Annotated in this window: 49 protein-coding genes (2 of these 49 running past the window's edge); 27 read left to right on the top strand and 22 right to left on the bottom strand. The window is 60.4% G+C overall.

Features of this window, described 5'->3' with window-relative positions:
- The 12 genes from AC1DMA_RS10325 to AC1DMA_RS10270 form a co-directional block, all read left to right on the top strand.
- Positions 1 to 595: the 3' portion of a glycosyltransferase family 2 protein gene (locus tag AC1DMA_RS10325; protein ID WP_478124967.1), read on the top strand. It extends 350 nt beyond the left edge of the window; 595 of the gene's 945 nt are visible here — the last part of the coding sequence; its start codon lies beyond the left edge, outside the window; its stop codon occupies positions 593 to 595.
- A gap of 63 nt (positions 596 to 658) precedes the next feature.
- Complete coding sequence (locus AC1DMA_RS10320) at positions 659 to 1,297, top strand: methyltransferase (protein WP_478144118.1); 639 nt, start codon at positions 659 to 661, stop codon at positions 1,295 to 1,297.
- Positions 1,294 to 1,959, top strand: coding sequence for an acetyltransferase (locus tag AC1DMA_RS10315; RefSeq protein WP_478124965.1), 666 nt, complete (start codon positions 1,294 to 1,296; stop codon positions 1,957 to 1,959). The genes AC1DMA_RS10320 and AC1DMA_RS10315 overlap by 4 nt, the downstream gene beginning before the upstream one ends.
- A gap of 86 nt (positions 1,960 to 2,045) precedes the next feature.
- Entirely contained in the window at positions 2,046 to 2,879 is an 834-nt protein-coding gene (locus tag AC1DMA_RS10310) for a hypothetical protein (protein ID WP_478144117.1), read from the top strand.
- Positions 2,872 to 3,303, top strand: coding sequence for a GtrA family protein (locus AC1DMA_RS10305; RefSeq protein ID WP_478144116.1), 432 nt, complete (start codon positions 2,872 to 2,874; stop codon positions 3,301 to 3,303). Before AC1DMA_RS10310 ends, AC1DMA_RS10305 begins: the two co-directional genes overlap by 8 nt.
- Complete coding sequence (locus AC1DMA_RS10300; protein ID WP_478144115.1) at positions 3,300 to 4,184, top strand: class I SAM-dependent methyltransferase; 885 nt, start codon at positions 3,300 to 3,302, stop codon at positions 4,182 to 4,184. Before AC1DMA_RS10305 ends, AC1DMA_RS10300 begins: the two co-directional genes overlap by 4 nt.
- Positions 4,174 to 5,322, top strand: a complete 1,149-nt coding sequence (rffA, locus tag AC1DMA_RS10295) for a dTDP-4-amino-4,6-dideoxygalactose transaminase (RefSeq protein WP_478144114.1) — start codon at positions 4,174 to 4,176, stop codon at positions 5,320 to 5,322. The genes AC1DMA_RS10300 and rffA overlap by 11 nt, the downstream gene beginning before the upstream one ends.
- Before the next feature lie 198 nt (positions 5,323 to 5,520).
- Positions 5,521 to 6,573 carry a polysaccharide biosynthesis protein gene (locus AC1DMA_RS10290; protein ID WP_478144113.1) on the top strand — a complete coding sequence of 351 codons (1,053 nt, stop codon included), beginning with the start codon at positions 5,521 to 5,523 and terminating at the stop codon, positions 6,571 to 6,573.
- Positions 6,574 to 6,577: 4 nt separating this feature from the next.
- The gene (wbjC, locus tag AC1DMA_RS10285) at positions 6,578 to 7,705 is read left to right on the top strand and encodes a UDP-2-acetamido-2,6-beta-L-arabino-hexul-4-ose reductase (protein ID WP_478144112.1); all 1,128 of its coding nucleotides are present in this window, start codon (positions 6,578 to 6,580) and stop codon (positions 7,703 to 7,705) included.
- Between the two features lie 4 nt (positions 7,706 to 7,709).
- The gene (gene wecB / locus AC1DMA_RS10280) at positions 7,710 to 8,846 is read left to right on the top strand and encodes a non-hydrolyzing UDP-N-acetylglucosamine 2-epimerase (protein WP_478144111.1); all 1,137 of its coding nucleotides are present in this window, start codon (positions 7,710 to 7,712) and stop codon (positions 8,844 to 8,846) included.
- 172 nt (positions 8,847 to 9,018) lie between these two features.
- A complete protein-coding gene (locus AC1DMA_RS10275; protein ID WP_478144110.1) occupies positions 9,019 to 12,723 on the top strand; it encodes a tetratricopeptide repeat protein in 3,705 nt (1,234 codons plus the stop codon).
- Positions 12,724 to 12,746: 23 nt separating this feature from the next.
- Positions 12,747 to 14,387: a hypothetical protein gene (locus AC1DMA_RS10270; protein ID WP_478144109.1), complete on the top strand. Its 1,641-nt coding sequence runs from the start codon at positions 12,747 to 12,749 to the stop codon at positions 14,385 to 14,387.
- A 28-nt stretch (positions 14,388 to 14,415) separates the two neighbouring features.
- Here the strand turns inward: AC1DMA_RS10270 and AC1DMA_RS10265 are convergent, their stop codons facing one another.
- The 12 genes from AC1DMA_RS10265 to gmd form a co-directional block, all read right to left on the bottom strand.
- A complete protein-coding gene (locus tag AC1DMA_RS10265; protein ID WP_478144108.1) occupies positions 14,416 to 16,236 on the bottom strand; it encodes a hypothetical protein in 1,821 nt (606 codons plus the stop codon).
- A gap of 385 nt (positions 16,237 to 16,621) precedes the next feature.
- Complete coding sequence (locus tag AC1DMA_RS10260; protein WP_478144107.1) at positions 16,622 to 16,993, bottom strand: GtrA family protein; 372 nt, start codon at positions 16,991 to 16,993, stop codon at positions 16,622 to 16,624.
- Positions 16,994 to 17,001: 8 nt separating this feature from the next.
- Positions 17,002 to 17,949, bottom strand: a complete 948-nt coding sequence (locus tag AC1DMA_RS10255; protein ID WP_478144106.1) for a WxcM-like domain-containing protein — start codon at positions 17,947 to 17,949, stop codon at positions 17,002 to 17,004.
- A 4-nt stretch (positions 17,950 to 17,953) separates the two neighbouring features.
- Positions 17,954 to 18,889, bottom strand: a complete 936-nt coding sequence (locus tag AC1DMA_RS10250) for a glycosyltransferase family 2 protein (RefSeq protein WP_478144105.1) — start codon at positions 18,887 to 18,889, stop codon at positions 17,954 to 17,956.
- A gap of 10 nt (positions 18,890 to 18,899) precedes the next feature.
- Positions 18,900 to 19,991, bottom strand: a complete 1,092-nt coding sequence (locus AC1DMA_RS10245) for a DegT/DnrJ/EryC1/StrS family aminotransferase (protein WP_478124951.1) — start codon at positions 19,989 to 19,991, stop codon at positions 18,900 to 18,902.
- The gene (locus AC1DMA_RS10240; RefSeq protein WP_478144104.1) at positions 19,988 to 21,355 is read right to left on the bottom strand and encodes a glycosyltransferase; all 1,368 of its coding nucleotides are present in this window, start codon (positions 21,353 to 21,355) and stop codon (positions 19,988 to 19,990) included. The genes AC1DMA_RS10245 and AC1DMA_RS10240 overlap by 4 nt, the downstream gene beginning before the upstream one ends.
- Positions 21,352 to 22,389 carry a glycosyltransferase family 4 protein gene (locus AC1DMA_RS10235; RefSeq protein WP_478144103.1) on the bottom strand — a complete coding sequence of 346 codons (1,038 nt, stop codon included), beginning with the start codon at positions 22,387 to 22,389 and terminating at the stop codon, positions 21,352 to 21,354. Before AC1DMA_RS10235 ends, AC1DMA_RS10240 begins: the two co-directional genes overlap by 4 nt.
- Positions 22,386 to 23,420 (bottom strand): glycosyltransferase family 4 protein, encoded by a 1,035-nt coding sequence (locus tag AC1DMA_RS10230; RefSeq protein WP_478144102.1) that lies wholly within the window; start codon positions 23,418 to 23,420, stop codon positions 22,386 to 22,388. Before AC1DMA_RS10230 ends, AC1DMA_RS10235 begins: the two co-directional genes overlap by 4 nt.
- A complete protein-coding gene (locus tag AC1DMA_RS10225; protein ID WP_478144101.1) occupies positions 23,417 to 24,520 on the bottom strand; it encodes a DegT/DnrJ/EryC1/StrS family aminotransferase in 1,104 nt (367 codons plus the stop codon). Before AC1DMA_RS10225 ends, AC1DMA_RS10230 begins: the two co-directional genes overlap by 4 nt.
- Positions 24,517 to 25,158, bottom strand: coding sequence for an acetyltransferase (locus tag AC1DMA_RS10220; protein WP_478144100.1), 642 nt, complete (start codon positions 25,156 to 25,158; stop codon positions 24,517 to 24,519). The genes AC1DMA_RS10225 and AC1DMA_RS10220 overlap by 4 nt, the downstream gene beginning before the upstream one ends.
- A complete protein-coding gene (locus tag AC1DMA_RS10215; protein WP_478144099.1) occupies positions 25,155 to 26,195 on the bottom strand; it encodes an FkbM family methyltransferase in 1,041 nt (346 codons plus the stop codon). Before AC1DMA_RS10215 ends, AC1DMA_RS10220 begins: the two co-directional genes overlap by 4 nt.
- A 420-nt stretch (positions 26,196 to 26,615) precedes the next feature.
- Complete coding sequence (gmd, locus tag AC1DMA_RS10210; protein WP_478124944.1) at positions 26,616 to 27,653, bottom strand: GDP-mannose 4,6-dehydratase; 1,038 nt, start codon at positions 27,651 to 27,653, stop codon at positions 26,616 to 26,618.
- A 230-nt stretch (positions 27,654 to 27,883) separates the two neighbouring features.
- On the opposite strand from gmd, the gene AC1DMA_RS10205 reads away from it, so the two are divergent.
- The 5 genes from AC1DMA_RS10205 (at position 27,884) to AC1DMA_RS10185 (ending at position 37,677) form a co-directional block, all read left to right on the top strand.
- A complete protein-coding gene (locus AC1DMA_RS10205) occupies positions 27,884 to 30,928 on the top strand; it encodes an FkbM family methyltransferase (RefSeq protein ID WP_478144098.1) in 3,045 nt (1,014 codons plus the stop codon).
- Positions 30,929 to 31,020: 92 nt separating this feature from the next.
- Positions 31,021 to 33,387 (top strand): glycosyltransferase, encoded by a 2,367-nt coding sequence (locus AC1DMA_RS10200; protein WP_478144097.1) that lies wholly within the window; start codon positions 31,021 to 31,023, stop codon positions 33,385 to 33,387.
- Between the two features lie 359 nt (positions 33,388 to 33,746).
- A complete protein-coding gene (locus AC1DMA_RS10195; protein ID WP_478144096.1) occupies positions 33,747 to 34,532 on the top strand; it encodes a glycosyltransferase in 786 nt (261 codons plus the stop codon).
- A gap of 45 nt (positions 34,533 to 34,577) precedes the next feature.
- On the top strand, positions 34,578 to 35,534 hold the full coding sequence (locus tag AC1DMA_RS10190) for a GDP-L-fucose synthase family protein (RefSeq protein WP_478144095.1): 957 nt from the start codon (positions 34,578 to 34,580) through the stop codon (positions 35,532 to 35,534).
- Complete coding sequence (locus tag AC1DMA_RS10185; protein WP_478144094.1) at positions 35,527 to 37,677, top strand: glycosyltransferase; 2,151 nt, start codon at positions 35,527 to 35,529, stop codon at positions 37,675 to 37,677. The genes AC1DMA_RS10190 and AC1DMA_RS10185 overlap by 8 nt, the downstream gene beginning before the upstream one ends.
- A gap of 10 nt (positions 37,678 to 37,687) precedes the next feature.
- Here the strand turns inward: AC1DMA_RS10185 and AC1DMA_RS10180 are convergent, their stop codons facing one another.
- From AC1DMA_RS10180 to AC1DMA_RS10170, 3 genes are read right to left on the bottom strand one after another with little or no spacing between them, the layout of a single operon-like run.
- Positions 37,688 to 38,395 (bottom strand): ABC transporter ATP-binding protein, encoded by a 708-nt coding sequence (locus AC1DMA_RS10180; RefSeq protein ID WP_478124938.1) that lies wholly within the window; start codon positions 38,393 to 38,395, stop codon positions 37,688 to 37,690.
- Between the two features lie 10 nt (positions 38,396 to 38,405).
- Positions 38,406 to 39,188 carry an ABC transporter permease gene (locus AC1DMA_RS10175; protein WP_478124937.1) on the bottom strand — a complete coding sequence of 261 codons (783 nt, stop codon included), beginning with the start codon at positions 39,186 to 39,188 and terminating at the stop codon, positions 38,406 to 38,408.
- 17 nt (positions 39,189 to 39,205) lie between these two features.
- A complete protein-coding gene (locus tag AC1DMA_RS10170) occupies positions 39,206 to 40,624 on the bottom strand; it encodes a mannose-1-phosphate guanylyltransferase/mannose-6-phosphate isomerase (protein WP_478124936.1) in 1,419 nt (472 codons plus the stop codon).
- Here AC1DMA_RS10170 and AC1DMA_RS10165 point away from each other — a divergent pair.
- From AC1DMA_RS10165 to AC1DMA_RS10155, 3 genes are read left to right on the top strand one after another with little or no spacing between them, the layout of a single operon-like run.
- Positions 40,539 to 42,719, top strand: a complete 2,181-nt coding sequence (locus AC1DMA_RS10165) for a glycosyltransferase family 2 protein (RefSeq protein WP_478144298.1) — start codon at positions 40,539 to 40,541, stop codon at positions 42,717 to 42,719. The two genes, AC1DMA_RS10170 and AC1DMA_RS10165, sit on opposite strands and share 86 nt — an antisense overlap.
- Positions 42,716 to 43,708, top strand: coding sequence for a glycosyltransferase family 2 protein (locus AC1DMA_RS10160; RefSeq protein ID WP_478144093.1), 993 nt, complete (start codon positions 42,716 to 42,718; stop codon positions 43,706 to 43,708). The genes AC1DMA_RS10165 and AC1DMA_RS10160 overlap by 4 nt, the downstream gene beginning before the upstream one ends.
- A 19-nt stretch (positions 43,709 to 43,727) precedes the next feature.
- The gene (locus AC1DMA_RS10155; RefSeq protein ID WP_478144092.1) at positions 43,728 to 44,780 is read left to right on the top strand and encodes a glycosyltransferase family 2 protein; all 1,053 of its coding nucleotides are present in this window, start codon (positions 43,728 to 43,730) and stop codon (positions 44,778 to 44,780) included.
- On the opposite strand, the gene AC1DMA_RS10150 is transcribed toward AC1DMA_RS10155, so the two are convergent.
- Positions 44,762 to 45,532, bottom strand: coding sequence for a glycosyltransferase family 2 protein (locus AC1DMA_RS10150; protein WP_478144091.1), 771 nt, complete (start codon positions 45,530 to 45,532; stop codon positions 44,762 to 44,764). The genes AC1DMA_RS10155 and AC1DMA_RS10150 overlap by 19 nt on opposite strands.
- A 44-nt stretch (positions 45,533 to 45,576) precedes the next feature.
- On the opposite strand from AC1DMA_RS10150, the gene AC1DMA_RS10145 reads away from it, so the two are divergent.
- Positions 45,577 to 46,671 (top strand): MraY family glycosyltransferase, encoded by a 1,095-nt coding sequence (locus AC1DMA_RS10145; RefSeq protein WP_478124932.1) that lies wholly within the window; start codon positions 45,577 to 45,579, stop codon positions 46,669 to 46,671.
- 39 nt (positions 46,672 to 46,710) lie between these two features.
- The gene (argB, locus tag AC1DMA_RS10140) at positions 46,711 to 47,604 is read left to right on the top strand and encodes an acetylglutamate kinase (protein WP_478124931.1); all 894 of its coding nucleotides are present in this window, start codon (positions 46,711 to 46,713) and stop codon (positions 47,602 to 47,604) included.
- A 127-nt stretch (positions 47,605 to 47,731) separates the two neighbouring features.
- Here the strand turns inward: argB and galE are convergent, their stop codons facing one another.
- Positions 47,732 to 48,751, bottom strand: a complete 1,020-nt coding sequence (gene galE, locus AC1DMA_RS10135; protein WP_478124930.1) for a UDP-glucose 4-epimerase GalE — start codon at positions 48,749 to 48,751, stop codon at positions 47,732 to 47,734.
- Between the two features lie 118 nt (positions 48,752 to 48,869).
- Between galE and slmA the strand changes: the two genes are divergently transcribed.
- On the top strand, positions 48,870 to 49,514 hold the full coding sequence (gene slmA, locus AC1DMA_RS10130; protein WP_478124929.1) for a nucleoid occlusion factor SlmA: 645 nt from the start codon (positions 48,870 to 48,872) through the stop codon (positions 49,512 to 49,514).
- Between the two features lie 21 nt (positions 49,515 to 49,535).
- On the opposite strand, the gene AC1DMA_RS10125 is transcribed toward slmA, so the two are convergent.
- On the bottom strand, positions 49,536 to 49,934 hold the full coding sequence (locus AC1DMA_RS10125; protein ID WP_478124928.1) for a YjjA family protein: 399 nt from the start codon (positions 49,932 to 49,934) through the stop codon (positions 49,536 to 49,538).
- A 121-nt stretch (positions 49,935 to 50,055) separates the two neighbouring features.
- Here AC1DMA_RS10125 and AC1DMA_RS10120 point away from each other — a divergent pair, with 121 nt between their 5' ends.
- Positions 50,056 to 51,435, top strand: a complete 1,380-nt coding sequence (locus AC1DMA_RS10120) for a TAXI family TRAP transporter solute-binding subunit (protein ID WP_478124927.1) — start codon at positions 50,056 to 50,058, stop codon at positions 51,433 to 51,435.
- A gap of 84 nt (positions 51,436 to 51,519) precedes the next feature.
- Here the strand turns inward: AC1DMA_RS10120 and AC1DMA_RS10115 are convergent, their stop codons facing one another.
- The 4 genes from AC1DMA_RS10115 to AC1DMA_RS10100 all read right to left on the bottom strand — a co-directional run bounded on the left by AC1DMA_RS10115 (position 51,520) and on the right by AC1DMA_RS10100 (position 55,402).
- On the bottom strand, positions 51,520 to 51,870 hold the full coding sequence (locus AC1DMA_RS10115; protein WP_478124926.1) for an alpha/beta hydrolase: 351 nt from the start codon (positions 51,868 to 51,870) through the stop codon (positions 51,520 to 51,522).
- 218 nt (positions 51,871 to 52,088) lie between these two features.
- Positions 52,089 to 53,147, bottom strand: a complete 1,059-nt coding sequence (locus AC1DMA_RS10110) for a malate/lactate/ureidoglycolate dehydrogenase (RefSeq protein WP_478144090.1) — start codon at positions 53,145 to 53,147, stop codon at positions 52,089 to 52,091.
- Positions 53,148 to 53,158: 11 nt separating this feature from the next.
- Entirely contained in the window at positions 53,159 to 54,685 is a 1,527-nt protein-coding gene (locus AC1DMA_RS10105) for a UxaA family hydrolase (protein ID WP_478144089.1), read from the bottom strand.
- Positions 54,686 to 54,694: 9 nt separating this feature from the next.
- Complete coding sequence (locus AC1DMA_RS10100; protein WP_478144088.1) at positions 54,695 to 55,402, bottom strand: FadR/GntR family transcriptional regulator; 708 nt, start codon at positions 55,400 to 55,402, stop codon at positions 54,695 to 54,697.
- A 172-nt stretch (positions 55,403 to 55,574) separates the two neighbouring features.
- Here AC1DMA_RS10100 and AC1DMA_RS10095 point away from each other — a divergent pair, with 172 nt between their 5' ends.
- The 3 genes in view from AC1DMA_RS10095 to AC1DMA_RS10085 are tightly spaced (at most 26 nt apart) and all read left to right on the top strand, a layout consistent with a single transcriptional unit that may run on beyond the window.
- Positions 55,575 to 56,309 carry an SDR family oxidoreductase gene (locus AC1DMA_RS10095; protein ID WP_478144087.1) on the top strand — a complete coding sequence of 245 codons (735 nt, stop codon included), beginning with the start codon at positions 55,575 to 55,577 and terminating at the stop codon, positions 56,307 to 56,309.
- Positions 56,306 to 57,052, top strand: coding sequence for an SDR family NAD(P)-dependent oxidoreductase (locus AC1DMA_RS10090; protein ID WP_478124921.1), 747 nt, complete (start codon positions 56,306 to 56,308; stop codon positions 57,050 to 57,052). The genes AC1DMA_RS10095 and AC1DMA_RS10090 overlap by 4 nt, the downstream gene beginning before the upstream one ends.
- 26 nt (positions 57,053 to 57,078) lie before the next feature.
- Positions 57,079 to 57,671, top strand: partial view of a fumarylacetoacetate hydrolase family protein gene (locus AC1DMA_RS10085; protein ID WP_478144086.1) — the 5' portion only. 256 nt of this gene lie beyond the right edge of the window; the window shows 593 of its 849 coding nt (coding positions 1-593); its start codon is at positions 57,079 to 57,081; its stop codon lies beyond the right edge, outside the window.

The following is a 57,671-nucleotide window of genomic DNA, read 5'->3' as shown; positions in this document are numbered from 1 at the left end:
GGTCTATGGCGTTCAAGGCAGACGCAGAGGCCAGGCATTCGAGCGCCTGACTGGCAGCATTTTCTACAAGCTATTCCGCATGCTGACCGGGATCGCTCAGCCCAACAACATCGTGACCGCCAGGTTGATGACCCGCCGGTATGTCGACGCGCTGCTGCTGCATGAGGAGCGCGAAATCAACATCGGTGGGCTGTGGGTCGTGACTGGCTTCAAGCAGGTGCAACGGACCGTCAACAAGCACGCAACCAGCCCGACGACCTATTCCCTGTCGCGCAAGATCAGCCACCTCGTCAACGCGGTGACGTCGTTCAGCAGCTTGCCTCTCGTGTTCACCTTCTACGCCGGACTGCTGACCTCCATGTCGGCGATCCTGTACATCCTCTATCTGGTGTCGCGGTATTTTTCGGCGTCGTCCCCGCCTGACGGCTATACGTCGATCGTCGCGTCGATCTGGCTCTTCTCGGGCCTCATCATCTTTTTCATGGGCGTGCAGGGCATCTACATCGCGAAAATCTTCTCTGAAGTCAAGCAGCGGCCATACACCATCGTGCGGCAGGTCTACGGCGGAGACCGGGAGTTGGAGGGAAATCCATGATCGCGAAGTGCTCAAACCAGTCAGGCTATCGCTTCGAAGCAAGTCCGGAAATGGACAGGTGCAATGACTGAAGAAAACACCGCGGGAATTCATGCGGAAATTGCAGCCTACTACTCTGACAAGCTTGCTGCGCATGGACAGAGTCCGCGTGGAGTCGACTGGAACGGAGAGGAAGGGCAGATCCTTCGGTTCAGGCAGTTGTCGAAGATCATCGACCGCCCTGGAGCGATTTCGGTCAATGACCTGGGTTGCGGCTACGGTGCGCTCTACGAGTTTCTAGCTTCGGAGCGGCCGGACATCGCGTACGTCGGCGCGGATATCTCCGAGAGCATGATCGAAGCTGCTCGGGAGCGATTAAAGGGACGGTCTAACGCTCGCTTCATCAAGTCGAGCGTTCCGGATTGCATCAGCGACTATGGCGTCGCCAGCGGCATCTTCAATGTCCGGTTAGGCAGGACGAATGCCGAGTGGCAGGCGTATCTGGAGGCGACGCTGGATCAAATGGATCGGACCAGCCGTCTTGGCTTCGCATTCAATTGCTTGACTTCGTACTCCGACGTCGATCGCATGCGGCCCGATCTCCATTACGCCGATCCTTGCCACCTCTTCGACCTTTGCAAGCGCCGTTATTCGAAGAACGTGGCCTTGAATCACGACTACGGCCTCTACGAATTCACGATTCTGGTCAGGAAGCAGGCATGAGAAAGCGTCTTGTCATCTTTGGCGCTGGCGACATTGCGCAACTCGCGCACTACTATTTCAGCGCGGCGTCGGAGTACGAGGTGGTGGGCTTCACCGTGGATGCGGCTTTCCTTTCAGGATCGAGCTTTTGCGGTTCGCCGGTCGTCGCATTCGAAGATGTCGTCGAGCATTTTCCCCCTGGCGATACCGACATGTTCGTCGCGCTGAGCTACTCCAAATTGAACGCCGTGCGCAAGGAGAAGTACCTGGCTGCCAAGGCGCGAGGCTATCGGCTCGCAACCTTCGTCAGCCCGGCGGCGACTGTGCTGAATGACGGACACATCGGAGAGAACTGCTTCATCTTCGAGGACAACACAATCCAGCCCTTCGTTCGGATCGGCAACAACGTCACCTTGTGGAGCGGCAATCACATTGGCCATCACTCGACAATCAAGGACCACAGCTTTCTTGCGTCTCACGTGGTCGTCTCGGGTGGCGTCGAAATCGGGGAACAGTGTTTTATCGGAGTAAACGCGACGCTCAGGGACCATATCAAGATCGGCGACCGATGTGTGATCGGTGCGGGCGCGTTGTTGCTAGCTGACGCCGAGCCCGAAGGTGTGTACATCGGCGCCGCGACGGAGCGGTCGCGAGTGCCCAGCAGCAGGGTGCGAGGCATATGACGAGGCCGTGGATCAAGCTGGGCCAACTATTCTGTCCGAGCGGTGACCAACGTCATCCCAAGTTGTTGACCCACGCGGCCAACCCCTTGCCAGTCTTGCTCGAAGGTAATGTTTATCGCGTGTTCTACAGCGGCAGAGACGCGCGCAATCGTTCTTCTGTAGGGGCAGTTGATATCGATATCGTGAGGCGCGAAGTTGTGCACGAGCATTACGCGCCGGTTTTCGAACACGGCCCCGAAGGCAGTTTTTATGCGGACGGCGTGAGCATCGGCAACTGTTATGACGCGCCCTCGGGGCGATACATGCTCTTCATGGGCTGGCTGAATCCCGCAGATGCGCATTGGCGCGGTGAAATCGGTCGACTTCGTGTTGACGGCGATCTCGGCCTTTCGTTGGACGGTGGCAGGGCGTTCATGCCGCTGGATGCCCTTGACCCCGTCAGTCTCTCGTATCCCTGGGTGCTGCAGGATGGCTCGCGCGCTGGCTACAGCATGTGGTACGGATCCACACTCACATGGGACGCAGGCAATGGGGAGATGATCCACGTGATCAATCGTGCTTCATCGCAGGATGGCGAACGTTGGGAAAAACTTGGCCCGGCGGTGCCCTACGCCGTTGGCACGGCGCAGGCCTTCTCTCGGCCCACAGTAGTCCGGGACTCCGTGGGCCTTCACATGTGGTTCTCCTACCGCAGCGGTGCGGGTCAGAGCTATCGCATCGGCTACGCCTTCAGCGTCGACGGTAGCGACTGGCAATTCAAACTCGGGGACGCAGGTATCGATGTGTCCGAAGAAGGATGGGACTCCGAAATGATCGAGTACCCATTCGTCTTCGACCATGATAGCGAGAGATACATGCTCTACAACGGAAACGGATACGGCAAGACGGGCTTCGGGCTTGCAGTTCTCGCACATGGTTGAAGAAGTGGCGCCGGCTCGGCGGCGGACCTTGGCAGCTCAGTTGCTGAGCTATGCGTTCGTGGGTGTGCTGAGCAATCTCGCAGGCTACCTGGTCTATTTGCTCATCACCTATCTTGGCGCCGGACCCAAGATCACCATGTCGGCGCTCTACCTTGTTGGTGCGTCGATCGGCTTCTGGGGCAATCGCAGGCTGACCTTTGCACATGACGAGAAGGGCATGGCTGTGGGCGTGCGGTACGTGCTCGCACATTGCGTGGGTTATCTGATCAATTTATGCCTGCTGTATCTGCTTGTGGACAGGTTCGGCTATGCGCATCAGATCGCGCAGGCCTTTGCCATATTTGTCGTCGCGGGGTTTCTTTTCCTGTCGTTCAAGTATTTCGTGTTTCCTGACTCGAACCCGCCGGTGGAGACTGCAAATTGAAGCGCTGTCTGCGCTGCGATGCGGGATATGCCAGTTCACGGGCTGAGTGTCCGGCCTGCGGCCACTGTCCCGTGCAGGTCGATGGCTTCACGTCTTACGCACCCGATAGCGCATGGGCTGGCGGAGGATTCAAGGCCGACTACTACGCCGAACTGGCGCGGCTGGAGGACTCGAATTTTTGGTTTCGTGCCAGGAACGCGCTGATTCTCTGGGCCATACGCAAATACTGCGGAGGTTTCGAGTCGCTCCTCGAAATTGGATGCGGTACAGCATATGTGCTGTCGGGGGTTGCAGGAGCGTATCCCCAAGCTAGTCTTCGCGGAAGCGAGATCTTCGTGGCTGGCTTGGGCTTCGCTGCCAAGCGATTGCCTTCCGCTGACTTCATGCAGATGGACGCGCGCGAGATTCCATTTCGAGACGAGTTCGACGTTGTCGGCGCATTTGACGTGCTGGAGCACATCGAGGAAGACGAACGCGTACTGGAGCAGGCGCACGCTGCCTTGAAGCCCGGCGGCTGCCTTCTTTTGACCGTTCCGCAGCATCCCTGGTTGTGGAGCGAGTCGGACGCGTATGCCTGCCATGTGCGCCGGTACCGCAGCGCGGAGATACATCGCAAGATCAAGGGTGCTGGCCTGGAACTGCTCAGAAGCACGTCTTTCGTGACGGCACTCCTCCCGGCGTTGATAGCTTCGCGACTTGCCAGAAAGCCGGAGGGGCAAGAGTTTGATCCTTTGGCGGAATTCAACATCCCTCCGTGGCTAAACACCACGTTGGAGAAGATGCTCGCATTTGAAAGGGGCATGATCCGCGTCGGGATGAACTTCCCGGTCGGCGGGTCGAGGCTCGTCGTCGCAAGAAAGGGACTCCGTAATGAAAAGTGATCGAATCCCGTTCAATTGGCCCCACATGACGGGCAAAGAGCTCTTCTACATTGCTGAAGCACACTTCAACGGACGCCTGGCGGGCGATGGCCCTTTCACCGCAAGGTGCCATCGCTGGCTCGAAGAGCGAACAGGTAGTCACAAGGCCTTGCTCACGCACTCCTGCACCGCTGCGCTGGAAATGAGCGCTTTGCTGGTGGACATTCAACCGGGGGACGAGATCATCATGCCGTCCTACACGTTTGTCTCGACGGCCAACGCGTTCGTGCTCAGGGGTGGCGTGCCCGTGTTCGTGGACATTCGTCCGGACACGCTGAATCTGGACGAGTTCCTGATCGAGGCAGCAATCACGCCGCGCACGCGAGGTATTGCTGTGGTTCACTATGCAGGTGTCGCCTGCGAAATGGACACCATCATGGCCATTGCCGAACGGCATCAGCTGTTCGTCGTCGAGGACGCAGCGCAGGCCGTCATGTCGACTTACAAGGGTCGAGCCCTTGGCGCAATCGGGCAACTTGGCGCTTACAGTTTTCATGAGACTAAGAACGTGATCTCGGGCGAGGGAGGCGCGTTGCTGATCAACGATCCATCCTTGCGCGCTCGCGCTGAGATCATTCGGGAGAAAGGGACTGATCGCAGTCGCTTCTTCAAAGGCGAAGTCGACAAGTACACGTGGCAGGAAGTCGGATCTTCATTTCTTCCCGGCGAGCTGGTCGCAGCGTTCTTGTGGGCACAGTTCGAGCACGCAGAGCAAATCACGCAAGCACGCTTGGGCTTGTGGAACTGCTATCACGAACTTCTCGAGAAACTGGAATCGGACGGCGCCCTCAGGCGGCCCACGGTTCCTGATAGCTGCCAGCACAACGCGCACATGTATTACGTCGTCCTATCGCCCCGGATCGACCGGCGGCAAGTTCTCGATGTGTTCAGGCGAGCCGATATCTCGCCAGTTTTTCACTACGTTCCGTTGCATTCTTCGCCCGCAGGACGGCGCTATGGCAGAACGCATGGGACGCTCGATGTGACCAATCGTCAATCCGAATGCCTGATCCGTCTGCCGATGTGGGTGGGGCTGACGAGGGAAAAGCAGGTTTGTGTCGTGCAGGCGCTTTCCGAGGCGATCGCGGCCCAATCGTAAAAGCCGTTGCAGAGACTTCGCGAATGGCCCGTCCTTGGCGAGTTCCAGCAGGCCCTTGCGTGCAAGGAGCGACTGCCAGTTGCGCTAAAGTGCGCGCACCGTGCCACATGACTTGCGGCGCGACCTAAAGCATGGATTGAAGGAGTCCCCGCCTTCGAGTCCAGCCTCTGTTCAACATCCCTCAGGGCCCAAATTCAAATGCAAACTCCGTTCAGCAACAAGGTATTACTGATAACGGGCGGGACCGGATCATTTGGAAACGCCGTCATCCAGCGCTTCCTCAAGACGGACATCCGGGAAATCCGGGTATTCAGCCGCGACGAGAAGAAGCAGGACGATATGCGCAAGCGTTACAACAACGCGAAGCTCAAGTTCTACATTGGCGACGTTCGCGATGCACATAGCGTGGGCGGCGCCATGCGCGGCGTCGACTACGTGTTCCATGCCGCGGCCCTGAAGCAGGTGCCGTCCTGCGAATTCCATCCGATGCAGGCCGTTCGTACAAACGTGCTTGGCGCCGAGAACGTCCTTGAGACCGCAGTGGCTGCTGGCGTGAAGCGGGTGGTCTGCCTGAGCACCGACAAGGCGGTCTACCCCATCAATGCCATGGGTATCAGCAAGGCCATGATGGAAAAAGTCATGGTTGCATCGAGCCGCAACCTCGAGGGCACCGGCACCATCATTTGCGGCACGCGCTACGGCAACGTGATGGCCTCGCGAGGTTCGGTCATCCCGCTGTTTGTCCAGCAAGTCAGCGAGGGCAGCCAGATCACGATCACCGATCCGACGATGACCCGATTCATGATGACTCTGGAAGACGCCGTCGACCTGGTCCTCTACGCGTTTGAGCACGGGCAGAACGGCGATATCTTCGTTCAGAAGGCGCCTGCTGCGACCATGGAAGTGCTCAGCCGGGCCATTTTGGATCTGATGGGCAAGAAGGACCATCCCATTGCCATCATCGGGTCCCGGCATGGCGAGAAGCTTTACGAGTCGCTGCTTAGCAAAGAGGAGCGTGCATGCGCCGTGGACTTGGGCGAGTATTTTCGTGTGCCGCCTGATGGACGCGATCTGAACTACGCAAAGTTTGTCGAGGAAGGCGAGAGTCGCATCACGCGCGCTTTGCACGGTGAGGAATACAACTCGCACAACACCACGCGCCTGGACGTCGAGGGAATGAAGAAGCTGCTTCTGAAGCTTGACTTCATGGGAAAGATCGCTCGCGGCGAGCCGGCCGTGCTGGAAGGGTGAGCCGGTGAAGGTCCTCATCACCGGTGCTGGCGGTTTCGTCGGCAAGAATCTTTGCCAGGCGCTTTCCGAGCGCGCGGGAGTCGAGATCGCCGCTTTCGAATCCCGCAACTCCGTGGCGCAGCTACCGGAACTGCTGCGTGGGGTGGACTTTGTGTTTCACCTTGCTGGCGTGAATCGTCCTCAGGATCCGAAAGATTTTGCCGTGGGCAATCTCGAGCTGACCCAATCATTGTGCAATGCACTGGTTGGGGAGATCGAGTCGACAGGAAAGAAGATTCCAGTCGTTCTGACATCTTCGATTCAGGCCGAGCGGGACAATCCGTATGGGCAGAGCAAGCGTGGTGCAGAGGCGGCCGTTTTCGCTGTCGCCAGGAGCCATGGCGTTCCTGCGCATGTCTTCCGCCTGCCCAACGTGTTCGGCAAGTGGTGTCGTCCCAATTACAACTCTGCGGTCGCAACCTTCTGTCACAACATTGCTCGTGGCCTGCCGATCGAAGTCCGTGATCCAGCAGCCGCTCTGACGCTTGTCTACATCGACGATCTGGTGGCGCGTTTTATCGAACTGCTCGACGGCGCCGACGCTGCTTTGGATGTCGATGGCTTTGCGGTCATGACACCGCAATACTCAACCACTGTAGGCGAAGTGGCGGACCTGATCGTGCGCTTCAAGGAAAGTCGAAAGACGCTGCTGACCGAACGTGTGGGGACCGGATTGGTGCGGGCCCTTTATGCCACCTACGTCAGCTATCTTCCGACGGAAGAGTTCAAGTACAGCGTCGCTCGCCATGGAGACGCGCGTGGCGTATTCGTGGAGATGCTCAGGACGCCTGACAGTGGACAGTTCTCCTACTTCACAGCACACCCCGGGGTCACCCGCGGTGGGCACTATCACCACAGCAAGACCGAGAAGTTCCTCGTCATCAAGGGTCATGCCCGGTTCAAGTTTCGCCACATTTTGACTGGCGAAACCTACGAGATGACCACAAACGGCGAGGCGGCCGAGATCGTCGAGACTGCGCCAGGCTGGACGCACGACATCACGAACATTGGCGAGGACGAAATGGTCGTCATGTTATGGGCCAACGAGATATTCGATCGCGCACGGCCAGATACATACGCCTGTCCACTCTGAAAAAATGAAGAAACTGAAAGTCATCTCGGTGGTCGGCACGCGGCCCGAGATCATCCGCCTGTCACGCGTATTTGCCGCACTCGACGAGCACTGCGAGCACGTGCTGGTCCACACGGGGCAGAACTACGATTACGAGTTGAATCAGGTCTTCTTCGATGACCTGAAACTTCGAAAGCCGGACCACTTCCTGAACAGTGCGACGGGCAGTACCGGCGCCGCGCACACGATCGGCAACCTCATCATCGAAGTCGATCGAGTTCTCGCAACGGTTCAGCCCGAGGCCATGCTGGTGCTTGGAGACACCAACAGTTGCCTGGCAGTGATCCCGGCCAAGCGACGCAAGATTCCCATCTTTCATATGGAGGCCGGTAATCGATGCTTCGACCTCAGGGTGCCCGAAGAGATCAATCGCCGAATCGTCGACCACACGGCTGATATCAATCTCACCTACAGCACGATCGCGCGCGACTACCTGCTTCGCGAGGGGTTGCCGCCTGACCAGGTGATCAAGACTGGTAGCCCGATGTATGAGGTCCTGCACCACTACATGCCGGACATCGAGGCGTCTGATGTACTGAAGCGCCTCGACTTGAGCGAAGGCAAGTACTTTGTTGTCAGCGCGCATCGCGAGGAGAACATCGAGTCTGACCAATCCTTCGCAAAGCTTGTCTCTGCCTTGAATGCAATCGCAGAAGACCACGACGAGCCGGTCATCGTCTCCACTCACCCTCGGACGCAGAAACGGATCCAGGCCACCTCGACCCGCTTTCACCCGCAGGTTCGCCTTCTGAAGCCACTTGGCTTCCATGACTATGTAAGGCTGCAGATGTCCGCGCGGGCGGTGCTTTCGGACAGCGGCACTATCAACGAGGAATCCTCGATTCTCAATTTCCCTGCGCTCAACTTGCGAGAGGCGCACGAGCGACCGGAGGGCATGGAAGAAGCTGCAGTCATGATGGTCGGGCTGGACGCTGAGCGCGTCCGCCAAGGGCTGGCTATCTTGAAATCGCAACCGCGCGGCGCCGATCGCGGCTTGCGCCTGGTTGCCGACTACAGCATGCCCAACGTGTCGGACAAGGTGCTTCGGATCATCCACAGCTACGTAGACTACGTGAATCGTGTGGTGTGGAAGAAATATTGAGACTGGCAGGACGAGAAATCGCTTTCGCGGGCGAGTAGTCGCCCGCGTATCGAACTGTTTGACCGCCGTTCGACATTGGTGCTTGTTGCCGTGGGCTAGGTGTCGCGCTGCGGGGTCAGCGCGCGGACGAAAATTCGCATAAAAAATGACTATTACAAGATTGAGGGCGTTGTTGGGCCTCTGGCTCTCACGCTCCAGCGAGCCACAAGAACTTTGGACGCAAGCTGGTCGCGCCGAAGCCAGAGGAAATATGTGGCACGCGAAGGCGATATATCGTCGTCTTGCGAGCGTCGAACTCTTAAGCCCGGAGGCCTATGTCTATGCGGGCCTCTCCGAGCAACGGCTGCGTCGACCGAGCCAAGCGATAGCCAAGATCGAAGCTGGTCTGAAGAAATTTCCGAATCTGCCGCTTCTGCTCGAACACTACGTTGGCATCTGCGCCGAAATCGGGCAAATCGACCACGTCGTTCGGAGGTCCGTAACGAACTCCGATGACAACTTATTGCTTTGGCGGCTAGCGGATGCGCTGTGGCTGCATGAGCGCAGGGAAGAAGCGAACGCCATCTATCGGCAATTGGCTGCGCGCCCAGCAGAGAATCCTCTTGGCGTTCTGCATTCGGGACTCTCTGAACAACGGCTGGGGAACCTCGATCGAGCTGCCGACGTGTTGGAGGCTGGAATCCACGAATTTCCGAATGCTGCAGAGTTGGTCGATCACTTCGCGCTCATTTGCGCACAACTCGGCGAGTTGGCACGCGTCATGCGAGTTGCTGCGCCGAACGCGAAGTCCGAGGCGGAGGCTTTTGAAGCGCTTTTTGAGAGATTTAGGGATCCGCAGATACAGATCTGGCTGATCGGTCTTTGCCTCACCGCAGGTCTCGAACAGCTTGCCGCACAGAAAATCAAGTCGATCGCGGAAAGTTCCACTCACGGCCTGCCGCCGTCTCAGCTGGCCGAACTTCTATTGCTTTCGCCATCGGTCGAACCGGAAAAGCTTTGGGCGCAAGCCGATCTTGCCGAGGCTGCGGGAAATCATTTGCAGGCGACGGCAATCTATCGCCGCCTCGCAACCAGAAAGCTCTCAAGTCCGGAGACGTATCTCTACGCGGGGTTGTCCGAGCAGCGGTTGCAACGGCCAACCGAAGCAATCGCGATCTTCGAAGCTGGTTTGAAGACATTCCCGGACCTGCCGCGTCTGATTGAGCACTACGTGCGCCTCTGTGCTGATCTGCGGCAGATGGATCACGCGATCCAGTGGTTTTCCACGGAGACGGCGAGCCCGGCGTCGGTGTGCGAAACACTCTTTATTCAGTTTCCCGATCCGCATGTCCAACTCCGGCTCATTGAATATTGTTTCGAACACGGATTTATGGAAATTGCTGATGCGAGGCTGGAGTCCGTCCGGGAGCATTGCAGCGACGAGGCATCTGCATGGCAGCTGGCTGATTTGCTTCTGCTCCATCAGCGAAGGGACCAAGCCAAAATCATTTATCGGCGCCTGGCGGCTCGCCTGCCGGAGAGTGCCCAAGGTGCGATGTATTCCGGGCTTGCCGCATACAGGCTTGGGCATCCTGAACAAGCGGCCGATCTGTTGGAGGCGGGACTTCGACAATTTCAAGGATCCGAGCACCTACTCGAGCATTTTGCACGCATCTGTCTTGAGATTCAGGCGGTGAAGCGCATCGGTCATTTCCTGGGACTGGAAGCGCAGAGTGAAGAGAAACTCTGTGAATTACTATTTGAGAGATTCGTCGATTGGTCGGCCCAAATCGGCCTTATCGAATACTGTACAAAGAATGGTCTCGTAGAACTCGCGGAACGAAAGCTTGCGCAGATGGTAGAAACATCGACGGATGCGCCTACGTTCTGGAGCATTGCGGATCTACTCACGAGATTCAGTCGCCGAAACGAGGCCGACGACATCTACAGACGGCTCTCCGTCCGCGACTTAAAGAGCGCCGACGACTACTACTATTCGTCCTTGGCATTCCTGAGGCTCAGCAACTCAGCTGGATGCGCTCACATTCTTGAGCAGGGGCAGCAAAGATATCCGCTCGACAACAATCTGTCGGCCCTATTCAGGCAAATATGCGCAAGCCGTCTGGAGTACGATCGTTACGTAAATTTGAACTCAAGGATCGGAGCTACAACGACGCTGTCGATCGTTGACTTCTATGAGGAGTTCAGCAAACGTGCGCCTTTTGATTTCATCGTCATCTCGGGGGATCTGGAATCACAACTCGGCGCGGGTGTGGTGCACACACTGAAGAAGCATGTCGTTTCGTTCCTTCGAGAGAATCAGCAGCCTACAGACTTGGCTCGAAGCCTCGTGTTCTTGAGCAACTATCTTGACGTGGGCTCGGAATTTTCTGCCGACATGATGCATGCGATTATCGATTCTCAAAGAACTGACGGCGCTGCGTCCAAAGCCAATGAGCGCGCAATAAGAATCTTGCATGACCTCTCCCCCGCAATGGTTCCTCGCTGCCCCGTGGAGCACGGGAGAGCTTCGCGGCAATTCATTGCTGCATGCCAGGCGCTGGCGGAGAGTCCGGTAGAGCTCGACGATCCGATCGTCGACATGACCAATGGCTGGACGCCGTGGCAGTGGATCTTCTGCCGCGCCGAGCCGGAATTTTATGGGCAGGCGATGGCTGCCTTCGAAGCGTTGGCCTTCAAGACTTGGCCGAGACTCAACCATGTTGCGCCCCATGTCGGCCGAAACTTGCTCCCTGCTGCCAAGGGTCAGAGGAAGATCCGCGTCGGATTCAATGTCCACGATTCCATGCCAATGATGTCGGGATTGCTCACACAGTTGAATCCCGATCTATTCGAGACGGTCTATCTGCGTCCCGGCCAGCAGGGCCAGACGCCAGCGGCCAAGAACTGGATCAAGCGCGCAGGAAAGACAGTAGAGTTTTCTGACATCGACACCTACGCGGCCATCAAAACGATTGAAAGTCAGGAACTGGACATCATTGTGGCCGGTCCTTCCATGGGTCCATGTTTCTATCCCATGATGGGAAAGCTTGCGACGCTGCACATGATCTTGCTGGAGCCGAACTGGACAGATGGTCTGACGAATTCCGATTACTACATCTCCTGGGGACGGGCCGAACCTGAAGATCCCGCCGCCTATTACAGGACTGCGGTTTCGTTCTTCGAACATCCCCCTTATTGGATCGAAAAACCGGATGTTGAGAGCAAGGGTGCTATCAGCGCGGAGATGCGCGCGCAGACCAGAAAGAGGCTGCTTAACGCAAGCCCTGAGGCACACATTTACCTATGTGCCAATACGCCCCCCAAAATCCATCCGGAAATGGATGAAATCTTTCGCGACATATTGGAGCGCGATAAGGACGCCATTCTGGTTCTTCTTCGCGGGGAATTTCCTCCCGCCAAAACCCTGAGAAGCCGCCTACGTGAAAGACTCGGCGCGTGCTATGAGAGGGTCGTCTTTTTGTCCACACTGAAGAAGGACGATGCGCATCTGCTGCTGCAATCCGTGGATTGCTGTCTCGATTCCTATCCGCTCTGTGGCATGTCATCCAGTTTTGATGGCGCGATGCTGGGCGTTCCGCTTGTGACCCTTCCTTCGAAAATTCCGTTCGGTCGCTGGACGGCGGCGATCTATGAATACATCGGCGTGTCGGGTCTCACGGCCAGGGACAAGCAGGACTACGTGGACATTGCACTCAGACTGGCGACAGACACGTCCTGGAGAAATGAGAAGGCATCAGAGCTGAGGCAAAAATCATCGGTCTACGTCGAGAGCGAGGCCAGCAGCAAGGAATTCGAGAGGTTTCTCCTGGAGGCCTGGGATAGAAAGGTCCAAGGCCTGGGGACGGCAAACTGGATCGACAACCGGTGGCAGTAGCGAGCCGGGCTTGCAGCACTTGGTTGAACCGCTGGGTGGCCCTTGCCATCCCGGCACTAGCCGTTGTGACTCTCGCCGTTGGGCTGTTGATCCCGATCTACTCTGACGAGGTGGCCATTCAGATGGCGCATGCGCGTTTCTTCATAGAAGGAGGTGCGCTGCTGAATCTGTTACCCCAATGTCGTTCATTGGAGGCAAGCATTCCGGTCTCCTGGTACCCGGGTGCAGTTTTCAACGCCATCCTGTACTCGGGAACCAGCGAGTTGGGGTTGCGGATCAGGGGCATAGCGATATGCGCGGGCTGGTTGTCTCTGCTGTGGGCATGGGCGGGGCTGCATCCGCAGCGCTTGATGCCAAGGCGTCGTTTTCAATCGTTCATCCTCTCGCTCAACATGCTTGGCGTGTTGCCATTCGTGCTCGTCTTGGCGCGCTCAGAGCAATTGTTGGTACTCCCGCTCGTTGCATGTTGCATGCTGGCATTGTTCTGGCAGGTCGAAGCGTCCGACGGTGTCCCGTTGAAGAGCCTGAAGGCGGCGTTGCTCTTCTTGATCACGTCTGTATTCCTGCTGGCGCATCCGAAGGCGTTGTTCTTCGCGCCGGTCATGCTGGCTTCGGCCTGGCTGGTTTTTCGACACGCTGGCAAGGCTTGGATGATCGGGACCATGCTGGTGGTCGGGTTTGCCGTTTTTCAATCGGTCCAGTACGTCCTTTTCACATCAAGCTGCCCCGGCGCGCCGGCGATGGCGAAAGTTCTCGCGCAGCAAACGCTGGACTTTCAGCTACTCGCCAGTGACAAGCCTTTGTTCTTCAAAGCGGCCGCAAGCAATCTGGTGTCGTCGCTCGGCATGATCCTGGATCGCATGCCGGCGACCCTGGCTTACCAGTCGAATTGGCTGCCGTCCGTCCAGGGCGAATGGATGGGGCCATGGCTCGGCGTTTTCGGAAAGTTGCTCAAAGCGAGCCTGTACGTTCTCGCATTGCTCTCATTCGTCGCTGTGATTGTTCGCTTCGCGATGCAGTTGTCACACAGGCGGCTCGACAAGGGAGTTCTGCTCGCTACGGCGCTTCTGGCGGGGCTGGTGTTGCACGGCATCGTCTACAACAGCAACGCCTGGCACTTCTATACGCCGGGGCTCATCGTGCCGCTGTTGGCCGTTCTGCTGATGTTGGTGCTGCACACGCCATTCGAGGTCCCGAATGGGCTGAGACGGGCTTGCGGCGCTGTCGCCTTCTATTGGATGTTGCTTGCAGCCGCCAGCATGGTCCTGTTGCTGTGCATACAAACTCCCGGGTTGCTGCAGATGGCGCGCATTGGAGACTACGTGATCGGTCCCCAGCCGCTGTCGACCCCAGCATTCGTGCGCGAGGAGGAGCGCGCGCGGCTGTCTGCGCTCGCAAAGCGCTGCAATATCAACGATGGCGACGATCGGCTGGTTGTGGACGGTGCCGCTTACTTCCTGTTCCAGCACGGTCGGCAGCCGATGAATGTGTTCTATGTGTCCGACTATGCCTTCGGGATGGACATCGGACAGAAGCTTCCTGAGTTCCTGAAGAAGATCGACAGTGGCGGCGTGCTTTCGCGCTGTGAGTATCTGCCGAAGGTGCTGTCGGACAAGGCGATCAGATCCGAGAAAATGTGCTGCGTTTCCAGATCGGATTTGTGATTTGTTGTTGGTAGTTGCGAGCTGGCCTTTACTTGACGGGATGGATCTCCAGTTCGTCGAGCCTCGCGGAGAGGCCGTAGTAGTTCTTGTCGACGGCCGAAACGAACTCGACGACGTTGGTACCAGGCTTCAATGCCCCTGAAGGAACCTGCGCGGTGAATCTGTACCCCGGCTGCCAGCCGAGGGCCAATTCAACGCCGTTGATTCGAATGCGGAAGCTGTCCTGAATGGCGGGGTTTGCGATCAGGTCAAAGTTTCCGGTTAGCTCGTAGGGCTTGTCGGTGGGCATCAGTTGGAAGAGCAGAGACGCGCGCTCCTGCGATTTCCAGGTTGCAGTGTCATGCTGGAAATAGCCGGGCTTCCAGTCCGCAGGACGCCAGCCATTTCCCTGAATGGGGACTTCCAGACTCCACCATTTTCCAAAATCCCAGCGGTGGCTCGATCGGGCAGCTTCGGATTCAAACAAGCCTAGATTTCTGCTTCCTGGCTTCCGGTTCAGTATGTTCCGGTAACGCCTTGCGGCCGGTGTGTCGGCCGAAGCAAGTTGTTGACGGTAAGCATCGAGGGCCCTGTCGGGTACAACGTTTCCGTCTTGGTCGATCACGAGCTCGACGGCCTGGGACTTGGCCAGCACGACGTCCTTTAGCGGCTCGGCAGACAAACCGGGGACCGGATCGGCCGCCTTGAATCTCCAACTGTCGCTCTCTTCAACGCAGTGTCCCTGTCGCAGCAGATCGTCCGCGCGCGCCAGGTCGCTGCCGGGCATGAGGCAGATGGTGGGCATGCGGACCGGACGGTCGTAGAGATAGGTCAGCGCTGAGTCCAGGTTGTCGCGCAGAAACCAGACATGCGAAAGCTGATTGGAATAGTCGAGGATGACCAACTCCTTGTCGCTTTGAGCGCCAGCATCGAAGTTCTCGACGATGGTGCGAAGGAGCTTCCGCTGTGCCTCGGAGAGCTTCAGGTAGTGATGAAATTGATAGAGTTGGGCCGCCGCCCCTGCCGTCATCAGGAGCAGCACGGCAGCGCAGGCCAATGCCTTGGACCACCTCGCAAGGCTCATGGTGAGGGCGAGAACAACCAACGCGGCGCCGAAGCTTGCAAAGAGATAGGTGCGCTGGGAAATGAGAACGTGCGAGCCCGAAAACAGATACGGCACATAACCTAGGATCAGCAGTAGCAGGCCCGAAATGGCAACACGGGTGCGCATGCTGGCGTTGCGAGGCTTGGCGGTTTCGACCAACTCATGCGGGGCAGTGCCTTCGTTGCGCGGAAACAAAAGGGCCGATACAGAGCAGATCAGGCCGAAAGCCAGCACGTAGAAGAAGCTGTGAAACTCCCCGAGGGCCATGCCCCATGCGTCATACCACCCGCCGGCAAGCGCGCGTACGAAGGCTATCTGGAATAGCTTGGGAAGCGCGTGATAAAGGACACTGAAGGGGGAGTGGCGGTCTGTGATGGACTGCTGATAGGACTCTCCGCCCGACGCCGATGCGTAGGCAACGTACAGCAAATACACGATCCCTGACGCGATCCACGCCAAGGTCGGTGCCGGGTTCTGCCGAATGCTGCGAAGCGTCGCCCCGGCACCGTCGCGGCACCAAAGAACGAAGAGCGGGAGCATGATCATCATCAATGCAACTTCGTACATCATTTGCGCTGCAACCAGGCATGCGCCGCCCGCTGTGATGTTGATCCAGCGCGCCCATCCGGCCTGCTGTTGTTGTGCGCGGACCAGAAGGGCCGCACCCAGCAGAAGGACTGCCAGCGACAGATTGATGTGCTGGCTCCGGAACGAAAGCTGCATTGTGTCGGCCGGATAGAGGAGAAAGAGCAGCCCGAAGATCACACCCCATCGTGGCGAGCGCGTCGCGAGTGCAGCAAGACAGGACGCTGCCGCACCTTTCATGATGAGCGTCGCCATCAGCACCCAATGCCATCCATCGAACGAGTCCCGATGCAGCAGGAAACCGATGGCGTGGGGAAACACCGTGAGCGGTCGAAGCCTGTGTGCCTCCAGCAGCGAGTGTGCTTTGACGAACAGGACTGGTCCTTGCGTGGTGAAGACCCCCAGTACTCCCCATTCCTCGATCAGTCCGTGGAGGCTGAAGCCGAACGGCAGCCAGAGAAGCAGGACTAGCAAGGTAGGCGGCAAGGCGAAGCTGAGCCAGGTTCTTCTCATGGGATCATCAAGCGGAAAGTCATCAAGCGGAAAGTCAAACCTCGGAGCTGTCTCAGTGAAACAGCCAGCGGCTTGCCGCGAAAGTCAGAGGGATGGTGATGGCGATGCTTGCAAGTGGCGCGAACTCGGCGTGCAGATGCAGGAGGTCAACCCACACGTACACGATCCCGGCGCCCGCAAGGTACTGAGCCAGATACACCAGCGGCAGCATGGCGGCCTTCCTCTCGCTGCGCGGTGCGCCGAAGACGAAGAATCGGTTGAGCGCATACGCGAGCGCGATCCCACTGGTGAAGGCGAACGCGTAGCTCAACCAGTACGGCAGCAGCTGCAACAGCGCCAGATACAGCAGGTAGGTTCCGAGGGTGTTCACCCCTCCCGAGACAAGAAACCGGAGGAAGGCGGACGAATTGCGCGCGGCAGCCATCGGCGCGATCAGGGCCGACCGTCCTTGCCCAGCTTGGCACGCAGGAAGTCGGCATGGTTGCGGATGTAGTCCGAGGCATCGTAGTGGTCCGAAGCGAAGACGAGTAGCACGGCGTCGGGCGAATAACGGTACTGGATACCCCAAGTCATGGGCGGCAGATAGATCCCAAGCGAGGGGCTGTCGAGCTTGAATTCTTCACGCTTCACGCCGTCGTCGGCCACCACGCTCACTTGGCCTTTGACAGCGAGCAGGAACTGATGGCACGTGCGGTGCGCATGCTCGCCGCGGGTTTCGACAGTTGGCACGTCGTAGACGAGAAAGTAGCGCAGCGGTTTGAAAGGAATGTCTCTCTCGAATTCGCCGACTGAGAGGCTGCCTCGCATGTCCGGCACGGAGCGCAGCGTGTGCAGCGTGACGCCGGCGACGGAACTCTGGATCACCCCAGGCGCTTTGGCGCCCTTGGACTCCGGCGCAAGCCGCGTGGACGGAGTGGCATCCACGTATCCGGTAATCCGCGCCGGGTTGCCAACCACGATGGCATTGGATGGCACCGAACGCGTAACCACTGCGCCCGCTCCAATCATCGAGTTGCGCCCGATCGTGATTCCCGCAAGGATTGTGGCGTTTGCACCGACCGAAGCGCCTGACTGGACCGTGGTCCGGGCGAAAGCTTCGGGGTACTGCTTGCTCCTTGGGAACAGATCGTTGGTGAAGGTAACGTTAGGGCCGATGAACACATCATCCTCGATCGTCACGCCGTCCCAAACCTGCACACCACACTTGATGGTGACGCGATCGCCGATCACCACGTCGTTCTCGACGAACACATGATCGCAAATGTTGCAGTCGCCACCGATGCGCGCTTTTGGCAGCACGTGTGCAAAGGCCCAGACCCGAGTGCCCGGACCGACGTGGGTGCTTTCGCAAAGTGCTTGGGAATGGGTGAAGTAGTCCATGGCTTCAGGTCGTCTGGTTGAACTGGTGGATACGCATCGTGATCGTGTGCGGTCGACCTTTCGTGTTCTCGTAGATGCGCCATGCGTACGACCCGACGATCCCGAGACCGAAAAGATTCACGGCTCCGAGGAAGACGATCGTGAGGATCGTCATTGCGTAGCCTGGCACCGAGATGAACCCCATGATCTTGCCGATCGTCACCACCAGGCCAAGCAGGCCTGCCAGGGCAGCCGTGATGCCACCGCCGCGCACCAGGAGACGGATAGGGAGGTCCGTAAATGAGAACACGCTGTCCATCAGATAGTTGACCTTCTTGCGCAAGGTCCAAGCCGACTTGCCGTGTTGGCGCGATCTGCGTGAATAGTGGATCAGCTTGCGCCGAAAACCGAGCCAGAAAAGCTGAGCGATCAGCGAACTGTGGCGTTCGTCAAGCCGAAGAAGGTTGTCACGAAACTCCCTGTTGCAAGCGAAGACGTCGACGCCACCGGGCGGGACCTCGGGCACCACATACCTTCGGTAAAACCACCAGAAGATCTCGGCGGGCAGGCGAGTCATGAAAGGATCGTCGCGCCCCTGCCGTGTACCGACGACCACGTCCACGGATTCGGTGCGCAGCGCTTTGTCCATCTCGAGCACAAGCTCTGGCGGTTCTTGGAGGTCCGCTGCCATGACCGCGTATCGGTCGCTTTCAGAGAGTTCCAGACCGGTGCGGATTGCCGAGAAAGAGCCGAAGTTCCGTGACAACAGCGCGAGCTTGGATGCAAACGGCCGCGCCGGAAGCGCGTCGCGCAGCAGTTCGAAACTTCGATCGGGGCTGCCATCGATGACGAACACTGCTTCCATCTCGCCGCCCAGGTCGCGGTGAAGGCCGCTGACCGCATCGAGCAAATCGGAGATCGAAGCTTCATTTCGATAGACGGGAACAACGAGCGTCAACACTGTCGTGACCTCAACGCACAAAGAACGATCGCACCCCGTCGATCACCCGGGAGCTTTCAGCATCGGTGAGGCCAGGGAAGCATGGCAGCGAGACGACCGTTCGACAGGCGTGCACGCTGTGCTCGAGGATCCCTGTCACCTGCGCCTTGGGATAGGCGCTCTGTAGATGGTCAGGAATGGGATAGTGCACGTCGGTGGCAATCCCCTGCGAGCGCATGTGCTCCCGAAATGCCTCGCGGGCTTCCACGCGCACGACGTAGAGGTGGCCCACATAGTCCTCTTGCACTGAAGGAGGCAGCAGGAGCGGTAGTCCATGAAAGGCACTGTTGTACTTCGCAGCGATTTCTCGACGCTGGCGATTGGCCGCGTCGAGATGGGGTAGTTTTGCGCGCAGTACGGCAGCCTGGATTTCGTCGAGGCGACTGTTGCGGCCCAGTGGAGTCGACACGTGGTACTTGTCGGACCAGCCGTATTGGCGCAGCGTGCGCACAGCTTCAGCCACCGCGACTTCGTTGCAGACGACAGCACCGCCATCTCCCAGAGCACCCAGGTTCTTCGTTGGGTAGAAGCTGAAGCAGCCGACGTCGCCGATGCTTCCCGCCCGTCGGCCATGTCGAGTTGCGCCATGTGCCTGTGCGCAATCCTCGATCACCTTGACGCCGGCGCGATGCGCCAAGGTCACGATTTCTTCGATGTCGGCCATCTGTCCGTAGAGGTGAGTCACGATGACTGCCTTGGGCTTGAGCTCGAGCGCAGTTGCGAGGGCGGCTGTTGCCATGTTCAGCGTTGTGGCTTCGACGTCCACGTACAAAGGCTTTGCGCCTATCGCGTGGATTGCGGTGCTTCCATAAAAGCCCGCATTCGCAACGCAGACCACTCGGTCTCCGGCTGAGACGCCGACAGCTCGCAATGCCATCTCGAGCGCATCAGTACCATTCGCAAGCGTGACGCATTCGATTGCGCCGATGTAGCTCGAAAACTCGCTTTCAAACGCCGTAACCTCGCTGCCCAGGACATACCTGTTGCTTCGAAGAACGCGAAAAATGCCGGACTCGAGATTCAGTCCGGCATTTGCGGCTTGGGCGGAAAAGAGTGGAATCATGGAAGCAGGTCTTGTTCTGGGCCCGGAATGGAGAACGGATCCGGCAGCGGCGACGATTCAGGCAGGTCGCCATCGAGCTGGAACAACAGAAGCGGTTCGACGATCGCATCCGCCAAGAGCATTTCAGGAGAGGCGCCCCAATCCCGCATTTGTGTCATCAGTCTATCTGCCATCTGGACGAGAGGCTTTGCGGTGGCGATCGGCCGCGTCAGTTGCACGAGATTCTCAGCGTAGTTCCTGGCGGTAAATGTGGCTGTCGCCCATTGCTGGCCTCGGACGGCCATTGCGCGACGTTTCTCCGGGTTCATACAAAGAAACTCGAGTGCGTCCATGAGCTTTGGCACCTCGCTCTGGTGAGGAATCTTCAGCACGCAATCGTCCGGCAATTCGCTATAGAAACTTGTGTCGGTCACGATCACAGCCTTGCCATAGAGCAATCCTTCTATGGCCGTCGCCGATGCCGCTTCGAAGCTCGGCCACCGAAGGCAGCAGGCAATGTCGGCCTCGTTGATGGCAATTTGCAGCCCGGTACTGTCCGTTTCTCCGGCAACAGTCAATTGCACGCCAAGACTACGCGCGAGGGCAATCAACTTGATGGCGTACGCAGGTTCAATACGGCCGCAAAGTCGGTAATGAATCGCGTGGCGCAAGAGCGCGCTGCTCCCAATGGCTTGTATGACGCTCTCGATTCGCTTGTTCGAATTAGCGTGCCCGACCGTAATGACGTTCACCATGTCTTTGCGCGCGGGACTCGTCGAGCTTGCCTTCACCGCAAATGGTGCGTCATAAGGGAGCGGCACCGCGCGCACGGGGCCCGCGCAGGCACGCGTCACGCGGCGCATTCCCCAATGACTGTGGGATATGACGCCATCCGCCATTGCGCAGACCCACTCGGTCATCGGATAGATGGTGCTCGCATCTTCCATAAACTGATGACCATCGCGCACGTTGAAGAACCGGGTGGCGACCTCCTCGCCATACCATTCCTTGAGGACCCTCAGCGCCTCCTTCGGGCGAGACTGAGCCCAACCCGCGAAAAGATGCGCGACCACGAAGTCATGCAGGCAGACGATTCCAGGCAGGCGGTCCAGCCAATGCATGGCGCCGCAGTGAAGCTCGTAGTTGTTCCCGACTTGGTAGACCAGCAGGTCTGCGTCTTGTGTGACGCGCATGACGGCGGCGGTATCGGTCCAGGAGACCTGCTCGACCGTGCACGAATGGTGCAACTCGTCGGCAGCTACGTTCTGTTCCGTCCTCACGATGACGACTTGCTGCTCAAGTGCCTGCAACGCTCGCACGACGAGTGCCGTAACGCGCCCGATGGCCGAGTGGGTGACGAGGGGGCTGAAGATCGCGAACTTCATGAGAGCAATGCCTCGACAGTTGCCGGCCAGGTGACGTTGTACGAGACCCAACAAGCCTTGGCGGCAGCTCCGAAATCGCGCGTACGCTTTGGATTGGCGAACACCATGCTCAATGCCTCCGCGAGGCTTTTCGCGTCGGGCGATGCAACCCAACCCGTGCGGCCATGTTGCGCCAAGCCGAGTACTCCTCCGCTGTCGGTCGTGCTGATCAAGGCCTTTTCGGCCGTTGCGGCTTCCATGGCGACGTAGCTGAACGATTCCTCGTCGAATGGAAGGGAGGCGACTGCCGCTGCGCCGTTGATGTAGGCAGCGTATTCGGCGCGATCGAGAAAGCGCAGGTCCAGTTGAACCCGGTCCAGTACGCCAAGGCGCTCCGCAGTTTCATGGAGCCGCGCTGCATCTGCAGGCGAGTCGGGCGGTCCAGCGACAACCAGCCGCACGCTTTTCGAGGCTGTTGCCATGGCCTCTATCAGCAGGTGCTGCCGTTTGGCCGCGTTGACCCTCCCACCTGCAAAAACGTAACCCTGTGGCTGCCCGCCGATGAAGATCTCCGGATCGTTGATGGGTGCACGCAGCACGGTCGAAGGGAAGCCGTTGTATTTGGCTAGCCGCTTCTGCGTTACGTCTGAAATCGAGAAAATGCGACGGGCGCCACGGAAACATTCGTCGTCGGCGTTCTTGATCACTCGGCGGATGTCAGCGCCGGCGGGGCCTTCCGGAAGATTTGTCTGTCCTGCGTCAAACAGGTCATAGGCTTGGCGGTACTGATGTACCAGCCACAAGGTCTTGCTCGGGTGGGGAATGAGGTACGCCGGAAACTTGAGAGCGATGACATGGTCGACGTTCTGCAGCATCAGGGATCGAGCCATCAGCATTTGCGAAGGTATACGCGTTGCGGGCTCCCACTGAAACGGAAGCCTGAGGATTTCGGCCTCGTGCCCTGCAATCTCCAGGTTGGTCTTCAGATGAGTAGCCATGGCTTCCGCACCACCAGAGACAAATGGCGCCATGTTGTTGACGACAAGCACTTTCACGCCAACAGCCTTTCCAATACCCGAGACCAACTGATGCCCAACTCGTCGATTCGAGCCTTCGCGTTGGCGCCCATTTGCCGCGCCCCGTTTCTGTCTTCATAGAGGCGGTCCATCGCCGCTGCGAGCGCCCGCGGCTCAGGCTCGCTGACAAGCCCGTTGACTTCGTGGATCACGAACTCCAGCGGCCCGCCTGAATCCGTGCTTGTAAGCGTCGGCTTGCCCGAATGTGCAGCCTCGATGGTGGGATATCCGTAAGAGTCTTCGTCCTCGGGCAGATAGGCCGCCGCCAGACAGTCTGCCAGATAGCCGGCTTTTTCATCTTCGTCGACCCAGCGGTTCTCCACGATCACTCGGTCACTCAGTCCGTGCTCCGCGGCCGATTGGGTCAGCAAGCTCGCGTAAGCGACGCCCGCGCCGAGCCCGCAAAACCGAAGGCGAACTGGTGTACGGCAATACTGAAGGGCTTCGGCCAGCAGATGTTGCCGCTTATGGTCTTCCAGGCGGCAGATGCAGACGATCTCGTCGTTCGATTGGCGATACTGAAATCGATCCGGATGGAGAACTGGGGGAAACAGCGGTTCGCTTTCGATGCCGTTGAAGCGCTTGAGCCGATCGGAAACCACCTGGGAGTTCGAGAACACATGCTTTGCCTCGAGCAATGCTGCCGTGTCGGCGGCTCGCAATGCATCCCGAATGCCTCGATGCTTCACGTCATCCGGAAAATTGCGGTACTCGCTGTCCCAAAGATCGTAGAAGACGCGCAGGTGGTGAATGAACCAAACGATCTTGTGCGGGTGGGAAATCAGGTGGGACTGGGGGCGGAAGCAAATCACACGGTCCGCCGCGCTCAAGTCAATGAACCGAAACGCGGCCATTTGCGTGAAAAGATGCTCCGGGGTGTCCACTTCCGGAAGGTAGATGCGCTCTACTTCGTGTCCTGCTTGACGCAGCATGGTCTCGAGCCACTCAACAATATTGCGATAACCGCCGTTGATGAATGGGACAAAAGATGAGCAGAGCGCAATCTTCATTGATTCAGCGCTTGCGCTAGCGTCGCGGCGATGCGGTCAACGTCCGCTTTCGTCAGGTACTGATGGGTTGGAAGATTCATGCCTCGTTGCGCCCACAGGTCGGCAACCGGGTAGATCGCCTTCTCTTGATAGGGGGGCAGCACATGCATGGGATAGAAAACTGGCCGCGTCTCGATGTCCGCCTGATCCAGGGCAGCCATCACGTTGTTGCGCCGGCTTTCGTCCCCTTCGCGCAGGAAGACGGTGTACATCCAATACACGTGCCTCATCCCTGGGTGCGTCACGGGCAGCACCAGCACGTCCTTGAGGGGGGTCAATGCTTCGTCATACAGCCTGGACAGCACCCTGCGATCTTCCAATGCCTGATCGACCGTCTCCATCTGGGCTAGACCGATCGCCGCCTGGATGTTGGTCATGCGGTAGTTGTAGCCGACGACAGGAAACCAGTAACGTCTGTTCGGGTCGACACCCTGTCCACGATAGAGCCGCAGTCTGGCGGCGAGCTCATCGTCGTTGGTCGTGATCATCCCGCCTTCGCCCGTAGTGATGATCTTGTTGCCGAAGAAGCTGAAGGTCGCGCAATCCGCAAGATTTCCCACGCGCTTGCCGTTGACCTCTGCACCGTGAGCCTCGGCTGCATCCTCGAGCACCCAGAGATCATGCTGGCGCGCGATCGCATTGATGGAATCCATATCAGCCGGATGACCGTAGAGATGAACAGGAATGATGCCGCGCGTGCGCTTGGTGATCTTCTTTTCGACTTCCTTCGGATCGATGTTCATGGTGTCGGCGCACACGTCCACCAGCACTGGCGTCGCCCCGCAGTAGCGCACCGCGTTGGCCGTTGCAATGTACGTCACCGTGGGGATGATCACTTCGTCCCCCGGCTGCAGGTCCAGAGCGACCAGCGCTAGGTGAAGCGCTGTCGTGCCATTGTTGGCGGCAATCGCGTGCTTCGTTCCGCAGAACGTGGCAAAGGCTTGCTCGAAAGCGCCTATGTACTTGCCATTGGACGAAATCCAGTTGGTGTCGAGGCAATCAAGGACGTACTTTCGTTCATTGCCCGCAAGTTTCGGTTCTGCGACGGAGATCCGCTTCATTGTGGCTTTGTCCTTTCATTGATCTTTCTGGCCGGCACCCCGGCGACTCGCGAGCCTGACTCAATGTCAGAAATAATGACGGAACCGGCGCCGGCCACAACGTCCCTGCCAATGCAAACGCTCGGGATCACCCGACTTCCGATTCCTAGAAACGCGCGCGCTCCGACAGTGACATTTCCGGCCAGAGCGCATTGCGGTGCCAGGTGTGCTGCCTCCCCGACAAGGCTGTCGTGGTCGATGGTTGCAGATGTATTGACAATGGCCAGATCTGAAATGCAAGCGTCCGCATTGATGACGGCTCCGGCCATAACGGCGATGCCCTTTCCCATCTGTACTGATGGGGAAATGACTGCTGTCGGGCTGATGGCATTGACCAGTTCGTACCCCATCCCCCGCGCGGAACCCGCAAGACGTTGACGTAGAGTGTTCGAGCCGACCGCAATAAAAGCCAATGAGTATCCCTCGTCGCGAAGGCGCAGCAAGTGGTCATCTCCCTTTAGGACCGGAACGCCGAGACAAAACTCGCCGCTGTCATGCCCTCCAATACAGAAGGCGACCGACATGGATGAAGCCATCAATAGTTCGATGCAGACCTTCGCGTGCCCACCGGCTCCGAGGACAATGACCTCTTGCTTCATGCGCCACCCTTCGCCCTTGTCCAGACGGTCGAGCCGGGACGTGAAAAAAGCAAATTCGTTGAAAAACTGCTTTCGAGCTCCGACAAGGATATTTCGCTGATAGCTCCAGTTTCCGGATCGATGGCGTTGTAGGTCAACCCAAGATCGTGAAACTGGCGCAGCCAGTCGGCCGTCATGTGTTCTGTTCTTCGCAAGTGAGAAATGCCGAATTCAACAATGAGGGCGATTTCGGGATTGCGTGCAATGGCGCTGGCGGCCCCTTCCACAACCTCGAGTTCCGCCCCTTCCACGTCTATCTTGATCAGATCCACCTTGATGTCGTGTCCAACGACATCATCGATTCGCATCAAAGGCACTTCCACCGGCGCCATAGCGGGCAGGCCGGAAGATGGCAAGGGATACAGCGAGTGATGACCACTGGTCGAACCCAGATGCAGCGCTTCGCTGCCGGTTCGATTTGAGACTGCAACCTGATAGGTTTCGACCATCGAAGAAAACCCATTCATCCAAACAGTTTTGCGCAGGAGATCGTGTGTCGCAGGAAAGGGTTCAAACGCAAAAATGCGGCCCTTTTCACCCACCGCCCGTGCGGCTGCAAGGGTGTGCATACCGATATTCGCGCCAGCATCGACGAATACGTCCCCAGGCTTGAGAATGCGATCGATCAAGAGCCGCGTGCCACGCTCGAGTTCGCCTGTTTCCATGAGGAAAGACACAAGAGCGAAATCGGATGCTGGACACAGCACCGACCCTACGGCAGTGCGCAATAGTAGAGCGTCAGGCCCGCAAGGAACGGCAATTCTGCTTGCTGTGGCCTGGACGAGTTGCTCCAGCCGGTCCAACCGGTCTGAGATGGGCGGCGACATCCGCTCTTTTTCGGGATCGGGGCTCGTCTGATGCCGATTCCGCTGCAGTGATTCACGGACCGACTGAATCTCCTGAAGCACGTGCGTGGTGTGAATCGTGAGCATCCGATCCATGGCCGCCGCTTGTGCTTGCTGATGAGATTCCAGGTCCTGCGCGAGCCTCTGGTGCATTTGCTGCGCTTGCGCCTGCAGGGGGCCAAGGAGGTACGCTCGAAACCGGAAGGCGGCAGGCCGTATGAAGGGTCCGACTGCTCTGAAAGAGAGCCGTGCCACGTGGCGCAGCGCTCGCTTCACCCTGGACCGAAGACTCGCTGCAGGTGCCGGCGACGGCGATTGGAATGACAACCGATCTGCCTCCAGACCTGGTGAATCCTGAACCTCGGCTAAACGCAGCCTCGCCTTCGAGGACAGCGCCACGCGGATGTCTACTCCCGTTCTCTCAGTGTTTTCTATAGCGTGCATCGAAGATAGGGCGAGCCAACTGCGGCCCGTGACCGCTCCCCCCTTTTCAAGGCGCCAGGGGCTAGGTTGCTGAAGCAGGTGAGGCGCGCCGATCAGGAGTCAATTCGCCCGCGCCCCCGGATGCAAAGGCTAGAACGAGTGCCCTTCAGCATTGCGACGCAGATCGGCTTCCACCATCATTGAGCAAAGCTGCTCCAGTGTCGTCTTCGGCTCCCATCCCAACTTCTCCTTGGCGCGAGCCGGGTTGCCGATCAGCAGATCCACTTCCGCTGGACGATAAAACTTGGGATTCACCCGGACCAACGTCTTGCCGGATTTCACGTCCACCCCAACTTCGTGCTGTTCCTCGCCTTCGAATCGCAGCTCATAGCCAGCGGCCTTGAACGCCATGTCGACAAACTCACGGACGGTTTCCGTCCGGTTCGTCGCCAGGACAAAGCTGTCAGGCTCCTCGGCCTGGAGCATCAACCACATCCCTTCGACGTATTCCTTGGCGAAGCCCCAGTCACGCTTGGCGCCTAGGTTGCCGAGCTCAAGGACCTCGGCCTTCCCCAGCTTGATCTTTGCCACGCCGTCGGTGATTTTTCTGGTGACGAATTCGCGGCCGCGAAGGGGACTCTCGTGATTGAAAAGGATGCCGCTGCAACCAAAGATGTCGTAGCTCTCCCGATAGTTGATCGTCATCCAGTGCGCGAAGAGTTTGGCTACGCCGTAAGGGCTACGCGGGTAGAAAGGGGTTTCCTCGACCTGGGGGATCGCTTGCACCTTGCCGAACATCTCGGAAGTCGACGCTTGATAGAAGCGGATCTTCGGATTGGTAAGGCGTATGGCTTCAAGGAGATGGAGCGCGCCCATGCCTGTGATTTGTGCCGTGGCATCAGGCTGGTTGAAGCTGACGCCTACAAAACTCTGAGCCGCCAGGTTGTAGACCTCGTCGGGTGCCGCTGTCTTCATCAGCGTCAAAGAACTGCCCAAGTCCGTCAGGTCGTACTCGATCAAGTGAAGGTCAGGGTTGTCCTGGATGCCAAGCTCTTCGATGCGCCAGAAATTGACGGAGCTCGTGCGGCGGTAGGTGCCGTACACCACATACCCCTTGCTGAGCAGCAGCTCAGCCAAGTAGGCGCCATCCTGGCCTGTGATCCCGGTGACTACGGCGCGTTTCTTCATGAAGATCCCTCTTTGATTTGGTTGTCGCGGCGTTCCTTTGCAAGGCCGTCCAGCGCGAGGCCCCAATTCTGCCGCAAAGGCTTGGTACTCTTGGACGCTCGCTTCCAAAGGAAAGCAGCGTTTGCCCGGGTAAGGCATCGCATCGCCGACACGAACGGTTTCACCTTCTGTGGCTTTTTTGCTGCACTGGTCACGAGCTCGCCGTTAGCCAACTCATCCAATGCTCCCCTATGTCCTTCGTCTCATACGCCCAGAATTTTGAAGATGTCATGTTGTGGCGTGCATTGGGGCACCTGTCAGCCGGCTTCTACATTGACGTCGGAGCGTGGTCGCCGGATCAGGATTCCGTGACACGGGCATTCAGCGAAAGAGGGTGGCGTGGCATCAACGTCGAGCCCAATCCGGTCCACTTCAGCGGCTTGGTCGAGCGGCGCCCCCTGGACGTAAATTTATGTGTGGCCTTGGGCGACCGGTTCGGCACCGTAATGGTGAATTTTGTCGGGGATTCCGGTTTGTCCACTGCCAACGAGGAGTTCGCCCTTGGCCATCTGGAGGCCGGCTGGGTCGTAACCCGGCAGACGGTCGAGATGCGCACCCTGGCGTCGGTGTGGCAGCGACACGTTCCCCCTGACCAGGATGTCCACTTCCTCAAAATCGACGTAGAGGGACTGGAGAAGGAGGTGCTGGCCGGCAACGACTGGACCCGACATCGACCTTGGATCGTCGTCGTTGAGGCCACGCTCCCGAACTCACAGATCGAGAGTCACGGGGATTGGGAGCATCTGCTGCTGGAGGCCGATTACTTCCACGTGTACAGCGATGGACTGAACCGGTTCTACGTAGCCCGTGAGCGGGCACAACTGAAAGAAGCCTTCAGGAGCCCTCCCAATGTGTTTGATGGCTTTGTCATGGCCGAGGTCCAGGATCTCCGAGATCGCCTGGAGCGGCAGGAGGCCGAGATGGCGGCCGCTCAGAAACGGGTGATAGTGGCAGAAGCAAGTGCCATCGAAGCGCGGCGCCGCGAACAACGCGTCAGGGCCAGCGCGGACGTCGAACTGAGGCAACTGCGCAGGGTGATCAAGGAAAGGGATCGATCGATCGCAGGGGCGAGTCAGCGCATCGCCGATTTGACAGAGCAGCATCGGGAACTTCAAGCTTCGACGGCATGGCGCGCAACAACCGCGCTCCAGAAGGTCACATCCGTCGTGCCCACACCGCTTCGCAAGCAAGGTGTTCGCGCTCTCAAGCTGTCTTGGTGGATGCTCACTCCATGGCGCATCTCGGAGCGACTGCGGTTCATTCGTGAACGGGGAAGGGGGTCCGCCAGTTGCCTCGACCTGCTGAATGACACTGCGCTTCACGACGCAGCTGGCATGCCGCTGGAGCTCATGCTGTGGCCCAAGCAAGCGCCAGAGCAAATCGTCGACACATGGTCGGCCGCGAGGTTCATCGTCGATTTGCTCCGCACCCGACCGGAAATCCGTGCGCAGTTTCCCGCCGCGTTGTCTGATCCGCAGGCGAGCGGTTTTTCAGAATGGCTGGCCGAAAATGCCAGCGCCCTCGGCCTGCAAGAAGCGGGAAGAGGGGCGATAGAAGAGGTGTTGGAAGAAGACCTCGCCGCGCGAGCCCGCCAGCTTTTTCTCTTTCGAGCCGATATACGTGCCGGCTTGCCGCATGGGCTCACGCCGCCAGGCCAAGCCGGCCTGTTCAGATGGTTCATGCGCCACGGCAGGCAAGAGCTCGATCTGCGATCGGAAGAAATCATGTGGCTGTTGATGCAAGCCGCTGAGAACCCTGCTCTCGAACTTGTTCGGGCCTACCTGTTCACTCCGGACTGGCAAAGGCGTCACCCGGATGCCATGACCGTCTTTGGGCGGGAAGCATTCGCAAAATGGTTTGCGGGCACCCACAAAGTTGTCGACGAAGAATGGATGACGCCGTCAAATTGGCCGGTCGCAACGTCGGCGTCTCGGCGGTTGCGCGAGGCCTATTGGGCGCGCCCAGACTGGCAGGCACTACATCCCGGTGCGTTCGAGACGGATACGTCGGCACGATCCTTCGTTGACTGGCTTCGATCCGGCCCAGATTCACTCCCGGCAGATGCAAGGGCGTGGTGTGCGGCACTCGACCCGCAGAAAACCGCGGAAGAACTCGCAGGCCTTGGCATCAATGTGATCGGACACTTTTGCAGCCCGTCCGGGGTGCGCGTTTCGGCTGAGTCATTGGTGGCCGGCATGCGTAGCGAAGGCATCCAAGTCTCGTTGCGCGATCTGAGAACAGACATTCTTGACGAGCCCAATCATGTCCGCTTCGATGGTCTGGAGGACTTCGACGTGACGCTCATCCACACTCAGCCCGATCCATTCTTCACAGACGCCTACGCGCGAAGCGACCTGCAGGAGCGCTCGCCCGCTACATACCGCATCGCATACTGGTATTGGGAATTTGATTCAATTCCAGAGGGCTGGGTGGGCCGTGCCGAAGGTGTGGACGAAGTCTGGGCCGCGACTTCGTTCGTGGCCAACGGGCTGCGCGAGCGCTTGCCTGTACCTGTCCTGACGATGTTCCCGGGCGTTCAGCTAGGAAACTATGAGCGTCGCGACCGCAGCTACTTCGGGGTGGAAGAGGGCACCTTCATGTTCCTGTTCAACTTTCACATGAACAGCGTGATGGAACGCAAGAACCCGTTGGGGCTGATACGGGCGTTCAAGGCAGCCTTCGGGCCTCAGGAGCCAGTGTCGCTCGTCCTGAAGACTATGTATGGTCATCATCACCCAGCCCAGATGACGCAACTGCGCGACGCGGCAGCGGGAGCGAGGATTCAGGTGATAGACGAGATGTATACGCCTGACGAAGTACTTTCGTTGACCGACACTTGCGATGCATACGTCTCGCTCCATCGAAGCGAAGGGCTTGGCCTGACGCTTGCCGAGGCCATGCTGATGGGCAAGCCGGTGATTGCCACCGGCTTCTCGGGCAATGTTGACTTCATGGACGAAAGCAACAGCCTGCTCGTCTCGTACGAGCTGGTGAAACTGGGTCGAACGATGCCGCCTTACGATCCCGAACTGATTTGGGCCGAGCCTTCAGTCGATCATGCCGCCTCGCTCATGCGGCGTCTCTACGACGAGCCGGAGTTTGCCCGTGAGCTCGGCGCGAGGGCCAGGGCGAGCGCGGAGGCTAGGCTTTCTGTGCAGGCTGCGGGTCAGAGAACGTCCCGAAGGCTGGCGGAGATCAAGGCGGCGCGGGCCGGCAGAACTCAAATCGCAACTTAGAAAGGGTCGAACTGCGGACTTGTTCTAATGTGGGGGCTGCATTCGTGTTGACTGAGTAAAAGAATTGAACAATGAGTAATTCGAAGCCGCGCTTGGCGCTGGACATGTATGTACTGGCGCAGGGAGTCAAAACGGGCGTGTATCGCGTGTGCGACGAGTTGTTTCCGCGTCTTGCGCAATCTCCAAGACTTGATACGCGCTTGTTCTATAGGGAGGGCGACGAAGAAAGGTCAGCCCACTACATCGCTTCGAGGCGCCTGACTGCTCAGCGCCACGAAACAGGCGACTCTGATCCGTCCGTAGATGCAGACGTTTTGCTGTCGCCTTTTGGCGTGGCACCTGCGCGCTGGCTGCTCGATTCCGGTGTCTTGCAGGCCCACATCATTTACGACCTGATTGCCATCAAGCGGCCCGACTTTTTTTCGGCCGAGGCAGCCACGGAGGTCCGAAACATCATCGACAGCCTTGACGAGCACACGGTGGTATTCGCAATTTCAGAGTGCACGAAGAAGGACCTTCTGGAGCGGCGCCCTGACCTGAGCCCGCGGCAGGTCACAGTTATTCCCTTGGCGGCCGGACCTTCCTTCGTGCCTTGCGAGGACGAAGAGAAACGAGCGTCGGTCCGGGCAAAGTACGGAATCCCTCCCGGCGTTCCGTATGTTCTCAGCCTGGCGACACTCGAGATACGCAAAAATCTCGATCAGGTTGTTCGCGCCTTTGTTCTCCATCTTGAGCAGGACGAATCGAGTGATGCGCATCTTGTCCTCGCGGGAATGTCTGGATGGAAGCTCGAACGCCTCAATGAAGCCCTGGAAAAGGCGGGCAAGTGGCGGTCTCGCATCGTTCTGACAGGGTTTGTCGAAGATGTCGATCTCTCGGCCTTGTACAGCGATGCACTGTGCTTCGTGTACCTGTCGCGATACGAAGGTTTTGGCCTGCCGCCGCTGGAGGCGATGGCTTGCGGCACGCCGGTGATCTGTTCCGACAATTCTTCACTGCCCGAAGTGGTCGGCAATGCCGGAATCATGCTGGACGCGGATGACCTGCAGGGTGCGGCAGATGCAATTCGGCGCATTGCATCGTCGGAGGCGTATCGTCACGAGCTCTCGCAGGCCGGCGTGCAGCGGGCTCGGCTGTTCAGTTGGGACCGTTGCGCGGAAATCGTGACGGAGACCCTCTGTGCCGCGTTTGTTCGGCATGTGGAGCGACCTTCGAATCGCAAGCCACGCACGCTGCTGCCAGGCGCGCAAGCCGCCAGATTTGCCCGAGCCGACGGCATCATCGAGGCGAACTTCATCGACTACCAGAACGGCAGCCGCGGCCCTCATTTCCTGCGGGTCCGCCAGACGGGCGCAAGCCAGCCAAGCCTGAACTGGCCGTCGTGGGTCGATGCCCTGCCTCCCCAGAGAGCTCCTCGCGTCGAAGGCGGGTTGCGGACGCGCGGAATTTTCAAAACGGGCACCGCCGAACTCCCCCTGGTCACCTACGTCACCGTTGTACGCAACAACACAAAGACGCTGGCGCGCACCATCGAGAGCGTGCAAAGCCAGACCTACTCCAACGTTGAGCATGTGGTCCTCGACGGCGCGTCCACGGATGGAACAGTCGATCTGATTCGCCAATACGGCGACCGGATCGACTACTTCGCATCCGAGCCGGACGAGGGGCTCTACCATGCGATCAACAAAGCAATCCCGCTGGCGCGCGGTCAACTCATCTGTGTTCTCAACTCGGATGATTGGCTTGAGCCTGAAGCAGCCGAGATCGCAGTCCATCGCCTTGGAGACTGTCCCGGCGCTGCAATTCTCCTGACGGCCGCTAACGTGCGCGGGGCGGACGTCAGAATGGAGTGGTATCCGGCATTCGTCCATCCTGGCTCGTACTTCATGTGCGCCAATGATTGCCACAACGGCATCTACGCCACGCGAGAAGCCTACGAACGAACCGGCCCCTACGACACTTCCTACAAGATCACCGCGGATTTCAAGTGGATCATGACATGCATGGAAGTAAATGCGGCATTTGTCTACACGAGGGAGGTCACCGTCAACTATTCGCTCGGGGGAACCTCCGGCGACGTGCGTCAGCACAGTATCGAGTGCATGCGGGTCGTGGGCGAGCGCTTTCCGTTCCTGTCTCCAACAGACGTGACAGGTCTCTACCACGCGTTCTTCCTCTTTGCCGCCGCTGCGGGCCTTCCGGAGTTGCCCTTGAACAGGACCGAGTTCCTCAAGGATGTTTTTGCGCGGCATTCGTCAAACCGAGATTTCATCGAGGCGATGAGTTGGGCGAGCATGGAGACACTCCGCCATCCTGCCGACCTGGAACCAGCGGCCGTTCCAAACGTGCCGGATGCCAAGGGGCTGACCGTCAAGCAAAGCATCAAGGAAGTCCTTCGAAAGTACCCAGGGGCGTTTGCGGTCGCGAAGCGACTGTACGCAACCATGGTCAGAAAGTAAGCCCAGTGGCCCGCATTGCATACGTCGACCATTCCTACCACCGCACAACCAAGTCGACGGCGTTCCTTCCGGAAATCCTGAGGCGGCGAGGTCACCAAGTCGATTGGTTCTGGGACGATGCGTGGCAAGGCGGCGCGCCCGTTGCATGGGAGCAAGTGCGCTCGCATGACGTGGTCATCATGTTCCAGTCCTACTGCCCGCCCGACCAGAGCTATTTCAGGCTGGCGCACCCGAATGTCGTGTACATCCCGATGCTCGACCAATTCGGATTCTGGCAAGGACCCATCTACAACTTGTCCGATTTTTGGGAGCCATTCCAGGGTTCCAAGGTCTTGAATTTCTCGAATGCCGCGCATTGCATGACGACCGGCTTCGGCATCGTGAGCCACTTCGTGCGCTACTACCAGCCGCTGGTGGAACTGCATTCATCGCAGAGGCAGGGCCTTCATGGGTTCTTTTGGGTGCGGCGGGAGGAGCAACTGCCGTGGCGACTGATTCGCCAATTGATCGCCAACACTTCCTTCGACAGCTTTCATATCCATCTTGCCGTGGATCCGGGCACGCCGCCGGCTGAACTGCCTTCCAGCGAGGATTTGGAGCGCCACCACATCACGACCTCCACCTGGTTCGAAGACAAGGCGGAACTGAAAGCAATCATGGAGCGCGCCAACGTCTACTTCGCTCCTCGACTGGAGGAGGGCATCGGACAATCCTTTCTCGAGGCAATGGCCCGGGGGCAGTGCGTCGTGGCACCTGATTTCGGAACCATGAACGAATACATCATCCCCGGATTGAACGGATTGCTCTACGATTTCCAACATCCGCAGCCATTGGATTTCTCCAATATCGCGCAGCTCGGTGCACGCGCCGCCGAAGGCGTCCGGGCTGGACGTCTCGCCTGGGAACAGGCGGAGGAAGACCTGGAGCGATTTATCCTCACCCCGAGCGAGGCGCTCTACGCCGGAAGGTATCAGCACCCCTTCGGCGTCCGTGAAATCGCGGTCGAGCAGGCTCCGCCCGATTCTTCCGACCCTTCGGTCGCAGCATCGCTTCGCGAAGCATCGCAGCGCTACGCTATCTTCAGGGCGACGCGTCTTGTGTGGCATCCATTGATCAGAATCGTCAGACACATTCGTCGCCTTTGAGCACTGCAAAACCGAGTCGTACTCGGCGAACAACAGAGATTCCAAATGCAAGCAAAAAAAGTATTCGTCGCAGGTCATGCCGGCCTGGTCGGCTCCGCGACGGTTAAGGCCCTGCGCGGCCGTGCCGACGTTCAGATCGTGACCCGCACACATGCGGAGTTGGACCTCGGAGATCGCGATGCCACTCGCGCGTTCTTTCTCGAACAACGGCCGGACCATGTCGTCATGTGCGCGGCCAAGGTTGGAGGCATCCTTGCGAACTCCAAGTTCCCGGTTGACTTCTTGCACGACAACCTGCGCATTCAGCTGAACGTGTTCGATGCGGCGCACGAAGCCGGCATCGACCGGATGATCTTTCTGGGCTCCTCGTGTATTTACCCGCGCGACTGCCCGCAACCCATCAAGGAGGAATACCTTCTTACAGGGCCGCTCGAAGCGACGAATCGTCCTTACGCGCTCGCAAAGATCGCGGGTGTTGAATCGTGCTGGGCGTTCAATCGACAATTCGGCACCCGATACCTAGCAATGATGCCGACCAACATGTACGGCCCTGGTGACAACTACCATCCGGAGCACTCGCACGTGCTTCCGGCGCTCATCCGACGCTTTCATGAGGCGAAGGTGAAGGGCGAGCCTTCCGTGGTGGTGTGGGGCTCCGGCAAGCCGCGCCGAGAATTCATGTATTCGTCGGACATCGGCGATGCAATCGCGTTCTTGCTCGACCTTCCAGAGGACCGTTTTCGGATGCTCACCAATCCTGACGTCACACCTTTGATCAATGTGGGTGTCGGTGAAGATGTGACCATTCGGGAGGTTGCAGAACTCGTCCGAACGACAGTCGGGTACCCAGGGGAGCTGAAACTGGACGCCACGAAGCCCGACGGAACGCCGCGGAAGCTACTGGACGTGAACAAGCTCGGCGCTTTGGGGTGGAAGGCGAAAACCTCTCTCGAGACGGGTCTTCGTGCCGCATACGCAGATTTCCTGCAGCGGTATGTCTGATCGTGAGATCGCGTGGTATGTGAGAAGGGCCGCCAAGAGCGCCTGGTGGCTCGCCACGCCTTGGCGGATGCCTCAGCGGATGCGATTCCTGCGAGATCGCGCCGCAGCGGAGGCGCGAGACAGGGAGACCGCCATGCTCGTGGACCGTGAGGCTGCGCGGGCGGCCATGGTCCAGCGCAACGTCTCCGTGCCCCCTGCCGATGCTCTCGATCTGTTCGACGACGCGCAGATCACTGACGCGCTAGGCCCTCTTGCCCATGCAAACGCGATGCTGTGGTCGCGCACAGGCGCCTCCGATGTGAAGGACCTTTGGTCTGCGGCACGATTTTGCATCGACCTGTGGCGCAGTCGTCCGGACCTTCGCGCGCAACTCCCCGCTGGCCTTGCTGGTGGCCCGCAAGGCGGCTTGGGCACATGGCTCCAGCAGTCGGGCATGGGAGAACTCGGGCTGGACGCAGACCGTTGGCAGCATGTCAGCGCCGCATTGAATGCCGACCTTGCTGCGCGCGCGAGACAAAACTTCGTCACGAGCCGCATGCTGATGTCGGTGCTTCCGCACGGCCTCACGCCCGCTGGCCGGCGCGCGCTGTTTCGCTGGTTTGCAGGCTGCGGGCTCGTCGAAATGCGTCTGCGGCCCGAGGAAGTCTGGTGGCTGCTTCTGGAAGCAGAGCGCAATCCCTCACGCGAACTGATGCTGGCTCATGCGTTCACCCCGGCATGGCAGCAACAGCATCCCGACGGCTTGACCGTGTTCGGACGAGACGCCTTCGCCAACTGGTTCTCTTCCGCATACGGCGCTTTGGGGTCCTGGGTCGACCCGTCGAGTTGGCCCGAGTGGGAGGACGCGGCCGATCAAATTCGAGTGAGCTACTCCTGCCGAGAGGCATGGCGCGTGGCCCATCCGAATGCATTGCACGACGAGCGAAGCGCGCGGGCATTGCTTGCGTGGTTGTCCTCCGCTGAAAGCGGGCTTCCGATCGCTGTTTCTGAGTGGTGCCGCGGGGTCGACATCGAAGTCGCCGGCGCCGAACTCGCACGGCTTGGCGTTAACGTGATTGGCCACTTCTGCTATCCGTCAGGGCTTCGGGTATCGGCCGAGTCGATGGTCAAGGCCGTGGGCAAAGTGGGTGTGTCGGTGTCGCTCCGGGATGTTCACACGGATGCAAAAGATGACCCTCACCACGTCGATTTCCGCGGGATGGAATGCCACGACATCACGATCGTCCACACTCAGCCGGAGCCGTTCTTCGACACTGCCTACCAGCGGGCGAGTCTGTTCGAGCGCACACCGCGAACCTATCGCGTAGCCTACTGGTACTGGGAGTTTGACTCCATCCCTGACAGCTGGATTGCCCACGCGCGAAAGGTCGACGAAGTATGGGCCGCCACCGAATTCGTGGCCAAGGGGCTGCGCGAAAAGCTCTCCATTCCAGTTCGCACACTGTTCCCGGGGGTGAAGCTCGCCCCTTTCGAGCGGCGCGGCAAAAAGTACTTTGGCCTGGATGAAGCTCCATTCATCTTCCTCTTCACCTTTCACATGATGAGCGTGATGGAGCGCAAGAACCCGCTGGGCCTGATTCGAGCCTTCAAGCAGGCGTTTCGTACGGAAGATGCGGTCCGACTCGTGCTGAAAACCTCTTTCGGCGATCGCCATCCAACCCAGATTCAAGAGCTGCGCGACGCCGCCACGGGCGCGAACATCACGGTGATCGACCAGGTGTTCAGCCCGGACGAAGTGCTGTCGCTGATGGATGCCTGCGATGCCTATGTCTCGCTGCATCGCAGCGAAGGTCTCGGCTTGACCATGGCCGAAGCGATGCTGATGGGCAAGCCCGTGATCGCGACCAACTTTTCGGGCAACGTGGACTTCATGGACGAAGGCAACAGTCTGCTCGTGCCGTACGAACTGGTGAAGCTCGGCAAGCCGATTCCGCCCTACGAAGCCGATCTGGAATGGGCGGAGCCATCGATCGAGCAAGCGGCGCAGCTCATGCGCCGTGTCTATGAGGATCAGGACTGGGCGCGCGAAGTGGGCGCCCGGGGCAAGGCAAGTGCGGAAGCCAATTTGTCGCTCGAGGCAGCAGGCCGAAGAATCGCGAGCCGCCTTGCGGAGATCAGGGCACAGAGCGACGCACCCCAGTGAGCTGACGGATCTATTGCTGGACGTCGACGATCCGCCCGTGCTCCATGTGGATCACTCGGTTGCATTCCTTGGCAATGAGGCTTGGCGAGTGGGAAGCCAGAACAAGAATGCCGGATTTTGCAACCACGTCCTTCATGCGCTTCTCGGCCTTCTCCGTGAACTCCGCGTCACCCACTGACAGCCATTCATCCATCAGCAGGATGTCGGCCTCGACGCTGGTGGAGATGGAGAAAGCCAAGCGCATCAGCATGCCGGTCGAATAGGTGCGAACCGGCATGTTGACATATTCGCCCAGCCCGCTGAACTCGCAGATCTCAGGGGTGAGCGCATCGATCTGCTTCTTGCTCATACCCATCACCAGGCCGCGAAGCATGATGTTCTCGACACCGGTCGCATCTACTTCGATGCCCAGTGAAGGGTCGATGAGGCTGGAGACCGTTCCTTGGCGGACGAAATCGCCCGACGAAGGCTCATAGACGCCCGCAAGCGTGCGCAGCAAGGTCGACTTGCCAGCGCCGTTGTGCCCGATGAGCCCCAGGCGATCGCCGCTCTTCAGTTCAAGGTTGATGTTGCTCAGCGCCTGGACGACGTTGACGCCGGTCTCCTTGCCGAAGCGGCCGCCGGTGACGGATGCGGCAAGCGTCTTCTTGAAGGAAGCAGCGCCGGCGCCATAGATTGGGAAGTTGACCGAGACGTTCTTGAGGGAAATGAGGGCCATGTTCTTGTTCTTACAGCCAGTAGACGACCCGGCGGCGGTACTTTGCAAAGAGAAGGCTCGACACCACCAGGGTTGCGGCCGTCCAGGCCAGGATGCCCCACCAGTTGTGGTTTTCGGCCACCCCGCCCATGAGCGGAGTGCGCAAAAGATCGAGCATCTGCGCAAACGGATTCCACAAGATGTACTGGGCGCGGCCAGGCAAGCTCGATGGCAACCAGAAGACGGGCGTCAGGAACATCAACATCTGCATGACGCTGGTGACGATCTGGGTCACGTCGCGAAAGCGCGTGCAGACCAGACCGAGCGCAATGCCTATGCCCTGCGCATTGATGAGCAAAAGCAGGAACGCCGGTACGAAAAGCAGCGCCGACCATGACAGCGTGACGCCGGCCCAGATTGCGACGGGAACATACAGGACGATCTGGTGCGCGAACTGGATGATGTTGCGCGCCATGCTGCGCCAAACGAAAAGGCTGATCGGAAAATAGCCTTGCTTGAGGTAGTTGCCCGAGCTGATGAAAGCGTTGCACGAGTCCATCACCATGCTGGCAAAAAAACCCCAGAAGATGATCCCGAGCGCCAGGTGCGGAAAGAACTTCGAAAGCTCGGTCCCGAACAGGGAGCTGTACAGCGGCCCCATCCCGGCGATCATGGCGCCCATGCTCAGCGTGAGCCACAGCGGGCCCAGCATCGAGCGGCGATAGCGCAGGACGATGTCGAACCACGCAAGGGTCCACCAGATGTCGGTACGGCGGGTGCCTTCCCACCAATCGCCCCAAGCACTGCGATGCAAGTTCGAATGTGCCTGGCTCATACGCGCCCGTACGTGTCGGCCAGCCGAACGATGTCGTCTTCGCCGAGATAGGCGCCACACTGCACTTCGACCAGGATCAGTTCGTCTTCGCCGATGTTCGTCAAACGATGCTTCTCTTTCAGGGGGATATAGCGGTATTCGCCGGGCAATGTCTTGTATTCCTGTTCGCCGACCTGGACCATGGCCGTGCCGCGCACGACCACCCAGTGCTCCGCGCGCTGATGGTGGTACTGAAGCGATAGCGCCTCACCGGGTTTGACGGTGATGCGCTTGACCTTGTAGCCGTCTTCTTCCTTCAGCGAGGCGTAGGTGCCCCACGGGCGATGAACAACGGCCGGCAGGTGGACAGATTCGTGCGACCGGCCCTTCAGTGTATCGACGACGCGCTTGACGTCTTGCGCACTGTCCTTGTGACTGACCAGCAGTGCGTCGGGTGTGTCGACGATGACGAGGTCATGCACGCCGATCGTAGCGACCAGCTTCGGGCCGTGACTGTCGATCTGCACATGGGTGCCTGTGGTATTGATGGCGACCGCGTCTGGCGGCATGGTGTTGCCGCTTGCATCCGGCGTGTGGGCGTTGGCGACCGATGGCCAGGAGCCGACGTCGCTCCAGGCGAATTTTGCCGGCACGACGTGGACGTTGTCCGCGCATTCCATGACGGCGTAGTCAATGCTGATGTCCGGCTGCAATCCGAACGCATGCAGGTCGAACTGGATCGCCTTGCCGGTTGTCTTGGACGAGTCGAGCGCGCGCCGCGCCGCGACCAGCACCTCAGGGGCGCACTTTTCAAAGGCCGCGATGATCGCATCAGCGGTAAAGCAGAACATGCCGCTGTTCCAGTAGTAGCGGCCGGTGGCCAGGTACTCCTGCGCGGTTTGCAGATCGGGTTTCTCGACGAAGCGCTTGGTGCGTTGGCTTTCGCGAGATGCGTGTTCCACCTCGATATATCCAAAGCCGGTATCCGGGCTCGTGGGACTGATGCCGAAGACGACGAGATTGCCTTGCGTCGCGAGCCGGATGGCCTGGCTTGCGCTGGCGACGAAAGCCTCCACGTCAGGCACGAGGTGATCGGCCGAAAGGACCAGCATGACGGTGTCGCCGCTGAACTGCCTGGTGCATTGGAGCGCTGCGAGCGCGATGGCGGGGGCAGTGTTCCGACCCTTGGGCTCGAGCAGCAAGGTGGTGTCCGGCGGATCGGCCATCTGATTCAGGACGTCGCTCGTCAGGAACTGATGGTCCTTGTTGGTGACGATCATCAGGTCGCCGGTTCCGCATGCCTGTCCGCGTTCCACCGCCTGCTGGAGCAAGGTCGAACCTCCCAGCTTGATGAAAGGCTTGGGGAAGGTCTGGCGCGATGCGGGCCAAAGTCGAGAGCCTGCGCCCCCAGAGAGCACGACGGATAGCAAGCGCATTTTTTTCCTGGAATCTGGACGGGCGATAATTTTACGGGCTGCCCCAGCCTCCCTGACCGTACGCTACGAATCGGCAGCGCCCCGTTTAACACAGAAGCGACAGACAAGCCGCAGATCTCGAGCAATGTTCACCAAGCCAACGCTGCCGACCACGCATGGGTCCGAAGCCCGTCGCACGCAAAGAGCGGGTCCGGACAGCGCCCAGTTGAATAGCCGGATTCGTGCCTTGCAGACGCAGGTGAGCGGACTCGAGGGTGAGATCCGCGCATTGCGCGAATCGACGAGCTGGCGGATGTCTGCACCGATACGGTGGCTCCGCCGACAGCTGAACGGCCGGAAGTCACTCCTTGATCCGGCGAGCATTCGGCGATCTGAAAGCTATGCGGAGTGGGCTCGGCTCTACGACTTGATGGCCGAAGGTGAGGCAGATCGATTCTGTGTGGAGATGGCTACCCGCGCCGAGCGGCCGGTGCTGTCGGTCGTCATGGTCGCTTCGTCCGACGGCCTGCCTCGGTTGGCCTCAACAGTGAATTCCATCCTGTTGCAGGCCTATCAGGACCGAGAGATGGTGATTGCCCTTGAGAGAGGCGATGTCCCCCGGGCTGAAGCGATTCTTCCAAGCAAGGCCTTGAAAGAAGGGCGCATCAAGCTGCACCCGTGCCGGCCGGGCTTTTCAAAGGCGGAGGCATTGAACAGCGCCTTGGGCACTACTTCCGGGGACTGGATTGTTCTTCTCGAGCCCGGCGACGTGCTGCCTCGGTACGCGCTATGCCACGTCGCCGCTGAGATCCACAGCCATGCTGACGCAAGGATCGTCTATTCAGATGAGGACACCTTGGATGACCAAGGCGGGCGCATCGAACCGTTGTTCAAGCCCGATTGGAACGTCGAGTTGTTCTACTCGCAGAATTTGGCTTCGCACCTGGCGGTTTTCTCGAAAGGCTTGCTCGGTGAAGTCGATGGCTTTCGTGAAGATGCCGGCGCAGCGGCTGTGTACGACCTCGTCCTCCGTAGCGCCGAGAGGTTGAGGCCGATGCAAATCCGCCATATACCCCGGGTCCTGTGCCACAGGCCGCAAGGCGACGATGGGGTGCTTTCTTCAGCAACTGCAGAGGCCGAGGCGAAGGCGCTCACCGATCATTTCCTTCGCATCGGAACCGCAGCGCGCGTGCTCGATACGGAGAATGGCCGCCGCGTCCACTTTGAGCTTCCGTTGGCCCCTCCACTGGTTTCGCTGATCATCCCCACGCGCAATGGGCTGGATCTGGTCCGCCAATGCATTGAAAGCATCGTCACTGAGACAACCTACCCGAACTACGAAATCCTGCTCGTGGACAACGGCTCGGATGATCCTGCGGCATTGGGGTACTTCGGCGAACTGCAAAAGCAGCCGGGTATCACGGTGATACGCGACGATCGCCCATTCAATTACTCGGCCTTGAACAACCAAGCGGTGCGCCGCGCACGCGGCGAAGTGATCGGGCTGATCAACAATGACATCGAGGTCATTGCTCCCGAATGGCTCAGCGAGATGGTTTCCATTGCGTTGCAGCCCGGCGTCGGTGCCGTGGGCGCCAAGCTGCTCTATCCGGACGAAACGGTGCAGCATGGCGGCGTGCTTCTGGGTGTCGGCGGTGCGACCGGCATCGCGTCTCACGCCCACAAGTTCTTGTCCGCATGGGACCCCGGCTACATGAACCGTTCGATCTCCTTGCAGTCCTTCTCGGCCGTGACGGCCGCCTGCCTCGTCGTTCGCAAATCGGCTTATGAGCAGGTCGGTGGCCTGAACGAGGCGGAGCTGAAGGTGGCCTACAACGACGTCGATTTCTGCCTGAAACTGCTCGAAGCCGGGTACCGCAACGTGTGGACGCCGCACGCGCAGCTGTTCCATCACGAGTCCGCAACACGCGGATCGGACTTCTCGCCCGAACGCAGCGAGCTGTTTGATCAGGAGCAGGCCTATATGAGATCGCGTTGGGGCGCCTTGATTGCCAATGACCCCGCCTACAACCCCAACCTGACCGTCTATGCCGAGGACTTTGGCCTCGCGTGGCCTCCACGGGTACCCTGGGTCGCAGGAGCGGCCAAGCCATGATCCTCACCGTTTCCGTCGCTCTCTGCACCTACAACGGCTCTCACTACATCGCCGAGCAAATCCGCAGCATTTGTACGCAGACTTTGCCGCCCATGGAAATTGTCTTGTCTGACGACGCGTCGACTGACAATTGCATCGAAATAGCGCAGGCCACGCTGGAGGCCTGCCTTCACGAGCGCCCGGGCCTGGCCATCGGCCTGCGCATCCTCCGCAACGCCAAATCGTTGCGCGTCACCAAGAACTTCGAGCAAGCCGTCAGCGCCTGCACTGGCGACCTGATCGCCCTGAGCGATCAGGACGATGTCTGGCTTCCTGACCGGCTCGCAAAGATGGTCGCCGAGTTCGACAAGCGTCCCGATCTGCTTTTGCTGCACAGCGACGCCCGCCTGGTCGACGACGATCGAAACGATCTCGGCCAGTCGCTCTTCCATGCGCTCGAAGTCAAGCGCTTCGAGCTCGAATGGCTGCATACCGGCCGAGCTTTCGATGTCTTCCTGCGCCGCAACCTAGCGACCGGCGCGACAACGGTGTTCCGCCGCTCATTGCTCGCCCAGGCCCTGACATTTCCCAAGGAATGGCTTCACGATGAATGGCTCGCGATTGTCGCTTCCGCCGTAGGCCGCGTCGACGTGATGGAGGACCCGCTGATCGAGTACCGGCAGCACCAGAACAACCAGATCGGTGCGCGCCGGGACACTTTCATGGGCAAGGTCAAAAAGGCGCTGGCATCCCGCGGCGATACCCATGTGAACCGCGCGATGAAAGCCGAATTGCTGCTCGACCGTCTGCTGTCATTGGGCGATCTGGTCGCACCGGATACCATCCGCAAGCTGCGCGACAAGCTGGAGCACCAACGGTTCCGGGCAGCGCTTCCGCGGTCGCGGGTAGCGCGCTGTGTGCCAGTGCTCCGCGAAGCCTTGACCGGCCGCTACAACAAGTTCGGCCGCGGCGCGCGCGGTGTGGTGCGCGACCTGTTTGAATCCGTCTGAAGAACCATCCGGCCCTCGAATGCACGACACGCAAGCCTTCAACAACGCCGCCGAGCCTTCGGTGGTGGTCGTCATTCCGTTCTACAACGGAGCCGATTTCATCGAGCGGTCGGTCAGGAGCGTCTTCAACCAGACGGTGCTCGCCCATGAGGTGATCGTCGTCAATGACGGCTCGCGCCCTGAAGAACGAGAGGCACTCGGCGCCCTGAGTGCCCGCTATCCGTTCCGGATCGTCGACAAGGAAAACGGCGGGCAAGGCTCCGCGCGCAATGCGGGCGTCGCTGCTTCGACGGCCGATTTCATCTGCTTCCTGGACCAGGACGATTTTTATCTTCCGAACCACATCGAGGTGCTGGCCCGGGCGATTCCGCACGACGACGCTCGTTTCGGCTTCGTCTATGCCGACCTTTATGAAGCGGACGTGGACGGCAACGTCGTCAGCACCGAACTGGTCAAGGAGCACTCCAAGACCAACCCGAAGACGAGCATCTTCGATCTGCTGCGCAACGACATGTTCGTGCTGCCCTCCGCCACGCTGGTGAGCCGTGCGGCCTTCGATGCCGTAGGCGGATTCGACTCCCAGTTCATGGGGTTCGAGGACGACGACCTCTTCATGCGCATCTTCCGCAAGGGCTACAGCAATTACTTTCTGGATCGCGCGGTGACGGTCTGGTGCATTCACACCGAGAGCACGTCTTTCGGTATCCGGATGATTCGCAGCCGCTACCGCTTCTTCAAGAAGCTTGCGGCGACCTTTCCGGACGAGCCGAAGCGCGGGCGCTTCTACCTTCGCGACTACCTGATGCCGCGATTCGGCAAGCTTTTCGTCGATCATGCGATCCAGGCGATCAAGCTCGACAACGAGTACAGGGGCGAGATGTTCGCGCACCTGGACGACTACGTCCTGATGGTGACCACCAATCCGTATGTCGGCTGGCGCGCCAAGACCAAGCTGCGGATCACGCGATTCCTCCTGGCGCACAGTTCGCCCGGTTTCGTACGGGCGGTGGGCGCCGCGACCAAGTTTCCCTTGATTCGCGGCTTTCGGCGGCTCTACCGCGCCGAGAGCTGACCGCTTCGCAGTGCTTGGCGAAATCGCCAGAACGCGGGCGAACTCCACACCTTGAGCAGGCTGGTGATGTGCCAATAGAGGTGCTTTGCATCCGTGCGGCTCGCGCGTCGGGCGTCGTGCCGAGCCAGCAGATCTTCGGCGACCTGCAGCATCCAGCCCGCAAGTTGCGTGCGGGCGCAGATGTCGAAGTCTTCGCCGTACATGAAGAAGCGCTCGTCGAAGCCGCCGATGGTGCGGAAAGCCTCGCTCCGAAACAGCATGAAAAGCCCGGGAATCCAGTGCGGCACGGCAGGGCGGACATAGCCCGGCCGCTTGCGTGCGACGATTTCGTGCGGCGTGATGATGGCCCGATGCTGTTCAGGCGCCGGCTTGCCGGGCTCGAGGATGCGTGGTGTCAGCAGTCCACTGCGGGGGCTCGCCTGGGCGAGCAGCGGGGCCAGCACGTCGGCGTCGAAGCGAATGTCCGGATTCAGCACCAGAAACCAAGGCGTCGCGCAGTGCGCAAAGGCGCTGTTGTGATTCGCGCCGAAGCCCCTCGGTGCCGCGTTCTCGATGCGCTCGATCTCGAAGCCCCACGTCGCGCCCGCCAGCAGGTCGGCTTCGGGGATGTTGATCGTCAGCACGACCTTGGCGACCATGCCGCTGCTGAAGCGGTCGAGCTCCTCCATCAACGGGCGAACGAGCGCCAGTTGGCCGTGGCTCACGATCGAGACGGTGACGGGTTTGGGCTGTCCGGATGAGGGCGTGGGCATGGTCTAATTTCGCCCGGGGATTCTAGGGTTCCCGCTCCACACCCATGATTGCACTGATCGTCATCAGCTTCCTCATCTCCGCCATCGGCGTTCAGATCTTCATGCGCCGCGCGCGCCGCCATGCGAGGCGCTACGCGGCCGACATGCCGCAGCGTTTTCACAGGGGCCATGTGCCGCGACTGGGCGGTGCGGGCATCCTCCTCGGGATGGGCATTGCGTGGTTGGTCGCCGGCATCAGTTCCGATCCATTCAATGTGTCCTGGCCGCTCAAAACGTCAGGCTTGACGCTGCTTTGCCTCGCTCCGGCTGCCCTCGGCGGCATCGTGGAGGATGTGACGCAGAGAGTCTCGGTGCGCTATCGGCTCGGTCTCACCATCGGCTCGGCGCTTCTGGTGTGCTGGGTGCTGCACCTGGGGGTGGCCCGCACCGGTTTCCCAATGATCGATGGCTGGCTGCAGGCCGCACCGTTCGCGGCGATGGTGTTCGCGGCGCTTGCCATCGGCGGTCTTCCGCACGCTTTCAACATCATCGACGGGTACAACGGCTTGGCGGGTACGGTCGCGGTGCTGGTCTGCCTGGCGATTTCGCACGTGGCCCTGCAGGTCGGTGATCGGCAACTCGCGGCGATGGTGATGTGCCTGGTCGGCGCCACGCTGGGCTTTCTCATCTGGAACTACCCGCGCGGCAAGATCTTTGCCGGCGACGGCGGCGCCTATGTCTGGGGCATGGTGATTGCCGTGGCCGCGGTGACGCTGGTTCAGCGCCACCGGGTCGTGTCGCCGTGGTTCCCGATGCTGCTGCTGATCTACCCGGTTTGGGAGACGGTGTTTTCCATCTACCGCAAGGTGGCTCGCGGCCAGTCGCCGGGCATGGCGGATGCGCTTCACTTTCACCAGCTGATCTTCCGGCGCATCGTGCGCGTAGCCTTTGCCGACGACGAAGCGCGGCAACTGCTGGCGCGCAACAACAGGACGTCGCCGTATCTCTGGATCTTCGCGGCGCTGACGGTGGTGCCTGCCGTGCTGTTCTGGAACAACACGCCGGTGCTGATCGCGTTCTGTGCGTTGTTCGTCGCGACTTACGTGGCCGCCTATCTCATGATCGTGAGATTCAAGGTGCCTCGCTGGCTGCGGCCGTGAGCCACAATTGTCCCAACCCGTCTTTTTGATCGTCCAAACATGCCCGATCCAATCGTCAATATTCCGCCCCGCGACAAGGCAGAGATCCTGGCCCAGGCGCTGCCCTACATCCGCAAGTTCCACGGCAAGACCATCGTCATCAAGTACGGCGGCAACGCCATGACGGACCCCGAGCTTCAGGCCGACTTTGCAGAGGATGTGGTGCTGCTCAAGCTGGTCGGCATGAACCCGGTGGTAGTGCATGGCGGTGGTCCGCAGATCGAGGCGGCGCTCAACCGGCTCGGCAAGAAGGGGCACTTCATCCAGGGCATGCGGGTGACGGACTCCGAAACCATGGAAGTTGTCGAGTGGGTGCTGGCCGGCGAAGTGCAGCAGGACATCGTCGGGCTCATCAACCAGGCCGGCGGCAAGGCGGTGGGGCTGACGGGGCGTGACGGCGGGCTCATTCGCGCGCAGAAGCTCAAGATGGCCGACCGGAACGATCCCAGCCTCGAGCATGACGTGGGGCAGGTCGGCGACATCGTCTCGATCGACCCGAGCGTGGTCAAGGCGTTGCAGGACGATGCCTTCATCCCGGTCGTGAGCCCCATCGGGTTCGGAGAGCAAAACGAAAGCTACAACATCAATGCCGACGTTGTCGCCGGCAAGCTGGCGACCGTGCTCAAGGCCGAAAAGCTGATGATGCTCACCAACACCCCTGGCGTTCTGGACAAGAGCGGCAATTTGCTGACCAACCTGAGCGCGCGCGAGATCGATGAGCTCTTTGCGGATGGCACGATTTCGGGCGGCATGCTGCCGAAGATCGAAGGTGCACTCGATGCCGCCAAGAGCGGCGTGAACGCGGTGCACATCATCGATGGCCGCGTTCCCCATGCAATGCTGCTTGAAATCCTGACTGAGCAGGCTTTCGGGACGATGATCAGGGCGAGGTAGCTGAGCTCGCCCCCAAGCTGCGCGCACTTCGTGTCGCTTCGCCAACCCCCTACCGGGGGCAACACCGGCGGCCTGGCGAAGCCAGTTCCGCGGTGTTTCTGGAAGGGGCGGTGGGTGAGCGAGTGTTTTAGGCTTCGTAGCCGCGGGGGTTGGCTTGTTGCCAGCGCCAGCTGTCGGCGCACATCTGGTCCAGGTTGCGCTGGGCGCGCCAGCCTAGGGTCGACTCCGCCAGCGAAGGATCGCCCCAGTAGGCGGGGACGTCGCCGGGCCGTCTTGGGCCGATCTCGTAGGGGATGCGGCGGCCGCTGGCGCGTTCGAATGCGTTGACGACCTGGAGGACTGAGGCGCCTTGGCCGGTGCCGAGGTTGAGCTTGAGCAATCCTGGTTTTTGCTCGGCGTGGCGCAATGCCGCGACGTGGCCTTCGGCCAGGTCCATGACGTGCACGTAGTCGCGGACGCCGGTGCCGTCGGGGGTGGGGTAGTCGCCGCCGTGGATGGCGAGTTTGTCGCGCAGGCCGACGGCGACCTGGGAGACGAAGGGCATCAGGTTGTTCGGCTTGCCTTGGGGATGTTCGCCGATGAGGCCGCTGTCGTGCGCGCCGACGGGATTGAAATAGCGCAGGAGCGCGACGCTCCAGGTGGGTCGGGCGTACTGCAGGTCCGAAAGCGCTTCTTCGACCATGAGCTTGGAGCGTCCGTAGGGGTTGGCCGGGCGCAGAGGCGCGTCTTCCGGGATCGGGGAACTGTCGGGGTCGCCGTACACCGTGGCGGAGGACGAGAAGATCAGGGTGCGCACGTCCGCAGCCTGCATGGCCGACGCCAGCACGAAGGAGCCGTGGACGTTGTTGTCGTAATAGGTGATCGGATCGGCGACCGAATCGCCGACCGCCTTGAGCCCCGCAAAATGAATCACGCCGCTGATCGCGTGCTCGCGGAAGACGCGGTCGAGTAGTTGCCGTTCGCGCACGTCGCCTTCGATGAAGCGCGGCGCAGTGCCGATGATTCGCTTCAGCCGCTCCAGAACCCGGGCATCGCTGTTGCCGAGATTGTCCAGAATCACGGGGGTGTAGCCGGCCGCGGCGAGCGCTACGCAGGTATGGCTTCCGATGAAGCCGGCACCGCCGGTGACAAGAATGGATGGGCTCATGGCTTTGCTTCGGACGGTGAAATTACCTGTAGATTCTGCGCGACAAGAGGGACTTGCCCTGTAGGCACGCACTCACTGCCCTGTGCGAGAATCATTTTTTTACATTTTGCACGCGCCCATGCAGAACGATGAGTCAAGCGCCCTTGGCGCCCCCAGCAGTTCAGAACCGGTGCCCGTAGCGCCGCGCAAGCGGCCAAAGCCGGGTGAACGGCGTGTGCAGATTCTTCAGGCGCTCGCCGCCATGCTCGAACAGCCCGGCGCCGAACGTGTGACCACGGCTGGACTGGCTGCGAGGCTTGAAGTCAGCGAGGCCGCGCTTTACCGCCACTTCGCGAGCAAGGCGCAAATGTTCGAGGGTCTGATCGACTTCATCGAGCAGAGCGTTTTCACGCTCATCAATCAGATCGTCGAACGCGATGCGGCAGGCCGCGAACAGGCGACGCGCATCATCGCGATGCTCGTTCAGTTTGCCGAGAAGAATCCGGGAATGACTCGCGTGATGGTCGGCGACGCGCTCGTCTTCGAGAACGAGCGCCTGCAAAGTCGCATGAACCAGTTCTTCGACAAGATCGAGGCGACGCTGCGTCAATCGCTGCGTGACGCGGCCTCCGAAGACGGCGCCGCCACTCCCACGGTCGATGCACAAGTGCGGGCTTCGGCGCTCACCGCGTTCGTGGTGGGGCGGCTCCAGCGCTTTGCGCGCTCGGGCTTCAGGCGGCCACCGTCAGAGCACCTGGACGCCGCTGTCGCCCTGATGCTCTGAAGGCGGCCTCTGGTGAGCGCGTCAGATCATCGACTTCGCTTGATTGAGGACGAAATCGCAAGCCCGCTTCGTCAGTTCGGCCTTGAGCCCGCCGCCGGTCAAATCGACTTTCTTGCCGTCGCTGCTGGTCAAGATCCCTTGTGAGCCGTTCACGAATCCCTCGTCGGACGCAGGCTTGCCGCCCGGGATCTTGCTCATCAGTTGATCCTTCAGCGACGAGGCGCCGTCCCCGCTCAGATAGTTGTTCTTCAGGCAGTACTGCAGCACACCGGCGGCGTTGCCCACGCTTCCCGAAGTCAGCGACGAAGCGCCTGACGAGCCTCCGGCGAGGCCTTTGAGCATGTCCAGACCTTGTGCGTGCGCGCCGCCGAGGGCGCCGAGCAGGACCAGCGCGAAACCGTGCCGTGCGAATTGATGCATCTACCACTCCTTGAGAACTTGAAAAAACCCGACGACCATAGCGCAAGCCCGCAGCGTGGCGCCGGCGACATTGAAACAGTTCGTCGTCAGAATGCGACGTGAAACGAGCCCGCTTTCAACCATGAAGACTCCGGCCATTACATCGCTGCCGACCGCAAGACGCCTGATGTATTGGCTTGCCTTGGTGGCAGTGCTGACATTGCTGATTTGGGCCGTGGTGCGCTACGTGAGTCCGACGCCGCCTCGGACCCTCGTGATGAGCACCGGCGTTATCGACGGCGCCTATCACCGATTCGGCCTGCGCTACCAGGAGATATTGAAGGCCAACGGCATCACGCTCCAACTGCGCACTTCGAGCGGCGGCGTCGAGAACCTTCAACGCCTGAACGAGGGCTCGGTGTCGGTCGCGTTCGCCCAGGGTGGGACGGGCGTTCTCGCCGTCGACCCAGACACTTCACCCGACGCGACGCCGCTGCGTTCACTGGCCACGGTGGCTTTCGAGCCGGTGTGGATCTTCACGCACAGCCTCGATGTGTCGAAGGGGCTGGGGGCGCTCGCTGGCAAGCGCATTGCAGTGGGTGTTCCGGGCAGCGGCAACTACAAGGTCGCCAGCCAGCTGTTGTCGGTCTACGGGGTGGCTGTTGCCGATGGGCAGCAGAGCGCCGCCGATGGCACCACGTTTGTCAGTGCCGGAGGCATGACGGCAGCGGACCTGCTCACCAGCCGGCAGGTGGATGCCGCCATCATCATCGCCGCGCCCGAGGCCCCGGCTGTGCAGGCGCTTCTCGCGAACAGCGCGGTGCGGCTGGCTTCGCTCGATCATGTCGAAGGCTTGGCGCGGCGTTTTCCGTACTTCCAGCCGGTGAGCCTGAAGCGCGGATCGGTGGACCCCAAGCGCGACATGCCGTCGCGCGACATCAATCTGCTCGCCACGACCGCGAACCTCGTCGCGCGCGATGAACTGCATCCGGCGCTGGTCTATCTCCTGCTCGAAGCGGCCCGGCAGGTGCACAGGCAGCCGAGCCTCATCAATCGGCCGGAGGATTTTCCGAGTTTGCGTGCCGCGGACTTTCCGCTGTCGACCGATGCGGAGCGCTACTTCAAGAATGGCCGCCCGTTCCTGCAGAACTACCTGCCGTTCTGGGCTGCCAATTACGTGCAGCGGCTGCTTCTGTTGCTCGTGCCGCTGGCCGCTATCCTGATTCCGCTGGCGCGGGTGTTGCCCGAGCTGATCGCCTGGCGGCGCCAGAGCCGGCTGTATCGGCGCTACGGAGAACTGAAATTCCTGGAACAGGATCTGGCGTCGCGCAAGCTCGACGCGGGCGAGCGCGCCGAAGCCCTGGCCCGGCTCGATCACATCGAGGAAGAAATCATCGAAACCAAGTTCCCGCTGGATTTCACCGACCGCGTCTACACGTTGCGCCAGCACGTGGACTACGTGCGCGCGCAATTGCAGCGCCAGATCGAAAGCGGCGAGTCCGGGCACAAGCCAGCGCGTTGATTGGCGGGCTGCGCATCAGCCATCAAACGAAAAAAAGCCGGACCCGACATGCGGGTCCGGCTCTTTCGACCTGATCGCGGTGGATTACAGGGCGGCTTGGCGCGTGAACGAAACCCTGGGCTTGCTGTAAGCGGCAGGCACTTGGTCGCGATAGAACGCACGGCGGTCAAGGCTTTGCAGCGGGTTGTGGGCTGCCGCAACGGCTGCCTCGCGAACGGTGCTGCGGTCGGTCGTCGAAGCAATGCTCTGCACGCCGGCTTGGGCGCTGTCGCTGTACGGGTTGCCGCTGCGTGCGGCCGTCACTGCGCCCGGAGCCACTTCGGCGCGGGTGTTTCCGTTGGTCAGGGCATGGACGCCGTCATAGGTTTCGGCTTGTGCGCCCACGGCTGCGAGCAAGGTCAGGGCAGCGGCGGCGACGATTTTCGAGGTCTTCATTTCACAGTTCCTTCAATTCGATGGATGATTTCGAACCGGTCGCGGGGTGTGTCGGTATCCGTTGCCGGAAGCGACAGCGCTCTGTGCCTGTTCACTCAGATCAGCTTGTTTGCCGGTCCGTGAGACGAAGTTTGCGCCAGAAGACTAAGTAAAAACCCTCGAAAAAGGAAGCGCGGTGTCGCTCGTTTGGAAACAATCGAGGGGCGCTTCCTGGCCCGTCAGTCGATCTCGACACCGACCTGTTTGCCGGCTTGGACGATTTCGCGCCAGGTCGCATCGTCGAGCCAGATACCGTCTTGTTCGCGCGCAGCGCGTGCCTTGCGCTCAGGTTCGCCCGCAATCTGCACGGTATCGAAGCCGGCGCCCGGCGGGCTCTGACGCAGCCAATCGATGAAGGCGCGCGCTTCCTGCTCGAAGGTGGCTTGCGTGCCCAGCTTCGCAGGGTCGATCAACACTGCGAGCATGCCGTTGAGAACGGTCTTGGCGGTGTCGGCCGGGCGGTGCCAAGTGCCGCCGCCCGTCAGTGCGCCGCCGAGCAGTTCGCAAGCCACGGCCATGCCATAACCCTTGTGTTCGCCGAAAGTCATGAGCGCCCCGAAGAGGCCATTGCTTTGGGGCACAACCACGACGCCGGGATCATTGGTGGGTGCCCCATGCTCGTCGATCAGGTGTCCGGGAGCCACACGCTCGCCCTTGTTGTAGGCGACCCGCATTTTTCCTTGGGCCACGCGGCTGGTGGCGAAGTCGAGGATGAACGGCTGCGCGCCCGCGAGCGGCACGCCGATGCAGCACGGGTTGGTGCCGAAGCGCCCATCCCCGCCGCCCCACGGCGCCACCACAGGGCGCGAAAGCACGTTCACGAAGTGCATGGCCACCAGCCCCTGCGCCGTCGCCATTTCGGCGAAATGCCCGATGCGCCCCAGGTGATGCGCATGCGCGAGCGAGACGATGCAACTGCCGTGCTGTTTCGCGCGCGCGATGCCGAGCTCCATGGCTTGCACGCCGACGATCTGCCCGTAGCCGTGTTGGCCGTCGAGCGAGAGCATCGCGCCTGCGTCGAGATTGATCTTGACGGATGCATTCGGCTTGAGCCCGCCTTCGGCCACCGCGCCGACATAGCGCGGCACCATCCCGACGCCATGCGAATCGTGTCCGCTCAGGTTGGCGAGCACGAGATTGCCTGCCACCTGTTCGGCCTCGGCCGGACTGCTGCCCGCAGCCTGGATGATGGCTGCGACTTGCTTTCGAAGTGTGGATGCTTGAAGTGTTCTGGACATTTTTTCCTCAGTCACATGACCGCGCCGACTTGCCACGGCACGAATTCGTTCTGGCCGTAGCCGTGCTTTTCGCTCTTTGAATGTTCGCCCGAGGCGGTCGCCAACACGAGCTCGAAGATGCGCTGGCCCATTTCCTGGATCGACACCGTGCCTTCGACAATCTCTCCGCAGTTGATGTCCATGTCTTCCTCCTGCCGCTGCCACAGCGCGGAGTTGGTCGCCAGCTTGAGCGAAGGCGAGGGCGCGCAGCCATAGGCGGAGCCGCGCCCGGTGGTGAAGCAGATCATGTTTGCGCCGCCGGCCACTTGCCCTGTCGCGCTGACCGGGTCGTAACCCGGTGTGTCCATGTAGACGAAGCCATGCGCACGCACGGGCTCCGCGTATTCATAGACCGCTTCGAGGTTGCTGGTGCCGCCTTTTGCCACTGCGCCGAGCGACTTTTCGAGGATGGTCGTGAGTCCGCCGGCCTTGTTGCCCGGAGAGGGGTTGTTGTTCATCTCGCCTTCGTTGATGGCGGTGTAGTGCTCCCACCACCGGATGCGCTCGACGAGCTTTTCACCGACTTCGCGGCGCACCGCGCGGCGTGTCAGCAGATGCTCTGCGCCATACACCTCGGGCGTTTCCGAAAGGATCGCCGTGCCGCCATGGGCGACCAGCAGGTCCACCGCCGCGCCGAGCGCCGGATTGGCGCTGATGCCCGAATAGCCATCCGAGCCGCCGCACTGGAGCCCGATCGTGATGTGCGCGGCGCTGCAGGGTTCGCGCTTCACGGCATTCGCGCGCGGCAGCATCTCGTTGATGAGTGCCACGCCTTTCTCGACCGTCTTGCGCGTGCCGCCCGTGTCCTGGATGTTGAAGACGCGGAAGTTCTCGCCTTCGCTGAGATTGCCGGTGGCGAGCCATGCGTTGATCTGGTTCGCCTCGCAGCCGAGGCCGACCACCAGAACCGCGGCGAAGTTGGCATGCGTTGCGTAGCCGGTCAGCGTGCGCTCCAGGATTTGCATGCCCATGCCGCCGGTGTCCATGCCACAGCCCGTGCCGTGCGTGAGCGCGACCACGCCGTCGATGTTCGGATAGTCCGCGAGCGCCGCCGGGTTCGTCTTGCGCGAGAAGTGATCGGCGATCGCCCGGGCAGCCGTTGCCGAGCAGTTCACGCTGGTCAGCACGCCGATGTAGTTGCGGGTTGCCACGCGGCCATCCGCGCGGCGAATGCCCATGAAGGTGGCTTCGCGCGGAGCGGGCGAGGGCTTCACATCGGCGCCGAAGGCATAGTCGCGCTCGAAATGCCCCTTGTCCGGACCCATGTCGAGGTTGTGCGTGTGTACGTGTTCACCGGGCGCGATCGGCTTGCTCGCGAAGCCGATGATCTGGTTGTAGCGGCGCACGGGTTCGCCCTGCGCGATGGCACGCACGGCAACCTTGTGTCCGGGCGGAATCAGCCCGCGGGCGGTGACGCCTTCGACCGGCGTGCCGCCGACCAGTTGGCCGCGTGCGATCACCACGTCGTCAGCGGGATGGAGTCGGATAAATGGGTTCATCGTCGGGTCCTAGGAAGCCTGTGCGCGGCGCCAGCTCGCGCTGAATCTCTGGTGCGATTTGTCCATGTGCGCATGCATCGCCTTGCGCGCGCCTTCCGCGTCGCGCTCGGCAATGGCGTCGCGGATGGCTTCATGCTCGGCGATGGCGCAGCGCCATGATTTCACGGTCTCAAAATACCCGCCGAGCCGCGTGAAGATCGGGCCATTGCGCGAATCCCAGAAGGTTTGCACGGTTTCTGACAAGACCGCATTGCCGCAGGCGTCCACGATGGCGAGATGAAAAGCCCGGTCGCCTTCGAGCGGCATCACGTTGCGGTCGGCATGCTCGCGCATCTGTTCGATCGCGCGTGTCATCGCGGCCACGTCTTTGCGTTTGCCCAGTGTGGCGGCGAGGGCGGCCGTTTCGCCTTCAACCACGCGCCGAGCGCGGATCAGTTCGAGCGGCCCCCATTCGGTCGCTTCGACCGGTGCAGCCGCCCGCTTCGAGCGATCGAGCACGTACACGCCGGAGCCTGTCCTGACCTCGACCCAGCCTTCGACTTCCAGCGCGATCAGCGCCTCGCGCACCGACGGCCGGCTCACGCCAAGGGAGCGAGACAAGTCGCGCTCGGCGGGCAGTCGATCGCCGGTGGCAAATTCGCCTGTCGCGATCAGGTCGCGGAGTTGGTCGGCGATCTGGCGATAGAGGCGGCGCGGTTCGAGAGTCTGTAGCGGCACGAATCAGGCGGCGCGCTGGCGCCGGGCTTAAGGGTTGTCCTGAATTGGACAAGTGGTCAGGCCAATTCAGAATACGATTGGCACCGCGCAGCGGCCATCGGGCGAAACCCTCGACGCGACGATTGCAAGCGGCAAAAAGCCATCCGATCAGATTCAAAACGAGGGGCATCGCATGAGACTCCAGGGCAAGACCGTGCTCGTGACGGCAGCCGGACAAGGCATCGGCTACGCCAGCGCACTCGCTCTCGCGGCCGAGGGCGCGCAAGTCTGGGCAACGGACATCAACGAGAAACTGCTCGAACGCTACGCAGGCGTCGCCAACATCCAGGCGTCGAAGCTCGATGTGCTCGACAAGACCGCCATCGCCGCGTTCGTGAAGGTGCTGCCTGCGCTGGACGTGCTCTTCAACTGCGCCGGCGTCGTGCACAACGGCACCGCGTTGCAGGCAACGGACGACGATCTCGACTTTGCCTTTCATCTCAACGTGCGTGCGCAGTTTCGGCTGATCCAGGCCGTGCTGCCGGGCATGCTTGCCAAGGGCCGCGGCAGCATCATCAACATGGCGAGCGTTTGCTCCAGCATCAAGGGGCTGCCCAACCGCTGCGTGTATGGCACGACCAAGGCGGCCGTTCTCGGCCTGACCAAGAGCGTGGCGGCCGATTACGTGGCGCAGGGAATACGCTGCAACGCGGTGTGCCCCGGCACGGTCGACACGCCGTCCCTGGGCGACCGTATCAACGCCAATCCCGATCCGGTGGAAGCGCGCAAGGCTTTCATAGAGCGTCAGCCCATGGGTCGGTTGGCGCAGCCCGAAGAGATCGCGCCGCTGATCGTGTTCCTTGCCAGCGACGAATCGCAGTTCGTCACCGGGCAGGCCTACGCGGCCGATGGCGGCATCACGATATGAATCAACTCGACTTCGCCGGCCGGCATGCAGTCGTGACCGGCGGGGCCACCGGACTCGGCTACGGCATAGCGCAGCGTTTGCTGGCTTCCGGCGGCAGCGTGACCATCTGGGATCGCGACGGCGAGGCCGCCACCAAGGCTGCATGGGCGCTTGGAGCCAAAGCCTTCGCACTCACAGTCGACGTGACGCAACAGCCTTCGGTGGCAAAGGCAGTCGCGGCAACGCTTGCGCAGGCGCGCCGCATCGACGCGCTCATCAACAGCGCCGGCATCACCGGACCGAACACCAAGCTCTGGGACTATCCCGTCGATGCGTGGCGGCAAGTGGTGGACGTGAACCTCAACGGTCCTTTCATCTGCTGCCGTGAAGTCGTGGCGCAGATGCGGACACAGGGCTATGGCCGCATCGTCAACATCGCCTCAGTCGCCGGCAAGGAAGGCAACCCCAATGCCAGCGCCTACAGCGCGAGCAAGGCAGGCCTGATTGCACTGACCAAATCGCTCGGCAAGGAACTCGCCGACACCGGTATTCGCGTCAACTGCGTGACGCCGGCAGCGGTGAAGACCGCAATCTTCGACCAGATGACGCCGGAGCACATCGCGTTCATGTTGTCGAAGATCCCGATGGGCCGGTTCGGCAAGGTCGAGGAAATCGCGGCGATGGTCGCGTGGCTTTGCACCGAGGATTGTTCGTTTTCCACGGGCGCGGTGTTCGACCTCTCGGGCGGCCGTTCGACCTATTGATGCATTGCAACTGAAAGGACTGACTGATGAAACTCGTTCGCTATGGCAATCCGGGCAAGGAAAAGCCGGGCCTGATCGATGAAGACGGCAAGCTGCGCGATCTCAGCGGCGTGGTCAAGGACATCGGCCCGGAGCAGTTGAGCGACGCCGCCATCGCCAAGCTGCGCCGGGCGAAGGTCGACAAGCTGCCACTTGTCAGGGGCAAGCCGCGCTTGGGTTGCCCGGTGGCGAACGTCGGCAAGTTCATTGCCATCGGTCTCAACTATGCTGACCATGCGGCCGAATCGGGCCTCCCGATTCCGGCTGAGCCGGTGGTCTTCATGAAGGCCATCAGCTGCATCCAGGGTCCTGACGATGCCGTCATGCTGCCCAAGAACTCCGTCAAGAGCGACTGGGAAGTCGAACTGGGCGTGGTGATCGGCGCACGCGCACGCTATGTGTCGCAAAAGGACGCGCTGAATTTCGTGGCCGGCTACTGCACCATCAACGATGTCAGCGAGCGCGAATACCAGATTGAGCGCGGCGGTACCTGGGACAAAGGCAAGGGCTGCGACACCTTCGGCCCGATCGGTCCGTGGCTGGTGACGCGCGACGATGTACCGAACCCGCAGAAGCTCGG

The sequence above is a fragment of the Variovorax sp. 05N34 genome (assembly GCF_056397405.1).
Note: the sequence above shows the minus strand (reverse complement) of the source record. Positions and strands in the feature narration are given on the sequence as shown.

Excerpts from the sequence above, each read along its gene's own strand:
- AC1DMA_RS10320 (WP_478144118.1), top strand. The coding sequence starts at position 659 with ATGACTGAAGAAAACACCGCGGGAATTCATGCGGAAATTGCAGCCTAC.
- AC1DMA_RS10315 (WP_478124965.1), top strand. The coding sequence starts at position 1,294 with ATGAGAAAGCGTCTTGTCATCTTTGGCGCTGGCGACATTGCGCAACTC.
- AC1DMA_RS10305 (WP_478144116.1), top strand. The coding sequence starts at position 2,872 with ATGGTTGAAGAAGTGGCGCCGGCTCGGCGGCGGACCTTGGCAGCTCAG.
- rffA (WP_478144114.1), top strand. The coding sequence starts at position 4,174 with ATGAAAAGTGATCGAATCCCGTTCAATTGGCCCCACATGACGGGCAAA.
- AC1DMA_RS10290 (WP_478144113.1), top strand. The coding sequence starts at position 5,521 with ATGCAAACTCCGTTCAGCAACAAGGTATTACTGATAACGGGCGGGACC.
- wecB (WP_478144111.1), top strand. The coding sequence starts at position 7,710 with ATGAAGAAACTGAAAGTCATCTCGGTGGTCGGCACGCGGCCCGAGATC.
- AC1DMA_RS10260 (WP_478144107.1), bottom strand. The coding sequence starts at position 16,993 with ATGGCTGCCGCGCGCAATTCGTCCGCCTTCCTCCGGTTTCTTGTCTCG.
- AC1DMA_RS10255 (WP_478144106.1), bottom strand. The coding sequence starts at position 17,949 with ATGGACTACTTCACCCATTCCCAAGCACTTTGCGAAAGCACCCACGTC.
- AC1DMA_RS10245 (WP_478124951.1), bottom strand. The coding sequence starts at position 19,991 with ATGATTCCACTCTTTTCCGCCCAAGCCGCAAATGCCGGACTGAATCTC.
- AC1DMA_RS10240 (WP_478144104.1), bottom strand. The coding sequence starts at position 21,355 with ATGAAGTTCGCGATCTTCAGCCCCCTCGTCACCCACTCGGCCATCGGG.
- AC1DMA_RS10230 (WP_478144102.1), bottom strand. The coding sequence starts at position 23,420 with ATGAAGATTGCGCTCTGCTCATCTTTTGTCCCATTCATCAACGGCGGT.
- AC1DMA_RS10225 (WP_478144101.1), bottom strand. The coding sequence starts at position 24,520 with ATGAAGCGGATCTCCGTCGCAGAACCGAAACTTGCGGGCAATGAACGA.
- AC1DMA_RS10220 (WP_478144100.1), bottom strand. The coding sequence starts at position 25,158 with ATGAAGCAAGAGGTCATTGTCCTCGGAGCCGGTGGGCACGCGAAGGTC.
- AC1DMA_RS10215 (WP_478144099.1), bottom strand. The coding sequence starts at position 26,195 with ATGCACCAGAGGCTCGCGCAGGACCTGGAATCTCATCAGCAAGCACAA.
- gmd (WP_478124944.1), bottom strand. The coding sequence starts at position 27,653 with ATGAAGAAACGCGCCGTAGTCACCGGGATCACAGGCCAGGATGGCGCC.
- AC1DMA_RS10205 (WP_478144098.1), top strand. The coding sequence starts at position 27,884 with ATGTCCTTCGTCTCATACGCCCAGAATTTTGAAGATGTCATGTTGTGG.
- AC1DMA_RS10195 (WP_478144096.1), top strand. The coding sequence starts at position 33,747 with ATGACGACCGGCTTCGGCATCGTGAGCCACTTCGTGCGCTACTACCAG.
- AC1DMA_RS10190 (WP_478144095.1), top strand. The coding sequence starts at position 34,578 with ATGCAAGCAAAAAAAGTATTCGTCGCAGGTCATGCCGGCCTGGTCGGC.
- AC1DMA_RS10185 (WP_478144094.1), top strand. The coding sequence starts at position 35,527 with ATGTCTGATCGTGAGATCGCGTGGTATGTGAGAAGGGCCGCCAAGAGC.
- AC1DMA_RS10180 (WP_478124938.1), bottom strand. The coding sequence starts at position 38,395 with ATGGCCCTCATTTCCCTCAAGAACGTCTCGGTCAACTTCCCAATCTAT.
- AC1DMA_RS10165 (WP_478144298.1), top strand. The coding sequence starts at position 40,539 with ATGAAAGGCTTGGGGAAGGTCTGGCGCGATGCGGGCCAAAGTCGAGAG.
- AC1DMA_RS10170 (WP_478124936.1), bottom strand. The coding sequence starts at position 40,624 with ATGCGCTTGCTATCCGTCGTGCTCTCTGGGGGCGCAGGCTCTCGACTT.
- AC1DMA_RS10160 (WP_478144093.1), top strand. The coding sequence starts at position 42,716 with ATGATCCTCACCGTTTCCGTCGCTCTCTGCACCTACAACGGCTCTCAC.
- AC1DMA_RS10155 (WP_478144092.1), top strand. The coding sequence starts at position 43,728 with ATGCACGACACGCAAGCCTTCAACAACGCCGCCGAGCCTTCGGTGGTG.
- AC1DMA_RS10150 (WP_478144091.1), bottom strand. The coding sequence starts at position 45,532 with ATGCCCACGCCCTCATCCGGACAGCCCAAACCCGTCACCGTCTCGATC.
- AC1DMA_RS10145 (WP_478124932.1), top strand. The coding sequence starts at position 45,577 with ATGATTGCACTGATCGTCATCAGCTTCCTCATCTCCGCCATCGGCGTT.
- argB (WP_478124931.1), top strand. The coding sequence starts at position 46,711 with ATGCCCGATCCAATCGTCAATATTCCGCCCCGCGACAAGGCAGAGATC.
- galE (WP_478124930.1), bottom strand. The coding sequence starts at position 48,751 with ATGAGCCCATCCATTCTTGTCACCGGCGGTGCCGGCTTCATCGGAAGC.
- slmA (WP_478124929.1), top strand. The coding sequence starts at position 48,870 with ATGCAGAACGATGAGTCAAGCGCCCTTGGCGCCCCCAGCAGTTCAGAA.
- AC1DMA_RS10125 (WP_478124928.1), bottom strand. The coding sequence starts at position 49,934 with ATGCATCAATTCGCACGGCACGGTTTCGCGCTGGTCCTGCTCGGCGCC.
- AC1DMA_RS10120 (WP_478124927.1), top strand. The coding sequence starts at position 50,056 with ATGAAGACTCCGGCCATTACATCGCTGCCGACCGCAAGACGCCTGATG.
- AC1DMA_RS10115 (WP_478124926.1), bottom strand. The coding sequence starts at position 51,870 with ATGAAGACCTCGAAAATCGTCGCCGCCGCTGCCCTGACCTTGCTCGCA.
- AC1DMA_RS10110 (WP_478144090.1), bottom strand. The coding sequence starts at position 53,147 with ATGTCCAGAACACTTCAAGCATCCACACTTCGAAAGCAAGTCGCAGCC.
- AC1DMA_RS10105 (WP_478144089.1), bottom strand. The coding sequence starts at position 54,685 with ATGAACCCATTTATCCGACTCCATCCCGCTGACGACGTGGTGATCGCA.
- AC1DMA_RS10095 (WP_478144087.1), top strand. The coding sequence starts at position 55,575 with ATGAGACTCCAGGGCAAGACCGTGCTCGTGACGGCAGCCGGACAAGGC.
- AC1DMA_RS10090 (WP_478124921.1), top strand. The coding sequence starts at position 56,306 with ATGAATCAACTCGACTTCGCCGGCCGGCATGCAGTCGTGACCGGCGGG.